The following is a 52,854-nucleotide window of genomic DNA, read 5'->3' on the forward strand; positions in this document are numbered from 1 at the left end:
CTCCTATCCTGACCCCCAAAGCTTAGAAAGCACCACCTTACCGGTGAGCGTGTTATATCCTAACCATATAAGCATAGCGAGCATAAAACCAAAAAGAACCCGCAGATATATCACAAAAGCAGGAGCCATTCCAGTCTCTATTAGCCTTCTTATCATGCGGGCTATCCCCCACGTTAGGAAAAGAAGCCCTAAGCATATCAATGCCTGCAAATTAAGAGGTTTCAACGCCAACTTTCCCTCCAGAGCTGCTTTTTAACCATGAGATTTATTATGAATCTAAATCTATCTCCAACGCTCGGATTATAAAACTCTATAAGCAGATACATAAAGAGAACAAAGGCTATAACGAAGATAATGAATATAAATGTATTTTTACTCATCGGGAGTTAAGCTTCGCCTCCCTTCTTAAGATCTCTCTGCCTATTATTACACCAGATATAGAAGCCTGAATCAACCCCCTCGTTATACCAGCGCCGTCTCCTCCCGCGAAAAGGTTTCTCACCTCTGTCTCTAATACCGGTGAAAGTCTAAGTTTTGATGAGTAGAACTTGACCTCTACACCGTAAAGAAGGGTAAATGGGGAAAAAACTCCCGGTGCAATTCTATCCATAGCTTCAAGCATTTCCCTTATATCTAGTAGATATCTATACGGCAGAACGAAGCTTAAATCTCCCGGTATTGCTTCCTTGAGCGAGGGTTCAACAGGTCCTCTGTTAATTCGATCAAAGGTAGAACGTCTTCCACTTAAGAGATCTCCCAATCTCTGTACTATAACTCCCCCGCTTAAAAGGTTAGCGAGCCTCGCTACATGACTGCCATAAAGGTTAGGCTCATGAAAGGGGTCAGTGAAAGATGTGCTCACAAGAATAGCAAAATTAGTCTTATCGGTTTTTCTACTGCCATAACTATGACCGTTTACGGATAATACCTTTTCCTCCTCATTCCACTCAACCACCACTTCACCGTACGGGCACATACAGAAAGTTCGAACTCTGTCATCAAAGGACTTCGAATAGTAAATAAGCTTAGCCTCGTAAAATACGCTTGTTAAATCTTCCATAATAGCAGCTGGCGTTTCAACTCTAACTCCTATATCAACGGGGTTTTGCTCGAGAGAGAGGCCTAATCTTCTCGCTTGTTCCTCAAGCCAAGGAGATCCAGATCTTCCAGGAGCTATAACTACGTATTTTCCCTCTATTTCTTCTCCAGTCCTTAGCCTAACTCCCTTTACTCTTCCAGAAATGCTATCAACTAATATCTCATCAACCTTGGTCAACGTTCTTATTTCAGTTTTCTGCCTTAAAAGCCTTTCCATGTTTTTTAAGACATCATAGCAATTTTCCGTCCCAAGGTGTCTTATTTTCATAGGTACCAATTTTAGGCCAGCTTTCTGCGCTAATGAAGTATATTTCGCTACCTCATCGGGCGAAGGATCAAAGACTTTATTCTCCCCTCCAAAGCGAGTGTACACCTCATCCACATAATTCAAAAGCTCGAGCATAATCTCAGACGGTAATAACTCCCGTAGCCTTCCCCCTGCATCTAAGCTAAGAGTAAGCTTTCCATCGCTGAAAGCTCCCGCTCCTCCCCATCCAGAAAGAAGGGCACAAAAAGGGCACTTTCGACATTCACCGCCCTTTTCTCTCATAGGACAGATTCTTTTATCTATAGAGGGACCTCTTTCCAATATAAGGACGCTTAAGTTTGAGCGCTCCACTATCTCAAGAGCGCTAAATATCCCAGTAGGACCCGCGCCAACTATAATAACGTCATACATATCCGTTTTCTCTCATAGAATCAAGTATTTCTAAAGCTATTTGAAGGGAGGTTCTCCCATCCCCCCTTGGATTCCTGCGGGAGATTACATTATTTATAAACGAAGAGAGCTCCCTCTTTAAGGGTTCTTCCACTGAAACGAGCTTTAAGTGCTCAATAGAAGAGAAACCATTAAGACCATATACAAATATTTCTTTGCTTCTATAGTCCAAAACGATCTTTCGATCTCTTTCCACAATTTCAAGTTTTCTTGAGCTCATAGGGCTTACTCTGCTCACTATAAAGTGAGCTACACAGCCCCCTTTGAAGCGCACGTAGGCCGAGGCTATATCTTCATGGGGGGAAACAATAGAGGCTCCAGCCCCACTAATCTCTTCAATTTCAGCAGAATCTCCTAATAGAGAGAGAACTATATCTATATCATGAACCATTAAATCAAGAACGACACCTACATCAAGATTCCTATTCGCAAAAGGGCATAACCTCTTGGCCAAGATGAGCAATGGTGAGGAAACATACCGAGGAAGAAACGAAACTATAGGATTAAATCTTTCCACGTAGCCAACCTGAAACACGACTCCTCTCTCTTCAGATATTTTGAAAAGCTCATCTGCCTGCCACAGACTTGTCGCTATAGGCTTTTCAACGAGAACGTTTATCCCTCTACTCAGGCAATCTCTCGCAATCTGGTAATGAGATGTAGTAGGAACAGCCACACTAACTGCGTCTATTTCTTCTTTCTCAAGCATATCACGATAGTCTTTATAGGCAGAACAGCTATACCTCCGAGCGATCTCTTCAGCTCTTTTTCCTATTATATCCACAACAGCCACAAGCTCCGAGGCTTCGAGCTCACTATATATTCTTGCGTGATGCTTTCCTAAATAGCCAACTCCTATGACGGCAGTTCGTACCCTTTTCATTATCTCTGACACCCTTTTATATTATCCCTTAAAATTAATCCTAAGGCATCACCTTTATTCTTTATCTTTCCCACTTTCTGCAGATAAAGCAATCTGCTTTTTATAGTTCCTACCAGCGGTCCTGGCTTTAAACCGCTTATACGCATTATCTCTCTCCCACTTAAAATTGGCTTTACTTTCATAACATGTTCAAGGTGATGGGCAGAAATTTCTGCTATCTCAGCTAAGGAAACCCTCTCCTCGTCCGATACCTTTTCTCCACGCGTCGCTCTAAGATCCGCAATAGAAAGGAGGAAGATCCCCTTAGCATCTCTTTCCACTCTAAGAAGCCAATTTATGAGAGATCTTTCCCACGGTTTTCCCACATTACGCCTTTTCAAGAAAAGCAACGGCATCATGTGGTTGTAAACGAGCCTCCATATGAACTTGATTTCCTTTCTGTTAAAAAGCAGGGATCTGGCTATACCCGTCGCTATGCGTGCCCCTATAAATTGATGCCCTTTAAATGTTATCTCTCCGTTGACTCTCCTAAAGCAAAAAGGTTTCCCTATGTCATGAAATAAAGCTGAAAGCTTAATAAGATGCTTGATTCTATGTCTCCCAATATTGAGATCTAAATAGCCCTTATCAGCCCAACTGGGAGGATTTAAGAGGATATCTTCGACCGCTTCCACGGTTAGCAACGTATGTCCTAAGACGTCAAGATGATGATGAGAGCTTTGAGGCATTCCTTCCATATATCTAAAAGGAAAAAAGAGCGACCCAAGATATCCTACCTCAGCCATGTCCTTTATCGCCTTGGAAAAAGAACCACCACATAGGAGCTTTTTCCACTCTTCAGCTATCCTTTCCTTAGCGGAAAACCTCCAAGGCGAAAATCTCCCAATGGATTTTATCAACGTTTTGGTAAAGCCATCTATCTTAAACCCAAGCTCCGATCTAAACCTGAACGCCCTTAAGATCCTTATTCTATCCTCAAGCAGTGAGCTTAAGCTATTTGCTTTTATCAAACGAGAAGCTATATCACTCAAACCATTTAAGGGATCGAAAAACTCCTCCGTTCTTATATTTAAAGCCATAGAGTTAAGAGAAAAGTCCCTTCTCTCCAAATCAATTATTATTCCATCTCCTTTTAGTGGCGTGAAATCGAAGACAAACGGATGCTTAATCACTCTGTAGGAGATTAATCCCTTTCCAAATACAACAAGTTTGCCCCCTATTTCAGATGCAAATCTTAGGGGTATATTAGAAGACCTTGGAGAAAACGCTATGTCTATGTCCTTTGTTGGTCTTCCCAGAAAGAAATCTCTTAATGCCCCTCCCGTGAGAAAGAGATTCTCATGCGCAGTTGATATTCCGGCTAATCCAAGATACCAGTAGTTTTTTCTAAAGAAGCTTCTTAAATCCTCAATTCTCACCTTTTCCCTCTATCACTTCGAGTATTTTTCCAACCAGATAGAGTGATCCACACACGCAGACAATTTTCTCAGGATATGAAAGAGCTCTCTCCAAAGCATCCAAGGGATCTTCGCTTCCTTCAAGAGCTATTTTCTCGCTCTTGAAGGTAAGTCCTCCCACCTTTAAGAGATCGCAAACCGGTAAAGCCCTTTCAGTTCCAACGCTGGTGAATATGAACCTCCCTGCTACTCTCGAAAGAGACTCCAGCATTCTTTCATATCTTTTATCTCGCATGACACCAAAAACAAATGATACTTTCTCTTCAGGAAAAAGAGAGCTTAGCGATGAAACGAGAGCCTTAGATCCATGTGGATTATGAGCTCCATCAAAAACCACGATTTTCCCTCTCAGCCGCCTTATATCAAAACGCCCTTTCCATCTGACACTCTTTATGCCTCTTCTTATACTGCTCTTGCTTATCCTCACTCCCTCTTTATCCAGAATCAACGCTGATTCAACGACAAGAGAAGCGTTTAAAAACTGATACATTCCTCTTAAGCCTATTTCTATGTTCCTTAAAATGGTATCTCCTGCCAGAAAATCCATGATCGGACTTTCATCTACTACACTTCCAACTTTTACGACCTTGAAATCGAAGTCTGTCCCTACCTTATAAAGACATGCTTCACGCTTGGCGCAGATATCATTTATAACTTCAACAACTTCCTCCTTCCTCTCCCCGAGAACAACAGTAGCCCCCCTTTTTATTATACCGGCTTTCTCTTTTGCTATCTCCGCAAGGGTATTCCCTAAATAGCTTTCATGATCATAATCAACCGTGGTTATAATACAATGAATAGGATTAACCACATTAACCGCGTCAAGTCTTCCTCCTAAACCGATTTCAAGAACTGCGATATCCACTCTCTTTTCCCTGAAATAATCAAAGGCTATAGCGGTCATGACCTCATAAAAGCTCGGTGAATCGCTCATGCTTTCGGCCAAGTTTAAAATCCTTTCTCCTATTCTTAAAAGCGAGCCCTTATCTATCCAACAGCTATCGACAGATATCCTTTCTCTTATGTCATAAAGATGAGGAGAGATATAAGAACCAACTTTATAACCGGCATTTTTAAGCACGTTGGATAACATGGCAACGACCGAGCCTTTCCCATTAGTACCGGATATAACAATACTTTTGAACGAGCTCTGAGGATCACCCAGCTTTTTAAGAAGCTTTTCTATCCTGTTAAGGCCTAAGCGTATACCTGCGGTTGTCCTTATGGAGTTTAGCCTTTTAAGAAAAGATTCGTATTCAGCTGAGAAGCTCAAGGTGTCTTTCTATTCTCTCCTTTCTATCTTCTAAGCCTTTTAATTTTTTCCTCTCCTTTTCAACTACTTCTCTTGGCGCTCTCTCAAGAAATGCCTTATTAGACAGCTTAGTTTTTACTTTTTGAATATCCTCTTCTATATCAGATATTTCTCGCTTAAGTCTGCTTATTTCCTTCTCTAAATCCATAAATTCACCGAGAGGCATAAAAATCTCCGCCTTGTTCATAACCCCCACAGCGCACCCCTTAGGCCTCTCATAATCAGGATCTATCGAGAGCTCAGATAGGGAAGCAAGCGATGTAAAGTAACCTTCCAGGGAGCGGATAAGGCTTGCAAACTCCTGATCATGAGGTTTTACAACTATCTTTACCTTCTGGCCTGGCTGAATCCCCATTTCTGCCCTCATGTTTCTTATTAACCTTATTGATTCCATTACATCTCTCATCTTGCGCTCTGCATCTTCATCCACAAGCTCTTCCTGATACGAAGGCCAGGGTGCAACTACTATGCTTCCCTCAACAGCTGGAAGACGATGCCAGAGCTCCTCCGTTACAAACGGCATATATGGATGAAGAAGTCTCAGAATAACGCTTGATACCTTCCAAAGAACATATCTAACACTCTCTTTCCTTAGACTATCCGCAGAAGAATCATAAAGTGTCTTTTTGGAAATCTCTATATACCAATCGCAGAACTCTCCCCATATAAACTCGTAAAGAGCTTTTGCTGATTCCCCTATATAGTATCCTTTCAAAAGCTCAGAAACTTCCTTTATGATCCTCTGAGTTCGGCTTAATATCCATCTATCAGCTAAGTCGAGCGAGAGAGCATCTTCGGAAATGGATGTCGGATCAAAGCCCCTCAGGTTCATCAGAATAAACCTAAGAGCATTCCAGATCTTGTTGGCAAAGTTCTTGGAGGACTCTATCTTCCCCTCCGAAAGCTTTATATCTCTTCCCTGAAGAGCCAATGAAGCCAAGGTGAACCTTAATGCATCAGCTCCATACTTTTCTATCATGTCGAGAGGGTCGATCACATTCCCAAACGATTTAGACATCTTTTTCCCTTCCTCATCTCTAACAAGGGCATGAATGTAAACATCATAGAAGGGAACATCCCCCATAAACTTCAACCCCATCATTATCATCCTCGCTACCCAGAAGAAGATTATGTCAAATCCCGTAACGAGGAGATCCGTCGGATAATAGTACTCAAGATCCGGTGTTTTCTCTGGCCATCCTAAGGTCGAAAACGGCCAGAGAGCGGAACTAAACCAAGTATCTAAGACATCTGGATCCTGAAAGAGATCCTGAGAACCGCACTTTTCGCATTTCTCAGGAGGATCTACAAAAGCGTTCATATGACCGCAGTTTCGACAATACCATACCGGTATCCTATGTCCCCACCACAACTGACGGGATATACACCAATCCCTTATGTTTTCCATCCACTCATAGTAGACCTTTTCCCAGGTCTTTGGCACAAGCTTTATCCTTCCCTCTCTGACTGCCTTAATCGCAGGCTCAGCTAAAGGTTTCATCTTAACGAACCACTGCTCTGAAAGATAAGGCTCTATAACCGTTTTGCATCTATAGCAATGTCCAACAGCATGAACGTAATCTTCAACCCTCTCAAGCAAACCTTCCTTTTCAAGATCTTCAACGATTCTTTCCCTACACTCGAATCTATCAAGTCCCTTATATCTTTCCCCTGCATCCTCATTCATCGTAGCATCTGGATTCATCACTTTAACGAGTGGCAAATTATGCCTCTGTGCAACTAAAAAGTCATTAGGATCATGTGCAGGGGTAATCTTAACCGCTCCCGTGCCAAAGGACGGATCAACCATGTTATCTGAAATTATCGGACCTATTCTATCAGTAAGAGGAATTCTCACTCTCTTTCCAACCAGCTCTTTATATCTCTTATCATCAGGATGAACAGCCACTGCAACATCTCCAAGTATGGTTTCAGGACGCGTGGTTGCAACGACTATATAGTTCCCTTCTTCTCCAACTATAGGATATCTTACATACCAAAGCTTTCCGTTAACCTCCTGATGTTCAACCTCTATGTCAGAAAGAGCCGTTCCACAGCGTGGGCACCAGTTTATGATATAGTTCCCCCTATATATAAGGCCTTCCCTAAAGAGCCTCACAAAAACTTCCCTAACAGCCCTCGACAATCCCTCATCTAAGGTAAATCTCTCCCTATCCCAATCACATGAAGCCCCAAGTCTCTTGAGCTGTAAGATAATTCTTCCACCATATTTCTCCTTCCACTCCCACACTTTCTTAAGAAATTTCTCCCTCCCGAGCTCCTCTTTTGTTAAACCTTCCTGAGCAAGCGCCTTCTCAACAACGTTTTGCGTCGCTATTCCCGCATGATCAGTTCCAGGAAGCCACATTGTGTTATATCCCTGCATTCTCCTCCAACGAACGAAGATATCCTGAATGGTATTATTTAGCGCATGTCCCATGTGAAGCGATCCAGTAACATTAGGAGGAGGAATAACTACAGAAAACTTTTCGCGAGACGGGTCCACCTCACTATGGAAATAGCCCTTCTTAAGCCAGTAGCTATACCACTTTTCCTCCACCTGAGAGGGATCATATGATCTTGGAAGATCAGGCTCCATAAGGGTACTCTCCTCCCTTCTTGTGGATCAGGTTTTCTATTAAATTCCAAGCTTCCTTTTTACCCTCACCGGTTAAGGCAGAAAAAAGGACATACCCCCACTTTTCAAGCGGGTAGTATCTCTTTGCTTTTTCCACCTGAACTTTTATGGAAGATCTACTTAGCTTATCTATTTTTGTAAAAATAAACCCCACTGGAAGCTCGAGAGAGCTCAACCATTCAAAGAGCCTAAGATCATTATCCATGGGAATGTGCCTTATATCTATGATCTGCAAAAAACCTAAAATCACACCCCGCTTCCGCACATAGGCTTCCACTAAGCGAGCCCATCTTTCTCTCTCGCTCAAGGAAACCTTAGCATATCCATAACCTGGAAGATCTACAAGTATAAATTTCCTATCTATAAGATAAAAGTTAAGAGACCGCGTTTTGCCAGGTGTTGAGCTCGTTCTTGCCAATTTCTCTCCAAGTAAAACATTTATAAATGAGGATTTCCCAACGTTTGATCTTCCTGCAACTGCTATTTCAGGAAGACCCCATGGAAGAGGTATCCTCTCAGGCAGATATACGCTCGCTATTAACTTTCTTTCCCTTTTCATTCGACATCAGAGCGATCTCGAGAACCTCATTCATTCTCTCCACAAAGCGAAAATCTATCTTTCTTCTTATAGAAGAAGAAATTTCAAGCGTATCTTTTTCGTTCTCTTTGGGAAGAATTACCGTATTTATTCCCGCCCTATGCGCGGCTAAAACCTTCTCCTTTATTCCTCCAACAGGTAGAACCTTGCCTCTTAAAGTTATCTCACCGGTCATAGCTACATCTCTTCTTACCGGACGCTTAGTTAAAACTGAAGTTAAAGCTGTTAGCATGGCAACCCCAGCTGAGGGCCCATCCTTAGGGATAGCTCCCTCGGGAACGTGAATATGTATATCCAAGTTCTTATAGAAATCCCCCTTTATGCCAAGCTCTCTTGAATGGCTTCTTATATAGCTTACAGCAGCTTGAGCAGACTCCTGCATAACTTCACCGAGATTTCCCGTCAGGGTAAGTTTACCTTTCCCCTTCATGGTTACCGCTTCAACGAGAAGAATTTCCCCTCCTACCTCAGTCCACGCCAAGCCAGTAGCAACACCGATTTCGTCCTTCTCCTCTGCAACCCCATACCTATACTTTGGAGGCCCGAGATAAAGATGAATATTTTGAGCGGTAACCTTAAACTCTTTTTCGTCACCTTTGCTTTCCACAACCTTACGAGCTATTTTCCTACAAATTGAAGCTATTTCTCTCTCCAAATTTCTGACACCGGACTCTTTGGTATACTCCCTAATGATCTTTTGAAGAGCTTGTTCAGTAATCTTTACCTTTTTCTTTTTTAAGCCATGGCGCTCAAGCTGTTTGGGAATCAAATGCTTCAAGGCTATCATTATTTTCTCCTCTTCAGTATAACCCGGTATATGTATTACCTCCATCCTATCAAGGAGAGCCCTCGGAATAGTGTAAGTAACATTAGCCGTCGTAATAAACATCACTTCAGAGAGGTCAAAGGGAACCTCAAGAAAGTGATCACTAAACGAGTGATTTTGCTCGGGATCCAAGACCTCAAGAAGAGCTGCAGCAGGATCACCTCTGAAATCCATACCTATCTTATCGACCTCATCGAGCAAAAAGACAGGGTTCTTAGTTCCCGCTTGTCTTATTTTCTGAATTATCCTGCCAGGAAGAGCACCTACATAGGTCCTTCTGTGTCCTCTTATTTCGGCCTCGTCTCTCACCCCACCCAAGGATATTCTGACAAACTTCCTATTAAGTGCTCTTGCTATGGACCGCGCTAAAGAGGTTTTCCCAACACCAGGAGGTCCCACAAAACAGAGTATCTGACCACGCATTTTCTTAGAAAGCTTTCTAACGGCGAGATATTCCAAAATCCTCTCCTTAACTTTATTCAAACCATGATGATCTTCATCAAGTATTCTTGCAGCCCTCGTGATGTCGAGCTTATCTCTCGTCCTCTTTGACCATGGAAGAGAAACGAGCCAATCAAGATAGGTTCGAACAACCGTAGCCTCTGCAGCCATAGGAGGCATCTTTTCAAGCCTCTTTAGCTCATGAAGCGCTTTTTCCTCAACTTGTGGAGGCATTTTTGCCTCTTTTATCTTCTTAGCATACTCCTCAATCTCTTCTGACGCCTCTCCAGTCTTCCCAAGCTCTTTCTGAATGGCTTTTAGCTGCTCCTTAAGATAATACTCCTTTTGCGTTTGCTCCATTTGCTTCCTTACTTCCTCATGAATTTTCTTTTCAAGCTCAAGTATCTCAACCTCACGGACAAGGAAGGAAAGAAGCTTTTTAAGTCTTTCTTCCGGCAAAACAGCCTCAAGTATCTGCTGTTTTTCCTGGAGCTTTATATGCATGTTAGCTGCGATTATATCAGCAACTCTACCAGGCTCACCGAGACTCATAACGGTTATCATTATCTCTGGAGGAACCTTGGGATGAAGTTTAACGTATTTTTCGAACTCACTAATAACATTTCTCAAGAGCGCCTCAACGTGAGGTGAAGTAGGTACCTCAAGTGAAATCGGGGTTATCCTTACCTCAAAGAACTCATCTACTCTTAGAAAAGTATCTATCCGAACCCTTGACTTTCCCTCAACGAGCACCTTAACGGTATTATCCGGAAGCTTAACCATTTGATGTATATGACAAAGCGTTCCAATAGAATAGATGTCCTGCGGTTTCGGATCCTCAACCTTTGGGTCCTTCTGAGCGGCTATAACTATTAGTCTGTTGCCGAGCATAGCCATTTCGAGCGCTTTTAGCGATTTAGGACGTCCAACGAAAAGCGGAGCCACTATATGAGGAAAAACTATAACGTCTCTTACTGCAAGCAAGGGTAATACCTCTTGCATCTTCGTTTGAGGCAGAAGTCCTTCCATCTACACCTATCCCTCCTACGCTAACCTTCTATAAGTATCAACCATTTTAGACATACCTCTCTCTGGTGCTCCCTCCAATACGATAGGAGGAGCCTTTCTCTCAACCGTTTCCCTGGTAATGACACACTTCTTTACCCTCCCAGAAGAAGGTATATCAAACATTATATCAAGAAGAATATCCTCAATTATAGCCCTTAAACCGCGAGCTCCGGTTTTTAATTCAAGCGCCTTTTTAGCTATAGCTTTTAAAGCTTCCTCTTCAAACTCTAAATCTACTCCGTCAAGCTCAAACATTCTTTGATATTGTTTCACAATGGAGTTTTTGGGCTCTTTCAGAATCCTAACAAGCGCTTTTTCATCCAATGGATGAAGTGTAGCTATAACTGGCAATCTTCCAACAAACTCCGGTATCAAGCCATACTCCAAGAGATCCTCTGGTAAAATTTTCTCAAGTATCTTGCTGATCTCCATTTCGTCTTCCTTCACTATATCCCTGCCAAATCCCAAGCTTCTTTTTCCTATTCTTCTACCAATTATATCCGCAAGCCCATCGAAAGCTCCTCCACAAATAAAGAGTATATTTGTGGTATTCACAGGAATAAATTCCTGGTAAGGATGCTTTCTTCCTCCGCGTGGAGGAACATGGGCGATCGTTCCCTCAAGTATCTTAAGCAGTGCCTGTTGTACTCCCTCACCAGAAACATCCCTCGTTATAGAGGGACTATCGCTTTTCCGAGCAAGCTTATCTATTTCATCAATATACACGATGCCACGCTCTGCCCTTTTGACATCAAAATCGGCAGCTTGAAGAAGTCTTAGGAGAATATCCTCAACGTCCTCCCCAACATATCCCGCCTCGGTTAATGTAGTTGCATCAGCTATTGCGAACGGTACGTTAAGCATCCTTGCAAGCGTCTGTGCAAGAAGGGTTTTGCCGCAACCAGTAGGCCCTATGAGAAGAATATTGCTCTTCTCAATCTCAGCACTATCATCATTGTAAAAAACACGCTTATAATGATTGTAAACAGCAACCGCGAGGATCTTCTTTGCCCTTTCTTGACCAACGACATAATCATCGAGAAATCTCTTTATATCAGTGGGTTTCGGTAATGCCGTTCTTATAGTCTGAGGTCTATCATCTTCCATCTCCGCATCGAGAACCTGCTTGCAGAACTCCACACACTCATTACATATACAAACATTAGGCCCAGCAATCATCCTCTTAACCTCATCTTGGCTCCTACCACAGAAAGAACAGTAAAGCTTTTGCCTATTTCTCTCACTATTTCCTCTATAAGTTATCATTGACGTTTCACTTCCTTCTACTTATTACTTCATCCACAATGCCGTACCCCTTAGCGTCTTCCGCCGTCATGTAGAAATCTCTGTCCGTGTCCTTTTCTATCCTCTCTAAGCTTTGACCTGTATGCTTAACAAGAATATCGTTGATTAAACTCCTTAATCTCATTATCTCCTTCGCTTGAATATTTATATCGGTAGCCTGCCCTTGAGCCCCTCCGAGAGGCTGATGAAGCATAATTCTTGCATGGGGTAAAGCATAACGTTTTCCCTTCGTACCCGCTGCCAAAAGAACTGCCGCCATACTTGCTGCCTGCCCTATGCATATAGTGCAGACATCGGCTTTTATATATTGCATAGTATCATAAATAGCAAGTCCAGCAGTAACAAGCCCCCCTGGACTGTTTATGTATATGTAGATATCCTTTTTAGGATCCTCAGCTTCAAGAAAGAGCAACTGAGCAACAACAATATTAGCAACATTATCATCTATAAGCTCGCCTATAAATATTATTCTATCCTTAAGCAAACGTGAATAAATATCATACGCCCTTTCTCCTCTATGTGTTTGCTCAACTACTACCGGAATCAGCATTTTCCTTCTCCTCACCTCTCCCCGAAACGTATTCTACAATCCTATCTATAGCTTTCCTCTTTATTATATCATCTTTAAGGACCTTTGCTCTTTCACCCTTCCCCCAAACTGCCTTCACCTTCTCATACGGAATTCTATTTTCCTCAGCTATCTTTTTAAGCTCCTCATCAAATTCCTGTTCTGAAAGAGAAATGTCTTCTTTTTTGGCTAAAGCATCCAACACGAACTCGGTCTTAAGCCGTCTTTCAGCTCGCCTCCTATAATACTCCTCTATCTTATTCCCCTCAAGCCCCATCCTGCTTAAGAAATCTTCAAGGCTTAACCCATACTCTTTGGCTTTCCTCGCATCGCTCTCTTTTAAATACTCTATCTCCTCAGCAATGGCTTCCTCAGGAATCTCAACCTCGGATAACTCAAGAAGCTTTTCAATCACCTTTTCCCTAAAGATCCTTTCCGCTCTCTTACTGAGCTCCTCTTCAAGTGCATTCCTTATTGCATTTTTCCACTCTTCCAATGAGCTATAGCCAAAAGTCGCAGCAAAGTTATCATCTATAGAAGGAAGCTTCTTCTCCTTTATATCCAGAACCCTAATCCTAAATTTTTCTCCCTTAAATTCCGCTTCTCTTTCATCTCCTGCTTTTGCTCCTCTAAGCGTCTCCTCGAACTCATCCTTCATAACTACCTGCATCTTTCTCCACTCCTCACTTCTCTCATCCTTTATCTCTATTAATAGGAGATCCCCCTCTTTAGCGCCCCTGTCTTTAACATCTTCAAAGGTTGCGCTTTTTTCCTGATACTCCTTAAGAACCTCATTTACCATATCATCGTTAACCTCTATCTCTTCTTTAACGACATCTATGTCTTTGTAATTTCCAAGTTTCACCTCCGGTTTTAGGACAAGATCAACGTTAAAAACGAGTGGTTTACCATCCTCTACCTGAGAAAAAGATATCCGAGGACGCACGATGGGCTCTAATCTTAAATCCCGTAAAGCATCTTCATAAGCTGGAGGCGCTACCTCCTGAATCGCCTCATCATATAGTGTCTTCTTACCATAAATAGCTTCAAAAACGCTTCTTGGAACTCTTCCCTTCCTAAAACCCGGCACCTGAGCATTTTTAACAAGCTTTCTAAAAGCTCTATCGACAGCTTCTGCAAAGACATCAGCCGGGATCTCAATTTTTACCCGCACGCGACACCCCTTTCTTTCCACAATCTCAGCTTTCATTATTTTCCCTCCCCGATCAAATATTAAAAGGATGCTTCTTAATTAAGAAGCATCCTTCCTACACAGAAATCAAAAACATTTTACCGATAGCTAAATAATAAAGCAAAAAATCACTGGTGCGAGAGGTGGGATTTGAACCCACACGGCATTATGCCACCAGATCCTAAGTCTGGCGCGTCTACCAAGTTCCGCCACTCTCGCAACCACCAGAACTTAATCTCATTCAAAAAAAATGGTGGGTCGTGCAGGATTCGAACCTGCAACCCCCTGATTAAGAGTCAGGTGCTCTAACCAGTTAGAGCTAACGACCCACCTCTCTATCCTCTTGGGGTGAACGAGGGGACTCGAACCCCCAACCCCCAGGTCCACAGCCTGGTGCTCTAACCACTTGAGCTACGTTCACCATATAAAAAATTTATTAGATGGTGCGCCTGGGGAGACTCGAACTCCCAACCTACGGATTAGAAGTCCGTTGCTCTATCCTGTTGAGCTACAGGCGCACCCTCCTACTTTCTGGAGCGGGAAACGGGATTCGAACCCGCGACCCTCGGCTTGGAAGGCCGATGCTCTAGCCACCTGAGCTATTCCCGCTCTTTTTCAAAGAACTGGTCGGGGCGAAAGGATTCGAACCTTCGGCCCCCTGCTCCCAAAGCAGGTGCGCTAACCAAGCTGCGCCACGCCCCGCCGCCCTATATTCTATCACGCCTTTTTTCTTCAGTCAAGAGAGATAGAATTAAATCTCCAGGTCTTTCAGCTTCTTTTGAGCTCTCACAATAGCAGAAATGGTCTGCATGAGAACATCGAACTTTTCAACGCTTTCATTCATTAATTTCACCGCATCTCCAAGCTCTGAGGATCTTCCCCTTATCTGAGTCTGAGCCTCGCTCAAAACGCTGGAGATTCTCCTCAGAAATTCCTGATTATATTCCATAAAATTCATTATCTGCTTTAGAGAGTTTTCAAAAGCCTCAAACACCTTTTCTATTATCCTAAGGCTATTTAAGGCCGAGGTCACCGAAACAGAGATATGTTTTATCCTCTCATTTATCTCAGAGGAAACGTGATTAGCTTCACCAGCAAGCTTTTGAACCTCAGACGCAACCACCGCAAAACCTTTGCCACGCTCCCCAGCTCGAGCTGCTTCTATAGAAGCATTCAATGCGAGTAAATTCGTCTGCTTCGCTATCTTGGATATAGACCTTATAAGGTCGGCTATCTCCGAAAACTTCTCAAGCGCGGAGGAAGCCTCACCAAGAGCTCTTCTTATATCCTCGTTTACCTTTGCAAGATCGGTTCCCGATTCCTCAAGCTCCTTAACAAGCCTGCTCCTTATCTCTTCCATCTCTCCCGCGGTCTCATCTATCTCCTGAAAGCTCTTATCAAAACGCTCAACCAATCCCTTAAACTCATCAGACATCTCTATAAAATCGCGAGAAAGATCGCCCATCTCCTTCTGAATACTCCCTATTCTCCTTAACAAGACTTCATCGAGTTGTTCCATAAAAGATGTCATTACATTTTCCGCAAAGAAGGCAGAGGACATCTTCTTAAGTACTTTCCTATTCATCATCTATCACCTTCCGTATATTTCATCGATGAGCTCCACACCACAGGTCAAGTTAGAAAACCACCTCAAGAATTCCTTCACAGATTCCCCTTTCATAACCGCTCCGTGCTGAGGAGCTATCATATCTATCTTTCTCTGAGAAACTATATCCACCCATTTCTTACAAGCTTTTCCAGAAACCATATATCTTCTGTGAAATCCCTCCATCAGCTTAAGATGCTTTTGAAAATCCTCAACGATCGGATAACGCCCTCCTTTTGGAAATATGGCAGCACCTATGTCCCCTGAAAAGAGGATTTTAGAAGTAGGATCATAAAGACTAAAGTTGGCAAGAGAGTGTAGAAAGTGAGCTGGCAAGCACTCAAGCTCACGACCACTTCCAAACTTTATCTTCATCCCACGATCCGGTATCCCCTTAACCCTCTTTTGATCATATATCCCAAAGTGAGGGAGAAACCTCAACCACAGCTCTGAGATATAAATGTTCGCTCTCTCTGCTATGGATAACCATAGCATCACTCCAGAGGAAACATCTGGATCTTGATGAGAGAAAAATATATGCTTAATTTGATCAAGGCTAACGTGCTCTGCCACATTAGCCAAAACTCTTGGAAAAACGTGGGCCCCACCTGGATCAAGAAGAACAGCTTCATTCCTGTCCAATATAAGATATTGGTTTGTCTGAACTATTCCCTCCTCCTCTTCCTCCTCCCATCCCAGAAGTATGAACTTATGCTCTTCATCCTCATAAAGCGTTATGCTTGTTGTGCTCAAAGCGCTTCCCTCCTTTCCTATACGCTCTATCTTAATTTATAACATATGTTATGGACTTCCGTAAGAGCACCTGTTATAATTTAGGAAAAAACAAAATATAAGTTCAAAGCGGGAGGAAATGAAAAGATGATAAACAGAGATGACTATACTTCTTTTCCAAAGGAATACGAAAACTTTAAAAAGAAGTTTTTTGAGCTTTCTGGAATTAACTTAAACTCTTACAAGCATCAAATACACAGAAGGGTCCATATGTTAATGAAGAAATGGAATATAGATGACTATGATGAGCTTTTTAAGCTCATAAGCACCGACAAGGGGAGATACATGGACTTCTTAAACTACCTTACGATAAATGTTTCCGAATTCTTTAGAAATCCAGAACGCTTCGACATCCTTGAGAAAGAAATTATTCCCATGATTATGCGCCCTGACAAGTCAATCAAAGCATGGAGTGCAGGGTGCGCTACTGGTGAGGAGCCATACTCACTTGCTATAGTATTTGAAGACCTAAGAATAAAGAAAACGCCCCGTATTTTAGCAACAGATATAGATCGCGATGCTATAGAAAAAGCCAAAAGAGGAATATATGAAGCAAAACAGCTTTACAATGTAAGGCCAGACAGACTTAAAAAATATTTCCTTAAAAAGAGCGACAACCTATATGAAGTCTCCCAAGTTATAAAAGACAGGATTAACTTTAAACGCCACGATCTCGTTTTAGATCCCTTCGACAAGGACTTTGACCTTATCCTTTGTAGAAATGTAGTGATATACCTCGAAAGAGAAGTTAAGGAAAAACTATACCGAAAATTTAAGGACGCCCTTCGTATTGGAGGAGTCCTTATGGTGGGCAACACCGAACAGATCTTTGGATACAAGGAGATGGGCTTCCGCTCGATAAAGCCCTTTTTCTATCAACGAGTCAAATAGGACTCGGCAAGCTTCCAATAGTTAAGAGAATGTTCCTCAAGCCCTCTTCTTTCTTCATCGGTTAGCTCTCTCATTACCTTTCCTGGAACCCCCATGACGAGAACGCATGGGGGTATTTCTTTACCCGGAGGAATAACCGTTCCCGCAGCTACTATAGTATGGTCTCCTATTACTACCTTATCGAGCACTATTGCTCCCATACCTATAAGAGAAAAATCCCCTATCTTGCAAGCATGAATTACAGCAGAATGACCTATAGTAACTCCTTTACCTATCACTGTTGGAATGTCTTTATCAACGTGAATTACAGTGTTATCCTGAACATTACTCAGATCTCCAACTATTATAGGAGCGAGATCTGCCCTTAATACCGCCCCAAACCATATGCTAACTCTCTCCCCCAATCTAACATCACCGATTAATTTCGCACTTTCAGCTATAAATATTTCCTTACGTTTCATAGAAACACGCCCCTTTTTGTTAGTGTGCTCGTACTATATCTTTAATCTTCATAAGCCTGGTTAAGGTTGCCCTCTCCATCTCATCAAGCTTCATGGTTATATATGAGATGGTTTCCTCCAACTGAGGAATCATAACGTACTCTAAAGCGTTAACCCTTCTTCTGGTTCTTTCAATCTCATCCGCAAGGAGAACCACTGCTTTTTCTATCTCAGCAAGCTTTATGAGCTTAGGAAGCAAATCAATGAAGTTATATAGAGCCACATCAAGTTCCCCCGACGTTTGCCAAAAACCATAATTAACCGGATTTCCCTCTTGATTGAAGTCAAATTTAGGAACGAATACGCTCATCATGTTGACCCTACTTACCTTAAGGTAGGTTTTCACACCTGGAAGGAGCAGAGCTTCTTCCAGGCTTCTACTGCTCATCACCGCACGTGCTCCAAGAAAGTTAACATAGGCTTTTTGAAGCTCCTCTTCGAGCTCCTCTCTGAGCTTTTTATTCTCGCGAACCAGCGATATAAATTGTTTTATCAAGGCATCTTGCTTATCCTTAAGCAGCTTATGACCTCTTTTAGCTATAGCAAGCCTCCGCCTTAGGCGGAGGAGCTCCATTCTATTGGGATTAACCCTCAGTTTCATTGCTCTTCTTCTCCCTTAACCTCGGCTTGAGATACCTCTCCTTAAACTCATCTCTAACTCTCTTAAGCTCCTTCATCGGTAGCATGGTCAGAAGCTCCCACCCGAGATCAAGCGTCTGTTCTATAGTCCTATCCTCATACTCTCCCTGTCTCACATATTTATCCTCAAACTCATCAGCGAATTTCGCAAACGCCCTATCCTCTTCAGTCAATGCACCTTCTCCAAGTATAACGGCGAGCTCCTTTGCCTCTTTACCTCTGGCATATGCGGCAAAGAGCTGATTCAGTAAGTCCGCATGGTCCTCTCTCGTCTTCCCTTTACCTATACCCTTATCCTTTAACCTTGACAAGGAGGGAAGAACATCAACGGGTGGATAAATTCCCTTTCTATGAAGTTCCCTGCTTAATATTATCTGTCCTTCTGTTATATAACCGGTTAAGTCAGGAATAGGATGAGTCTTATCATCCTCTGGCATGGTCAGTATAGGTATCTGAGTTATGGATCCCTTTTTACCCTTTATTCTTCCCGCTCTCTCATACATCGTCGCAAGGTCTGTATAAAGATAACCAGGATATCCCCTTCTCCCAGGAACCTCCTTTCTGGCAGCTGAGATCTCCCTTAAAGCCTCACAATAGTTCGTCATATCAGTAAGGATAACCAAAACATGCATATCAAGATCAAAAGCAAGATACTCTGCCGCTGTTAAAGCCAAGCGAGGTGTAGCTATACGCTCTATAGCCGGATCATCAGCAAGATTTATGAACATAACTGCTCTTCTAATCGCTCCCGTCCTGTTAAAATCTTCTATGAAGAAGTTTGCCTCTTCAAAAGTTATACCCATAGCGGCAAAAACAACGGCAAACTTCTCTTCAGAGGAAAGCACCCGTGCCTGTCTGGCTATCTGAGCCGCCATACGAGCGTGAGGAAGCCCACTTCCCGAGAATATGGGCAGCTTTTGACCCCTGACAAGGGTATTCATGCCATCTATCGTGGAAATTCCCGTCTGAATGAACTCAGAAGGGTAATCACGCGAATAAGGATTTATCGGATTACCATTTATATCAAGCCTTTTTTCAGGTATTATCTCCGGACCGCCATCTATGGGCCTACCGGAACCATCAAAGATCCTTCCAAGCATGTCCCTACTCACGGGTAGCTCCAAAGCTTTGCCCAAAAATCTTACCTTAGCATTCTCTATATCAAGCCCTGTGGTTCCTTCAAATACCTGCACCAGAGCCTTATCAGTCGTTATCTCAAGGACTCTTCCTCTTCGAAGCTCTCCGTTTCCAAGCTGAATCTCAACAAGCTCGTCATATTTAACATCCGTGACCTTTTCAACTACTATAAGAGGTCCAGATATGCCACTTATGGTTTTATACTCTTTGATCAAGGTCACTCACCTCCGCTGGGAATGAGAGCATATATTTGCTTTCTGAGCTTCTCCTCGATCTTATCGAACTCATCAAGCCTATTCTCAGGTATATACTTCATTCTCGCTATATCTTCAAGGACTTCCATCTTTTCTATATCTCGGAGCGGGGCCCCCTTCTTAAGAGCATCCTGAGCGAGCCTATAAAGCTCCATAATTATTCTCAGCATCCTGTATTGCTTCGCAAAAGAAGTATAAGTGTCTATCTCATGGAAAGCATTCTGATGGAGAAAATCCTCTCTTATAGACTTGGCAACATCAAGCTTTAATCTATCTTCCTTGGAAAGAGCATCTATACCAACTAATCTGACAATCTCCTTAAGCTCTGCCTCTTCCTCGAGCAGTTTCATAGCCTCCTTTCTGATCTCAACCCACTCCTCTCCAACCTCTCGTCTCCAATAATCTTCAAGAGCATCCATATAAAGCGAATAGCTATTTAACCAGTTTATGGCAGGAAAATGCCTCTGATATGCAAGCTCAGCGTCTAAACCCCAGAACACTTTGACAACTCTTAAGGTATTCTGAGTAACAGGTTCCGAGAGGTCTCCCCCAGGTGGGGAAACCGCACCTATAACGCTTATAGACCCTATGCGATTATCTTTCCCAAGACATATAACTTTGCCAGCTCTCTCATAAAAAGAAGCCAGTCTCGTGCCAAGATAAGCCGGATACCCTTCTTCACCAGGCATTTCTTCAAGCCTACCTGATATCTCCCTTAGAGCTTCCGCCCATCTTGAAGTGGAATCAGCCATAAGGGCAACGTCATAACCCATGTCTCTATAATACTCAGCCATGGTTATCCCCGTGTAGATAGATGCCTCTCGCGCAGCAACCGGCATATTAGATGTATTAGCAACGAGAATGGTTCTCTTCATAAGAGGCTCACCAGACTTGGGATCAGTTAGATGAGGAAACTCTATTAAAACATCGGTCATTTCGTTCCCGCGCTCTCCACAGCCTATGTATACAACTATATCAGCACTTGCCCATTTAGCGAGCTGATGCTGTATAACAGTCTTCCCACTCCCGAAAGGTCCAGGGACGCAAGCAGTTCCTCCCTTTGCCAGCGTGAAAAAGGTATCTATTACTCTTTGACCGGTTGTGAGTGGTTCATCCGGGGAAAGCTGCTTTTTAAAGGGTCTTCTTTGCCTAACAGGCCATTTCTGCATCATAGTAATTTCTATTTCTTTTCCATCATCATCCAGAACCGCTATCACATCCTCAACCGTGTAGTCTCCCTCCTCAGCAATCTTCTTAACTTTTCCCCTTTTACCGGGTGGAACCATTATCTTATGATCAACGAGGACCGTCTCTTTCACAACTCCCAAGACGTCCCCTTCCTCCACCACTTCTCCTTCTTTAACGCTCGGAACGAAATGCCATTTTTTGTTCCTATCAAGGGCATTGATTTTTAAGCCGCGTGCTATAAAGCTGCTTTTAGTTATCTCTTCTATAATGTTTAGGGGTCTTTGAGTCCCATCAAATATCGATTCTATAAGTCCCGGGCCCAGTTCAACGCTTAACGGCATTCCCGTAGAAACTACGGGCTCTCCTGGACCTATTCCTGATGTCTCTTCATACACCTGAATATAAGCCTGATCCCCTTTTAGTTCTATTATCTCGCCAACGAGACCATGCTTACCGACATAGACGACATCATACATTCTTGAACCGAGCATATTATCAGCCACTACAAGAGGTCCAGAAACCTTTACAATCCGTCCTTCTTTCATGCCCAACCTCTCCTTTTACATTGGGTTATGATGATTTAAATATATCTATACCCACTGCCCTCTCCACGTTTTTTCTTATTTTATCCCTGGCAAATCCAGTAGAGCCCTTTACGCTCGGAATTACCAGCACCGAGCAACTTGTCTCCCTGTTAACGCTATCCACAACGGGCTCTATTAAGGATGCTATCTCTTCGGTTATAAAAACAATCCCATACCCCTTCCTAACAAGATCATTTAGAACGCTTCTTGCTTCTCTCAAATCCTTAACCACAAAGGTATCTATCCCAACTGCCTTAAAACCTATAGCTGAGTCGTAGTCTCCTATCATTCCAACTCTAAACGTACGCATCTCTCAACCTCTCCCTTAAAATGTTCCCCGGTACTCCAGCATGCTTACCGGTTATAACAATCCTCAGATTCTTGACTTCCATCTCCTTGGCTATCATAAAACCAACTATCGGCTGAATCCCAAACATAATGAACTTACACCTTTTAGCATAATCTATAAGGTAGTTATCGACCAATCTTTCAAGTAGTGCAAGGTTTTTGCTTTCCTCGTAAACATTCGCCATCTCCTCAATTAATTTACCATAGGGAGAATAAGCCGTATTTTTTACAAGGACATCTGAGCTATCTTGATAGCTTTCAACAAGTTTGTCCTCATCCAGCATGCCATCCGGGATCAAGACATCAGCGAGGAAGCTCTTTGGTTGCTCTGCAAGCTTTACCCTGAAGAACGTCATTATATTAGTCAAATCTATGAGCGTTTTCATATATTCCTTCAAGAAAGGCTCTTCGAGCTCTCTCGCTTCCTCAAGCATAAAGTGAAAGTATAACTTGTCCAATGTTATATCTATAAATCTTGTATCAAGCTCGGCCTTTTCCATGCTTTCTAAGAGCTCTGAAAGTATATATACCCCATCCCTTCTGTAAAACGGAAGATAAACATATTGTTCATTTTCTATTATAGATATGAGCCTGTCTAAAGGAACAGTTCCCATATCTACAAGAACATCCCAGTTTTTCCTGCCACCTCGCTTTGCCAAAACCCTATTTTTAAACAAAACCTTAAGATTGAATAAATCGTATGAATAAAGGAAAAACTTCTTTAACCTATTACCAGGAAGCACCTCCCGTAGAATGCTTGATACTCTTCGAAGTTCATCCTCCCAAAGAATATCAAAATCCTCCGCTTCTCTTAAGCCATAAACCGTTTCTCCCAATAGCTTCCTTATATCTTTTATCGTTTCAGCATCTATAAGTCTATGAAAGAAAGAAATCGGTAAAAGCTCGTTTTCTAGGTATCTAACGCGCGCTGCAGCATAGACATACTTAAAGTTCCTTTCCACTTTCCTCTCTAACCTCCTCAGGAAAGAGCTTTTCTACGACCCTATCTTCCCACTTCTCTCGTATATCCCTAAAGATAGCCTCAAGCGAAAGATTAACATCCACATCTCCTCTGCTTAGTATCAATCCCCTCTTAAAGTCCCCTCTTCCCCTGGAGAGACGCAGATTCCAGCCCTTTTTCTTATTCAAACTCTCGATAAATTTTGCATCTATTAGCTTCTCCTCTTTTCCGAGTATGACTTTCTCGCTTTTAGCCTCAACTGCACGATCCAAAAGTTTCTCGAAAAACCCGAGATAATCCCTACGCGAAAGATTTTCTATCTGTTTTCGCGCTTCCTCAAAAACCTCGTCAAGGAGCCTTCTCTTAGCAGCGAGCATCTGCTTCTTGTTTTCAAGCTCAGCTACCACGCGCCTTCTTTCGATCTCCCGTCTTTTTAGCTCTTCCGTTTCAGATTTGGCTTCCTCAATAAGTTTATCAATCTCATCCCTGGCTTTTTTCAGAATCTTCTCTCGCCTTTCCTCCGCTTCCTTAAGTATCCTCTCAGCCTCTTTTCTGGCGTCTCCGATAATCTTTGACTTTATATCTTCCAGAGACATGCTATATGCCTCCTTATAACTTTATACCGTTTAAAAGGAGCACAGTCATGAGAAGCCCAAGTACCGCGTATGTCTCAACCATAGCGGGGAGAATAACCGCCTTACCTGCCTCTTCCGGTCTCTTCGCTATTAGTTGAATACACGCAGCGGATGTTTTCCCCTGCGCTATTCCAGATATAAGCCCAACGATTGCTACTGGCAAAGCGGCAAAAGCTATAGCAAGCCCTTGCTCAATGGTAAGGCTAACAAGGTGTCCTCCAAGGAGACCAATTTTGTTCATTATAAGGAAGCCGGCGAGAAGACCATATATACCCTGCGTGCCCGGCAACGCCTGGAGCAGCAAAACCAGTCCAAACTTCTTTGGATCCTCTGTGAGAACTCCGGCACCCGCCTCACCTGCTATGCCGACACCTACCGCCGATCCTGATCCAGCCAAGCCCGCAGCCAAGGCAGCTCCACTTATAGCTATAGCAGTACTTAATTCCATACCCCATACCTCCTTTTAATCTGCTATCCTGGTAAATTTCGTGTTTATAGAGAACGGCTCAAACGCCTTACCTCCACCAGTATAAAACTTACTGAAAAACTCCACGTATTGTAAACGCGTTGAGTGAACAAAAGCACCCAAGGAATTCACCAATATGCTTAAGATATGACCTATTATCAAAATTACCACGGCTATTATGACCCCCACAAATGGGACGTTAATCACCATCATAGCAAGCATATTAACTATCATAGCAATAACGGCAGTTCCTAACCCCAGAGCCAACAATCTACTATATGAGAGTACATCGCTTAAATAACCCATCACATCATATAGACTAAATACCCCTTTTAAAATGCGCTTTATGATATTTTTCTCCTCCCTCCCTTGGGTAGCCACGAGAAGAAGCGCACTACCTCCTACCATCGCGTACACGAAGTTTCCCCAAGACTGTGGGACCTTACCCACTTTAAAGGCTCCCAATAGCAGCAGGGATGATAAGAACCACAACCAGCCGAACTGATCAAAGATAGCATCTCTCAGATTCCCCTGCCTTATGTTAACGTAAGCTTTAAGTATAAGACCAACAAAAATGTGAACTATCCCAAGCGCCAGCGATATTCCCAAAACCAGCATAGGATTCTCCATGGGATCAAGGAGCTTAGCCTTGCTTAATAGCTTCCCCAAGCTATTAAGCCACGATATCTTATGAAAGAGATCACCGAACCACGCGGCTTCCATTCCACCAAAGATAATTGTGGAGATGCCTCCCAAGAGAAGAAGAAGGAAGAACTTCTTCGCACCCAGGGGAATCCTATCCCGATATCGAGCTAAAACCATGCTCACTAATATGGCTATAACAAGCCCATATCCTGCATCTGTGAGACAGAGACCAAAGAAAACGAAGAAAAACGGTGCGAAAAATGGAGTGGGATCTATATCTTTTCCGTAAATCGGAAGCCCATAAAGGGCAGTCAGGACCTCAAAAGGTCTAATAATAGGATGATTTTCAACTACCACCGGGACGTTATCCTCAGGAGACGGCTCCTCAAAGCTGTAAGCGACCACGCCTTTGTATTCCCCAAGAAGCTTCCTCACTCTTTCTTCATCGCTCTTCCTAAGCCAGCCTTCAAACATAAAAACCTTAGAGGTAACTAAGAAGTTTGAATCCGCCTTCTGCTTAGTTAAAGCTATCGAAAGGTAGTCATAAACGAGCTTTAACTCGTCGAGATACAATAGATACCCCTTAAGTTTATTTAGGTTTTCTTTCTCTTCCGAATCGAGCTTTTCCAGCTCTTTCTCTATATCCGCTATAGCTTCTCTCGGAGTTCCCTTCCGCTTCGGAACGGTAAAAGCGTTAAAATTATAGTTTCTAAGAATCTCCTGGAGGATTTCACTCTCCTCCCGGAGATAGATCAGCGCAAAAGCTTTTTCCTCAGGAGGAGATGGCAAAAAAATTATCTCCCACAATGAAAGTTTCTCCTTTATATCTCTGCTAAAGCTTTGAAACTCCTCATTCTTGAGAGAACCAATTATACCCAGCGTTCTTAGCGTTCCCACCTCAAAGAACTCCAGCGGAACGCCCAGGGACTCCCAAGATCTAAGGAGTTCCCTCTCGGAAACAAGCTGCGCTCTTTTATTCCTTATTTCGATGGACCTTCTCTCTCTTTTCCTTATATCCTCAACGATTTCTCTGTAATTTAGCTTTTTTACCCTGCTTTCAAGCTCCTCCCGTGAAAGATGGAACTTGCCAGCAAACAATGAGTCCATCAAACCCTTTTTGCTTTCATTTATACTCTCAAGATATTCTATAGCAAGCCTGAGATCGTTTAAGAATGATTCCATTTCTGCGTAAGCTCTCCCCTCTGCTCCAACGGAAAGTCCAAGCTTTTGAATCTTATCTCCAAGCGCAGATGGTAGATCTATAAATTCTACAACCCCTAACCTTTGCAAGGATTCGATAAGTTCATCTTTAACGGACTTATGCGATATAACCCGAAGCTTTAGCATTTCACTAACCGGCATATTCTTTAAGCACCTCTTCTACCAAAATTTTAGAAATCTCTTCTACCTTCGCTCTCTGCTCCTCTTCAAACTCCTTAGCTTGTCTTTCACCCTCGGAAACTATCTGCGCAAAGAGCTTTTCTCCTTCCTCCCTGCCCTCCTGAATGGCTCTTCTTCTTATCCTTATGGCCTCCTTTCTCCCCTCAGAAAATATCCTCGCTGCTTCCGTATTCGCTCCCTCAATAAGAGCTCGTGCCTTCATCTTAGCTTCCTTTATTATCTCCTCCGCCTCTGCTTCGACTTTCTTTATTTCCTCAACGATGTTCTCCTCCACGATAATCACCCCCACTTTCCGTATTCTAACCACTGAAAAAAACCATGTCAATCCTCAATATAGTTCCATTTTCTCTATGAGAAAAGTCAAAAACCTTTTTAGCTCCCCAACCATCGGCTTAAGATGAAGATAAACCCTGTTAGTCGAGGGAACCAACGCTAAATGCTTTATTATCTTGATATTTCCCTTATATCTCTTAAACAACTTTAGGATATCCTCCACTGCCTTCTCGTCCTCATATAGTATTCTAAAGTTAACTCCGCAAATTGATGCCCTTTTCTCAAAAAGTTCCTTTTTCCTTCTAATCTTGGGCTTAAAGAGAAAAGCTTCATCTCTTATGAGATGAAGCTCTCTTGAAATTCTCTTGCCTCTTGGCGTTAGAAGAAAGAATGCCCTATCACCACGAAACAAAAGCAAAGATAGCGGCAAATAAATTAAGCTCTGGCGAGGAGCAAGAATAAGGGAGACCTCAAAAAAAGAAAAAAGCGGGTTTTGAATCTTATAACCCGCTTTAAAACCAACATATCCTCCTATCCACGTGTACTCCTTATCTCTGATCTTGAGAGGAGCCTCTATCTCGCCAAGATAGTTTTTCATCAAAAGAAGATTTATCTTTCTCCCCTTAAAAAACTGCAAAGTCATTATAGCGGAGAGGATAAAGATTAAAAAGACTATCTTAGACAAGAAGCGTATACCTCCCTAAGAGCATTTATTCCTCTCGGGCTCCGATCCATATAAGGTATGACCTTAATCTCATGATCAGCAAATCTTTCTTTAATAAACTCCATAACTTCAGACTGCTTGGGCAACCTTTCCGGCATATATTTATTAACTACTATTCTTTCCACCTTCATATTAAAGTTTCTCAAAAACGCTATTAATCTTTCAGTTTCAAGCAAAGGAACTTCCTCTGCATTCAACACCGTTATATATCCCGTTTCCTCACCTTTTAATTTATTCCTTAGAGCCTCGTACTCCTCCTTCATCTTCCCAAGCTCCTTCATCACGTCATCTTCTTCCGCTGATGCAGGAAGACCTTTATCAATTTCTCCTCTTACCCTTCTTATCATCCCCCTCCTATCAAGTATCGCGCTTCTTAGCTTCATAAGCTCATCTATCCAGAGTAGCGAGACAGAGGGTAAGCTCAAAACCCTTAGCGTATGGCCTGTAGGAGCGGTATCAAAGAGAACGAAATCATAATCATGGGAAAATATATGCCTTTTTATGGCCTCAAGCGTTGCCTGCTCTTCCATACCAGGAGAATATCTAAGAACCTTGAAATATCCTTCCATGTTCAAGACGGAGAGGTATTTATACGTCATCCGCAGGCTTTGGGCTATTCTATCCAAATAGCGAGAGATTTCTCTCTCTATATCAACCTCTCTTGCATAAAGATTCTCGCTTACACGGACAACTTTATCTGAAAGTTTTATGTTTAGTATGTCTCCAAGATTATGAGCAGGATCAAGAGAAACGATAAGAGTTCTATACCCTTGAGAGGATAAAAAGGCACCGTATGAAGCTGCAACGCTTGTTTTTCCCACTCCTCCCTTTCCAACGAAAAACTTAATTCTCATACCTCAAAATACCCTGCTATTCTGCCAAATGCATCATCAAGTTTTAATGTACCAGATGTCATCATCTCTATCTCTCTATCAAGAAGCGGTAGAAGTCTTAAAGTCAAGCTTGTGGGGGGACTTGGAATACCCACAAGTCCCCCCACTATTAAGAGAGCAAAGACATTCTCATATTCTGCACACTCAAGCTCTATAAGCCCTATTGCATTTTCCTTAAACCCCTCAGAGAATCCCTTGAATATACCCCTTAGCTTCGATAGAATGTTCATGCAGTTGGCTCCATAAGCTCAGGCCCTTTCTTCAAAGCCTTGAAGAAATCGTAGATCAGGATGAAATTAAGTATAAGCATCACAACTGTCATTCCGCCAATAGAGTATTTAAGTACACCAGCTTTCGAAGGCACTACCACAAATAGGAACCAGAATAAGCCTGAAGTTACGGTAATCCAGAGAAAGATAGCGGGAATCAAAACCGCCATCTTATAGCCAGAACTTACTCTCTGAACGTTAACCGCCCAAACACCAGCAGTCATCAAAGCTATAGATGCAAGGAGCTGGTTGGCTCCCGAAAAAGCGGGCCACAAAAGGGTAAGGGCTCCACCCCAAGCAAGCCACATTCCCAAACTAGCTGCTATAAGCGAGCCAACCCATCTATTGGCTATAACGCTGTAAAAGCCAGGTGATTTTTCACGCAGAGGCTCAAATATCTCAGTCCATGCAAAACGCGCCAGACGGTTTGATGTATCAAGAGTAGTCAAAATAAACGCAGAAACCCAGAGCCCCGCAAACGTTTTTCCAACGGAGAATGGTATGCCAAAAGCATCTTGCAGCCCTTTTGCATACCCGCCAACGAAAGGCCCTAACTTTCCACCTATGGCGTTAGTAGCCTTCAAATAGTTTTGAGCAAAGTAAGTTCCGCCTGCTTTCAGCATATCGAGATTTACTCCCATCTTAGCAAGCTTCTGAGAAGCTCCATCGAGAAGAGAAAACGCATAAACCGCTATCGCAGTAACAACTATGGTTGAGAGGAACCCCTCGGTAAACATGGAACCATATCCAACCATGAGACCACTAAGCTCATTATCAAGTTGTTTAGATGTGGTCCCCGAACCAACTATGGAGTGAAAACCAGATAAAGCACCACATGCTATAACCAGAGGAACCACTGGCCAGAAGGGAGATGGCTTTCCGCCAACTATGTTAGCCGTAAAGGCTGAAAATGCAGGCAAAGTAAATCCCTTAGCAACTATTATAAACGCCAATCCTCCTAAAGCCAACCCCGCCCAAAGTATATAGGCATTTAAATAATCACGGGGTTGAAGAAGAATCCAAACTGGAAGCGAAGCTGCGATCACTATATAGAGAAATTCAAGAATATACCAAGTATGGGGAGATAACTTTATAGGAAGCTTAAATCCAATCCAGAGTGAAATTAAAACGAGAAGTAGCCCGACTATAGTTCCAACTTTCATCCCGAGATTAGTCCTATAAATTATAAACCCGGTAATCAGGGCTGCTACTATAAAGCCTATGGAAGCAGTTGCAACCGAAGGAGTACTCACAAAAATTCCCGTTAAAACAGCCATGAAAGCAGCTATAACAAGGAGAAGGGCAAAGTAAATGAATAGCTCAAACGAATAAGAGGTTCTCTTACTCATAACCTTACCTGACACATATTGTATCGATTTTCCTTCATATCTTACAGACGCCATTAAAGCTAAGTAGTCGTGAACACTTGCAATAAAGATGTTTCCAAACCAAATCCATAAGAGAGATGGAAGCCATCCCCATGCCATGGCAAGCGCAGGACCCACTATAGGACCAGCACCGGCTATTGATGCAAAGTGATGGCCGTAGAGCACAAATGGATGAGCGGGAAAGTAATCAACGCCATCTTGCATCGCCAAAGCGGGCGTTTTCCTATTAGGATCAGCCTTAACAACGTTCCTCTCAAGTCCTTTACCATAAGTGAAGAACGCCACAATGTATATGGCAGCTGCAGTAAGAATCATGAGAGTTGACACCTTACTTCACCTCCTAAAACAGAAAAATTTCCCTCTTATTAGAGATATTATAGCACAAACTTCTATAATCAAACACTGTGAGGAAAAATCTTATTCCAAAGCAAAGCTTTCTTTACATAGAATGCGGAATTGAAGCATAATATAACTATATGACTCATGCTGTTGACCCACTCTACCAAAAGGGGTAAAATCCTTATAAAAATAGGGCAAGAGGAGGGAATCTCAAATGAAGGTACTCGTTATCAACTCTGGTAGCTCCTCCATTAAATACCAGCTCTTTGACATGACAACGGAGGAGGTTATAGCAAAGGGGCTCGTCGAAAGAATAGGCATAGCGAACTCTCGTCTTAATCATTATCCACAAAATAGGGAAAAGGTGGTGATAGAGCAAGATATACCAGATCATGAAGTCGGCTTAAAGCTAGTTCTGGATGCGCTGGTTCATCCCACACATGGCGTGATAAAGGACCTCAAGGAAATTAGCGCGGTTGGCCACAGAATAGTTCATGGAGGGGAGAAGTTCGCATCATCTGTATTAATAACCGATGAGGTTATAAAAGCGGTAGAAGAGTGCATCCCTTTGGCTCCATTACACAATCCTCCAAATCTTTTGGGAATAAAAGCCATGCAAAAGCTTTTACCTAGTGTCCCACAAGTGGGCGTTTTTGACACCGCTTTTCACCAGACAATGCCTCCTCACGCCTATATTTATGGAATTCCTTATGAATATTATGAGAGATATCGAGTCAGAAGATACGGTTTTCACGGAACCTCTCATTATTATGTTGCCAATAGAGCAGCAGAGATACTCAGCAAGAGCATAGAAGAACTTAGGATAGTAACCTGCCATCTCGGCAATGGCTCAAGCATAGCCGCGGTAGACAAAGGTAGATCCATAGACACCTCCTTGGGCTTTGGAACGGTTGCCGGTGTGATAATGGGAACGAGATGTGGGGACTTAGATCCCGCTATAGTGCTTTTTCTCATGGAGAAAGACGACCTCTCAACGGCTAAAATGCAGGAAATACTTTACAAGAAGAGTGGCTTTCTCGGAGTATCGGGAATCAGCAATGATTTAAGAGACGTTGAAGAGGCAGCTAAGAGAGGAAATCGCCGAGCGGATTTAGCGTTAGATATATTTGCCTATGGAATTAAAAAATATATTGGAGCATATGCTGCAGCCATGGGGGGATTAGATGTCGTAGTATTCACAGCTGGAATTGGAGAAAACAGCAATGTAGTGAGAGAGAGAGTATGCAGAGGATTAGAGTTTCTTGGAATAAAGTTAGATCTTGAAAAGAACAAGGTCAGGGGCAAGGAAGCCATAATATCAGCTGATGATTCCAAGGTAAAGGTGATGGTTATACCAACCAATGAGGAGCTTGTCATAGCGAGAGATACAAAGAGAATAGTTGAAAGGGAAGGGCAATAAAAGGGTTAAGGCGGGGGGTTAAATATCCCTCCGCCTTAATGGCAAGGTCATACATCTGGGACCCCCTCTTCCCCTAACGAGCTCCGCACCTTCTATCTCAAGCACTCTGATTCCTGCTTTGCGAAGCTCCTCATTTGTCTTCTCATTCCTGGCATAGGTTATAACCACACCGGGAGCTAATGCAAAGGTGTTAGTCCCATCGTTCCACTGTTCTCTACCAGCTATCACCGTGTCTCCCCCACCGGTATATATAATCTCCGATTCACCTAAGCCAAGAGCCTCCTCAATTGAAGAAATAAGATCCTCTTTCATGGTTATCGTTATATCTCCATCCTTATTCAGGGTTAGCTCGAAAACTCTCATCCTATCAAGCGTAAACGGGTAAACTACAAATACACCCCAATCTACCATAGTGAATACGGTATCCAAGTGCATAAAAGCTCTCCTCTTAGGAATCTCTATCGCTAAAACCTTTTTAAACCCTCCATACTTAAACAGCCTTCTTGAGACCCTCTCAACTGTTGCAGGAAGTGTCCTTTCGCTACAACCTATAGCGACCGTATCGCTCGAAAGAACGAGAATATCTCCTCCTTCCACGGTATAAGGAAACACATCATCTTTATCTTTCCCGAACCAAAAGTTAATCGGATCTCTCCTAAAAAGAGGATGATTCTCAAAAACATACTTAAGATAAAGAGGCTCTCTGCTCCTGGCAGGATGCTTCATCGAGCTTATGATAACGCCATTGCCAACAATAGCAGCAGGATCCCTCATAAAATAAAGATTTGGGAGAGGCCTTATATAAAAGTCGTTGTCAGATCTCATAAGTGCCGATAATCCAAGCTCTGAAAGCTGTACCTCTCTCTTGTAAATACCGCCGATCAGGACGTCCACAAGTCTCTCCGAAGGAAGCTCCATTAAATAGGATGCAAGATAATTAGACGTTCTTGGATTAAAGAGCTCTAATCTTACAACATCCGTTATAAGTGATCTCCTTGTCTCTTCATCATGCAATATATCCTTAAGCAGATCCTCTATATAGTAAACCTCTACTCCTTCCTTTCTCAAAAGCTCCGCAAAACGATCATGCTCCTGTTGGGCTCTCTTAAGCCAAGGAATATCATCGAATAGAAGAATATCCATATTCTCAACTGTGAGTCTCTCAAGCTCCTTACCAGGCCTGTGAAGCATAACCGCTTCTAAGGTTCCTATCTCGGAAAAAACCCTCAGCATTCTTTATCACCATCCAGTAAATCTTCCAATCCCATGGTCTTTAAAACTCTTTTAACCTCGTCCTGCCACCTCACAAATGATATTTCGATTCTCCTCCTCTCAGCTTCTCTCTTGAGCTCCATCAGTGCTTGAATTCCCTTAACATCTATAAAGTTTATTCCAGACATATCTATACGCAACCGCTTAGGTCTATACCTGTGGAGAATTTCCTCAACCTTGCATTTTATTAGAACTGCTTTTGCGTGATTTAGCTTTCCGCGTGGATGATATTCAACGAGATCTTTCTCTATGCTCACCTCCTCTTTTCGAAATTTCTTAACGAGAACCACTTCATTACCCGGAGGAATGAAGTAAAGATCATCCATGACCGCCCTCATTATAGAGATCCCTCTGCCTCCCTCACGCAGAGAAGTTTCATCCCTTGCAATTTCCTGAAAATTGAATCCTTCGCCTTCATCCCTAACGCTAATCTCAAGCATTCCCTTATCGTAATCCCAAAGAGCTTTTATAAAAACCTTTTTATCAATCCTTCCTGAATTACCATGAAATATAGCATTTAATATAGCCTCATTAAGAGCGAGTTTTAAATCATAAATATCCTCTGCGGAAAAACCAAGTTCATCAGCCTTAGTGAGTATCGGTGCTATAGACGTCCTTATATTCTCTATACTGCTTGGAATAACAGTCTCGTAAACGTCAATATTTCTCCTTGTATCAAGCTTGCTTAAACCGACTATAAATAGCGTTATATCGTCCCGAGGAGCTTTTCCTTCCATAAATTTCTTAACCCTTTCCTTAATGATTTCAGATATAAAGGTAATATCGAGCTTTCCTTCCACAGAAATCAGCTCTTTAAGCAGGTTTTTTAAACGCTCCTCTCCAAAGAATTCCCCCTCGGGAGATAATGCTTCGATAAGCCCATCTGTGTAAAGGAGAACACACTCTCCATCTTCTAAAAAGACTTCTTCTTCAGGATACTCAAGTAGACTTGACAAAACTCCAAGAGGAGGTCCACCCGTCTTTACCTCGACTATTCCAGTCTTTTTCAAAAGTATGGGAGGCAAATGCCCTCCAACCGCTATCTTACCCCTGCCATCCGGAAGAAGGGCAAAGATTGCCATCGTTACGAATCTGCCAAGCTCCTCAAATAAGCACATCATCTCATTCAGCTTAGCAAGTAGCTGTCCAGGGGAAGAAACAACCCTAACGAGAGCCGATATAGCCCCTTTAAGCATCGCAGTCAGGAAAGCTGCAGGAACTCCCTTACCGGAAACATCAGCTATAACACCTATGATAGAACCATCACTCATAGGAAAAATATCATAATAATCTCCTCCAACAATCCTCGCAGGTTCAAACCACGCACTTAACCGAAAGCGTCCCTCCTTGGGAAGCGAGGAAGGTAATATCGCTCGTTGAATATCTGAAGCAACTCTTATTTCAAGTTCCAGCTTTTCCCTCTCTCTGCGCTCCTTAAGAAGATCCTGTCCTTTTAAAACAGCACCTGTCATGAGAGCGAGAGCATTTAGGATCCTCGCATCGTGCGCCATAAAGGGTTTGTTCTCTTTTCTTCCGAGGATTATGACACCATAGACTTTGTCCACATGATAAACAGGTATAACTATGAAATGCTTCCAAGGAACTCTCTCTTCATTACAGTCGTTGAATATAACCACATCTCTAACCTCAAGAGCCTCCTTAAGATACTCTTTAACGCTGTCCGTGAGAGTAAACTCGATATCACCTATTGTATCTCTTAACACTATATCCCCGTTTTCAGAACAACAGGAGAAAACGTAATCCACATCAGGGTAGAGAGAAAAAAAGAGATTTCTAAGCTCATAACAAGCTTCCTCCCTTGAGGAAGTAAAGAGGTGAGGAAGCTTTTGAGCGAAGTCGTAAAAGAGATTAACCTCCTCATAAAGATTTGCCAGTTCATCAAGCGCAAGGTAAAGCTCTTCCTCACTCTCCCCCCGCATCTTTCAACCCCTTAAGAAGCCTTTTAACAATTGTTTCAAGCTTTACAGGACTAAATGGTTTGAATAGAAAATCCACGACACCCAAGCTCTTCATCTCATCGATCATTGACCTCTCCCCTACCGCTGTTAAAACAAGAACAGGTATATTCTTATACTCATCATATCTCCTAAACTCTCTCATAAATGAGGGACCATCCATTTCAGGCATCATTATATCCAACAATATAAGATCGGGTTTCTCCTTCTTTAATAGATAGAAAGCCTCTTTTCCATTAGAAGCCTCCAGGACCCTATATCCCCTTTTCGATAGAATATGATTTACTAATCTCCTTAAAAGCGGGGAATCGTCAACGACGAGAATCGTAGCCATGGCTATAAACTAAAACGAACTAAGTGCCTCTTGCTCATCATCAAAGAATTCAAATACTCTGTTTAGCCTCGTCAGTTCGAAAATCCTCTTAACCTGCGGCGAAAGAGGACCCAAGATCTTAAGATCTCCCCCCTCCTTTCCAACCTTCCTTAACCCAGATATAAGGATTCCCAAGCCCGTTGAATCTATGTAGGTGGTCCCGCTTAGATCAACGATAATTTTCACTCTTCCTTCATTTATCTCCCTCAGCATAATATCGCGAAGGTCGCCCGCCGTTTCCACGGAAACCTCCCCATCAACCCTTATTACAGATATCACGCCTTTTCTCTCAAGGCTCACTCCCATCATTTCTCACCTCACTTTAAAAAGGGAAAGATGTACCAACTTGTCTTCAAGCAATAAGACTTTTCCCAAAAGTTTAACCCCATCGCCAAACCTCAGTTCCACCCCACACCCTATCGAGGGATAGCTCCTCACCCTCGAAAAAGTAAGCGAGGAAATAAACCTCCTTACCCTCTTGAGCGAAACGGAGGAACTCCCCCGTGTAAGGAGCCCCTCCATGAGATAACTCTTTATTAACTTCCTTAGCATTCTCGAAAGGATCTTACTACTCCCGAAAAGATCGATAGCTATGAGAGCTGGCGTTTCTATTATAAAGCCAGAAAATTTCTCCTTCAAGCCCTCCGCCTCGCTTGCATAACGCTCTATCTCATCCTTAAGGTTATCGTACGCATCATGAAAAGAAGAAGTTCTCGATGAAATCCGAAGGCTTGATAGGGCATCCCTTATCGAATTCCAGAGCGAGCGCTGATCAGACCTATATCCCTTGTTTTCCTGAAGCGATCTATTAACCCCACTACATAGTAAACTACGCAATGAGGGATTGAGCATAGTTCCTCCCGGGATAAAGGAATTTCCTCCCCGCCATCTTCCTTCCTCAACGCAGGAAACCGGTAATCTATAAGATCTGCCGGGTTCAAGCCAAACCGAGGTATTAGATACTCTATTCTGATATGCGCCTAATAGCTCCTCTCCGTCCAAGAGAAAGATAGGGGTATTAGAAAAATTCTCAAAGATAACAGTATCAACGCGAGGAGGATCAAGCTCTTTAATAGAGAATCTCCCTTCCTCAAGCGCGATAGGTAAATTTTCCTCAAGACTATCCGGTACCTTTATGGGATAAACAACAAGGTTTCTCAGGAAGAAAGGCTCTTCAAAATCGATATCTTTCTTAAGACTCTCCAAGATACGCTTTCCGTACTCTATCATCATTCAGCAAATCTATACCAAGTCCCTCCATAACTATTCTTCCCGTTTCGAGAACGTATCCATAATGAGCTATCTTCAGGGCAGCACGGGCGTTTTGCTCTATAAGAAGTATGGTTCTACCTTCATCATTTATCTGTTTTATAACCTCGAAGACTTCCTTTACAAGTAGAGGAGCCAAGCCAAGCGAAGGTTCATCCATCATAAGAAGACGTGGTTTACCCATGAGAGCTCTTCCAAGAGCGAGCATTTGTTGTTCTCCCCCCGAGAGAGTTCCCGCTTTCTGCCATATCCTCTCTCTGAGTCTCGGAAAGAGCTCAAAAACCCACTGAAGGTCCCTTTCTATTCCCTCTTCATCGGTTCTGGCATACGCTCCCATTTTCAGGTTCTCCATAACCGTAAGATTAGGAAAGACTCTTCTTCCTTCGGGAACCATTGCCACACCCATTTGGACTATCTCATGAGTAGACTTGCCAAGAATCTCTTTTCCATCAAACTGTATAGAACCCTCAGCATCTACAAGCCCACAGATAGCCCTTAAAGTCGTCGTCTTGCCAGCACCATTTGCACCTATAAGCGTAACTATCTTCCCATGAGGAACCTCAAAGCTTATTCCTTTAAGAGCATGAATTCCCCCATAATAAACGTGCAGATTTTCAACCTTAAGCATTACTCCTCAGCCTCCCCTAAGTAAGCCTCTATTACTTTTGGGTTCTTTTGTATGGCCTCCGGGGGACCTTCCGCAATACTTATTCCATGATCTAAAACCCTGATCCTCTCACATATTCCCATGACAACCTTCATATCGTGCTCTATGAGGAAAACGGTTAAGCCAAAATCATCACGTATCATCCTTATAAAATCCATAAGGTCCTGCGTTTCCTGAGGATTCATTCCCGCAGCGGGCTCATCCAGCAGAAGCAGCTTGGGATGAGTTGCAAGCGCTCTTGCTATCTCAAGTCTTCTCTGCTGACCGTAGGGAAGCCCACCAGCTATAAAGTCCTCGTACTCTAAAAGTCCGAGCTTCGAGAGAAGTTCCCTTGCCTCTTCAACCATCTTTTTTTCCTCTTTCTTATAGTTGGGGCTTCTAAAAACCGCTTTAAAAATGTTAGATTTGAGCTGATAGTGAAACGACGCCATAACGTTATCCAAAACGGTTAGCTCTTTAAAAAGCCTTATATTCTGAAAAGTTCTCGCTATGCCTCTTGTTATTATGTAATTGGTCGATTTACCAGTTATATCTTCCCCGTCAAAATATATTTTACCAACTGTGGGAACATACACTCCGGTTATCATGTTGAAAACCGTAGTCTTACCTGCTCCATTGGGACCTATAAGACCAACAAGCTCCCCTTTTCTAATTTCTATGTTAAAATCATTTACGGCTCTTAATCCTCCAAAGTCCATCGTTACGCCCTCAAGCTTCAGTAGCGCTTCCAACGTCTTTCACCCCCTTAAGAGGGTATATCTTATTGATTATAAAGTCCCATGAAAGCTCTTTCCTTCCCATTAGCCCCCTTTGCCAGTAAAGCATTATGAATATGAGCAACAGAGAAAAAACGACCATTCTCATACCCGGTATTCCAGGAATATGGACGGGTCCTATATCCATCGGGCTTTCCACCGAGCGTAGCATCTCTGAGAGAAGAACGAAGATAAAAGCTGCAATTGCAGATCCCGTAAAGCTTCCCAATCCTCCGAGAACTATTATTATAAGAAGGTTAAATGTAAAGAAGAAAGAAAACAGCTTGGGATCTATGGTTCCGAGAAGCGAGGCAAGAAGACCCCCACCTACTCCCAGGAAGAAACCCGCCAGGGTTAGAGCAAGAAGCTTGTGCTTCTTTATGTCTATTCCCACAGCTTCAGCTGCTATCTCATCCTCTCTTATAGCTTCAAAAGCCCTTCCATAGCTTGATGTCCTAAGCCACCTCATGAAAAAGTATGTAAAGAAAGCCCACCCCCACGTCCAATAGAGATTAACATAGCCTGGTATATCCTTCAGCCCCAGAGCCCCATTCGTTACAGATATTAGATTGCTCGCAAGAACCACCATTATCTCTCCAAAACCTAAGGTAACTATGGCAAGATAATCTCCTCTTAGCTTAAATGAAGGAATCCCAAGAAGATAAGCAGCTACCGCTCCTATTATACCAGCCAGAATAAGCGAAGGCAAAAATGGCAGACAGATGGAATTAAGAGGCCATATCAGCGGCTGAATTATGAAAGCAAGTGCCTTTTTCTGAACCGGCATGGTAAGCAGGGCAACTGTATATGCCCCCAAAGCTATAAAAGCATTAGGACCTAACATAAACTGCCCTAAGGTACCGTTTACAAGGTTATAAGCCATCGCCATCGTCATATAGACAGCAGAAACATTTAGAATCCTTATAAAATATGGATCCAGAAAATCATCCGCCTTTGAGAGAAATATAAAGAAAAGGGTTAAAAAAGCAACGTTTAATATTATCCTCAACCGCTTTCTCTTTTGAAGTATGAGCTCTCTCTCCATCGCAGTCATCCCCCATCACACCTTTTCCTTCATGGATTCTCCAAGAAGCCCGGTTGGCTTAAAAAGAAGTATGATTATTAAAAGAGAAAAGGCAATCGCGTCTCTATATCCAGCTATCTGAGGCATGAAAGCAACTATAAGAATCTCCGCCATTCCAAGTATAAAGCCTCCCAACATAGCACCGAAGACGTTTCCTATTCCCCCGAAAACCGCAGCTATAAAGGCCTTTAAACCCGGCATTATTCCCATATAAGGGTTGATTTGGGGGAATTTTACAGCCCACATTATTCCTCCTGCAGCAGCCAGAGCAGATCCAACGGCAAAGGTAATTGATATCACTTTATCAACGTTTACGCCCATTAGGCTCGTCGTCTCGAGGTCCGTTGCGACGGCTCTCATAGCCATTCCTACCTTAGTTTTATAAATTAGATATATTAAGCCAACGAGAAGTATGCCTGCTATTATCGGAATCCATATGGTAAAGGAAACCAGATAAATGCCCCTTATGTTCATCCCTATATCAAATATGTGAGGACGTGGAAACGCCTTAGGGCGGCCTCCATATACCACAAGAGCTATACTCTCCAGGAAGAAAGAAACACCTATGGCAGTTATTAGAGCAGAAATTCTTGGAGCTCTTCTCAAGGGTCTGTACGCTCCAACGTAAGTTAGAACTCCGAGGAGAGCCGTTAGCGCAACGGCTATTATCCATGAAATCTCCCAAGGAAGATGAAACATGAGTATACCGAAGTAAGCAAAGTAGCACCCCATCATCATAATATCGCCATGGGCAAAGTTTATTAGCCTTATAATTCCATAAACCATCGTATAACCTATTGCAACCAACGCATATAAACTACCTAAGGATATTCCATTAGCTAACTGTTGAAGAAAATCAGTTAGATCCAACTTTAATCCGCCTCCTTCGGCAGAAAGTCAATAATTTTCCGGTGGCTTCTCCTGCAAGAGAAGCCACCGGAAGAAGATTAACAATAGCCAATTCTATGCAACCATCCCACCTCTAAGTCTCCCTCTTCTCCTTAAGGATTAACAGTAGTCACATATACAAACTTACCATTCTTCACAGTCTGAATAACCGCTGCCTTAATGGCATTGTGATTCTTATCGAACTTAAACACGCCGGTAACTCCCGCAAAGCTCTTTATACTTTCAAGAGCATCCCTTATCTTCTCAGGATCCGTGCTCTTAGCCTTCTTAATAGCGTGAATTACAACGAAATAGGCATCTGCTGCGAGAGCTCCAAGAGAGTCAGTATTCTTATTGAACTTCTTATGATAAGCCTTAACGAATTCCTTACCGAGCTTGGTGGAAACACCGCCCTCATCGTAATGATTCGTGAAGTAGATGCCTTCCACAGCCTTACCACCTATCTTAATAAGCTCCGGAGCATAAGCACCGTCTCCTGAGAGGATATAAGATTTAACGCCAAGCTCACGAGCCTGCTTAGAGAAGAGGGCAATTTCAGGATAATACCCAGGAATGTAAATGACATCTGGTTTTTTAGCCTTAACAGCGGTAACCTGTGCGGTAAAGTCCTGATCACCGGTCCTGTACATAACCTTAGCAACTATCTTCCCACCAAGCTTCTTAAACGACTCTTCGAAGAACTTGGCCAAACCAACGCAGTAGTCCTGCTGAACATCCATGACTATTGCAGCCTTACGCGCCTTAAGATTGTTGTAAGCGAACTTAGCCGCTATCTTACCCTGGAATGGATCGATAAAGCAAACACGGAAGACATACTTCTTACCCTGTGTCACAAGCGGATTCGTCGAAGCAGGAGACACCATGGGAACGCGATACTTCTCAGCAACAGGTCCTCCTGCTAATGAAACGGAGCTACAAACGGCACCTATAATAGCACAGACCTTATTATACTTAATAAGCCTCTCAACAGCGTTCGCTCCCTCTACCTTATCTCCCTTATTATCAACGAGGAAGAGCTTGACCTGCTTGCCCAAGACGGTGGGATACATTTCATGAGCTACCTGGAGACCATTCCAGCTCATCTGACCAAAGGCAGCTACCGGACCGGTCATCGGAAGATATACACCAATTCTGACCTCATCAGCTGCCCACGCTGCAGAAAAAAGACCGAGGATTAAGGCAACCCCCGTTAAAACTACCAGCAGACGCTTCATAAACATCCCTCCTTTAATTGAAGAATTTTAAAGGTTCTACAAGCCGTATTTTATATTTAAATCTAATTCAAGTCAAGCTAAACACCAAAAATGGAAGAAAAATAAAAGCTCTCCCCTCCCTTAAGGGGGGAGAGCCATACTCGCCAGCCCAAGCACTTAGAAGAGTTAAAAAGGAGGATACTTAACCGTATCAGACTTATCAAAGGTTGAAAGGAAGAAGCTTTTGGTCAGTTTTAGAGCACCGGTTGGACATATATCCTGACAAAGAGCACAAAAACAACACTTTCCTACATCAATCTTCACGTATTTCTTGGGATACCATTCCTTCTCATCTTCCGGTGCTTCAACCATTTCTATAGCCCTGTTAGGACATACCTTGGCGCAGAGCCCACATGATGTACATTTCTCTATATTGTAAATATGCTCTCCTCTGTATCCATCAGGTATAGGAATGGACTCGGTGGGGAACCTCACGGTCATGGGCTTTGAAAACAGGTTAGTAATAAGCTTATATATGACCCCAAGTCCCAACCCCAAACTCTTTTGCTCGCGCATAAGAGTTCACCTACCTATCCATATCCGCTGGACATATATTTAGGCTCCAATATATGGCGGGAACGTCAGCTATCTGAGCTCCTTTAAGAAGGTATTCCAGAACCGGTATCATGTGTAGAAAGCTTGGCCCTCTCACTTTAACCCTATAGGGGTAAAGTTTACCATCTCCTACCATATAAATTGCTGCCTCGCCTCTTGCTATCTCATTGCGAACATAAACCTCACCCTCTGGTACCCTAAGGTTAAGCTTCGGCCTTTTAAACTGCAGCGCTATATATTCACCTGAGGGCATCTTCTCAAGAGCCTGCCTTACGATCTTCAAAGACTCCTTTATCTCATCTATTCCGATCATAATTCTCGCGTAAGCATCTCCCTCCGTACGGACTGGGATATCGAACTCAAGCTCGCTATAAACCTCGTATGGATCATCCTTTCTGACATCCGTTTTTATGCCTGAAGCTCTTAATATGGGACCCGTTGCCCCAAGTCTTAGGGCATCATCAAGCCTTAAAATCCCCACTTCCTTTGACCTACTTAAGAGGGTTGGATTTTCAGCTTCCTCAAAATCAACCATCTCACATGCTATTTCCTCGATGACCTTCCATATCTTATCCTGAGATTCACTCGACAGATCTCTCCTTACTCCTCCTGGACATATATAACCTGCTGGATAAACCCTCCCTCCTGTAACCATCTCGAAAATATCGAGGATATAGTCTCTATAAGCCATAGCTATCTTAAAACCGGTATCAAAACCAGTGGCTAATGAAAAAGCACCAAACCAAATGAAATGTGATTGTATTCTGGAAAGCTCGGCCATTATAACTCTGATATACCGGGCTCGCTTAGGAACCTCGATTCCCATCAGCTCTTCAACTGCCTCCGCATGAACCAAGTTCCAGGCCAATGGCTCAAATACACATATCCTATCGCTCAGCACAGCGTTTTGTAATGGCAATCTATACTCCATCAGCTTTTCAAAACCTCTGTGTAGATATCCAGGATCAGATCGAGCTTTAAGGACCTGCTCTCCCTCGACCCTAAGCTTTACACCGAAGTTCCCCGAGCCTGAATGTGCCGGCCCGAAGTAAAGATCATACTCGCTTTCGTAAACGTTCTCAAACTGATCAATCATAGTAAACCACTTCCCTCTCGTTCTCCCTACTGTAGAATCTCTCCCTTACATAGTCTCTCCAGTCGAAGTCCTTCCTGAACGGAGGAGGGCCACTCCACCCCTCAAGAAAAAGCGGAGAAAGATCTGGGTTGCCCACAAACTTAACTCCAAAAAGTTCAGCACTCTCTCTTTCATGGATCTGAGCACTCTCACCCCATATAGAGCACACTGAGTCAATCTCAGGGAAATCCCTATCTATTCTGACTTTAATGGTTAAAAGAAGTTTTATTTTGTAAGACCAAAGATGATAGGCCACTTCATAGGTGCCTTCTTTAACCCAATCGGTTGTGGAAATAGCCGAGAGATGAAAGAAGCTTATTTCTCGCAGAAACTTACACAGGTTCAATAAGTTCCTTTTCTCCTTTAAGAAGATCCATACTCTCCTTTTCCTCTGGATATACCCCTCAACGCTAAACTTAGCTTTAAGCCTTTCGATTACTTCTTCCTCCGTCATTTTAATCCCTCCACATGCTTAAAAATTTTTCCTATAGCCTCAAAAATAGCCTCAGGTCTTGGAGGACATCCAGGAACATACATCATCACGGGAAGATAGTCATCCAATCTCTTTATCGTGTTATATGAATCCCAATACATGCCACCTGTCATAGTGCATGAACCAAGAGCAAGAACTACCTTGGGATCGGGCATTTGCCTATAGATCATTTGAGCTCGTCTTATCGATTTGAAGGTTTGATACCCCGCAATAATAAGAACATCCGCATGTCTTGGCGTACTGACCGCTATTAATCCAAATCTCTCCATATCCCATCTCGAACCAACCACGGGAAGAAGCTCAGTAAAGCCACAAGAATTAAACCAATTAAATACCCATATAGCCTTTATAATCCGCTTCATTACCTTTTTATCCTCACTTTCCTCCATTACCTTGGCCTCCTTTCCCAAGCCTGAGTTCTTAACATCTACTAATTGAGTATAACTCTCAATAAGAGGATAGGTCAAGCGAGTTCTATTGATACTGTGATATAATATATAAAGCTTTGTATAAGGAGGGATGAACATGAAAAGATGGGTAGCAGTTTTTCTCTCACTTGCAATAATCGCATCCTTACCCCTTGTTCCTCTCGCCAAGGAAAAAAGTCCGGCTGAAAAGGCATATAAGAGGGCGCTGGCCAGATGGCAGAAAACCATTATAGATCCTACCAAGAAGGTTAAAATAACCGTTACATACTACTCCATAGAATTAGTGAGAGCTATCGTTAACTATGAAGCAGAAAAGAACTTGTGGACGAGGGATGAGATAGAGAACTTTAAATATAGATTTCTTAAAAATCTTAGGTTCGCAGACTGTTTACCATTCAAAATAAAGATTGTAAATTATGGACCCGCAATGCACATGGGCCCGTTTGGCAAGAAATTAAAGCTTATAGTAGGAGGTAAAGAATATAGTCCAGTAGATTACGATAAGATATTCAATTTTAAGCTCCTTGGAGAAAGGGACGGAATGGTATTTTTCCCAAGAAGAGATAAAAAAACGGGGAGAGAGATTATAACCCCGGGAGCCAAGATGCTAACGCTTATAATATCGCGCGATATAAGCCCAGTAACAGCTGAGAAAGCTTTCGATTTCTGCTTCAGGTGGAGTAACCCATATGAAAAGATATCCATAGAAGAATATACGGCAGGCGAAGCTCGCGTAGAACTTGAAAGGCTTAATAGAAGGATTGAATTATTGCTTGAGAAGAAAAAGGATCTATTGGAGAAAATAAAGAAAATAGAGGAAGAACTAAGAAGAATTAGAGCGAGAATAGCGGAGCTTGAGAAGATAATCTATGGAAAGCAGTAACAACATTAAAAATATCCAGTAAGGACCTATAAGTAAAAATAGTGTTCCTTTAGATGAGGAAGAGATCCCACCGAATAGCATAGAAGACACGCCCGGTGGGATCTCCCTTTTTCCTCCATTTGGAGAAATCAGAGATGAAGGCCCAAAATTATCCGAAAAGACAAAATAAGAACCAGTTTCAATAGCTCTTAAAGTAGCATTTGCCAGAAGAATTTCAACAGAGGGATCATCGGATATAACGAGTATAAAGCCAGCTCCATCTTTAAGAAGGTTCCTTGAGAGATTTGCATGCCCCACCTCGGTTCCCAGCAAAGCTCCAAAGCTAAACCTTTCCGCTTTCATTATCCTTGATCTCTCCCCAAAAGTATGAGACATTCCCCTCTTGTGAGGAAACCACTCCATAAATGGTAGAAGGTATTCCTTATGGAACTCCCCCAAGATATCTCCATTTAGAGAATAAAACACCATCTTCCTGTTAATGGTATTAACTCCTACTGCAAGATAACAGTGATATTCTCTCGCAAAGGTAGACATGTACCTGGCTATCGAATCTGGTGGAAAGGTTTCTCCCTCGGTATACGAAACGGGCCATACTATTAGATCAAGATTTTTCTGAAAAAATAGCAAGGCAGATAGCCTTATGTTGCGTGATACACCCGCAGTGGGTAATTTTCTTGATTCACCGCTCACGCATGGTTGAATGAGACCAACCTTGATATCCGAAGCTTTTTGATAGACAGCCTTAGGAAAAAAACTCGAAGAAAGGAGCAGAGAAAGAAGAAGAGAAAAAAGAACTATCTTTTTCAAGCGAAAGAAACGATAAAGCAGACCGCCTGTAAATAAGATTAAAAAGGATAAACCCCAGACGCCTAAAAGAGAAGCAATAAAGGATACAGGATGGTAACTAAGGGCAATACCAAGAGAAAGCCATGGAGCAGAAAAAAACTTAAAGCCATGAAATGATATTCCCATAAAGCCATTGTCCTCTGCAAGCTCCAAGGCGGTCCAGAGCGTAGGAAGCAGGAGAATAAAGGGGGGAGATATTCCACCTTTAGAAAGCTTATCCAACAGTAGACCGAGAAGCAAAAACTGAATGATAGAAGCTACTAAAAGGGATATAAAGGTATTCTTTGGGAAAAAGTGAAGTTCATAGCCAAAAAAGATACACCCCCATCCTAAGAGGGCTAAAGTTATAGATCTACCTTTGTCCCAAAGATAATAAAAGGGGATCGGGAAAAACCATATTAGATAATTGTAATTGAAGGGAGGGAAGGATAAAACCGTTAATATCCCTCCCCCTGCTCCAAGAAGGAAACTAAGCATTTAACGCTACTTCCTTAGCCTTGCTCAATAGGCTTTCTAACCTATCCTGCGAAGGTGCCTGTGAATAAAGTCTTAGCAAAGGCTCAGTACCAGAAGGCCTAACAAGAAGCCAACTTTCATCGAAAAAGTGAAGCTTAACGCCATCTATTCTATCAATTTTCATCGGCTTTTCTCCTAAAGCAGAGGTTATCCTCTCAACGAGCTTTTCGAGTTCCTCTGGAGAAAGCTTTTTCTCAAGTTTTAAGTCAATCCTTCTATAATAATAGGGTCCAAAATCCTCGTAAAGCTCATTTAATAACTCCCTAACTCCCTTTTGTCTTTTCGCCATCATCTCAAGTAGTAGAAGAGCGGACATAGAGCCGTCTCTCTCTGGAAGGTGCTCTACAAAACCGAATCCCCCACTTTCCTCGCCTCCTAAGAGGACACCATCTTGAAGTATATATTCACATATATGTTTGAATCCAACGGGCGTTATATGATGCTCTATCTTATACTTTTGCGCCAGCTTTTCCGGTTCCCTTCCCAAAGAGCAAGTCCAGACCACTGAACCTCGCTTACCTCTATCCTCTATCAAATGTTTCATCAGAAGGGCAAAAACCTGATGAGGATTCACGAAATTTCCTTCCTCATCAACGATGCCTATCCTATCCGCATCTCCATCGAGGACTATCCCGATATTTTCCCCTGCCTCCCTTACCCTCTGAGAGAGCTCATTCGTATATGGAGGAATGGGCTCAGGATGTATACCGCCAAAATAGGGATTCAGCTCTGTATGAATCTCCTCCACATCCAATCCCAACGATTTTAAAATCCCGGATAACACGCCTGTCCCCGAACCATACATGGGATCAATCATAACCTTAATATGAAGCCTTTTTAGCAACTCGAGGGAAACGCCTCTTTTGAGAGATTCAACATAGTCCCCTTTCATGTCAATAATTTCAACGGAAGCAGGAAAGGAAATCTTTACATCGGTATCAAGTAAGCTCTCGACGAGCGAGGTAACTTCAGGCAAAGCTGGTCCTCCATACTCTGGCTTGAGCTTTATACCATTATATTCCGGAGGATTGTGGCTTGCAGTTATCATAATTCCAAGAGCGGCTTCCCTTCTTAGGACTCCATAAGAAACGGCGGGCGTGGGAACCGGCTCCTTAGAGAGAAAAACCGGAACACCGCATTTTGAAACCTCATCGGCAAACGCTTTCGCAAACTTGTCGGACATAAATCTTCTATCATATCCCACAACTACACCCTTTTCTGGGCCTCGAAGAGGAGCCTTCCACTCACTATACATTTTAAGCCTTTCCCTTTTATCCGACTTAAGATAGGCAACCACAGCCTTGGCAACTTTACGAACGTTCTCAAAAGTAAAATCTAATGCTATAACCCCCCTCCATCCGTCCGTTCCAAACTTTATATCACCGCTCATAGCGCATCACCCCTCGTCTTTATCTCTTTTGGAGAACGATGATCCTTTCCCTACCAGAATAATCCTTTCTCACTGAAAGGAGCTTAAAATCAGAAGCTCCTAAGAAAAAGTCCACCATCATCTTCCCATCTATTTCAAGAATCATTTTGCCTCCCTCTTTGAGAAGATCTCTTGCAACCTCGAGCGTCTTTCGATAGAAAAGCAACCCATCTTCTCCCCCGAGTAAAGCTTCTAATGGCTCATAGAGAATTACCTCTGGATCAAGGGCTCCAAGATCCACTTGAGGAATATAGGGGGGGTTGGAAACGATAACATCAAAGGTAAACCACTCTCTAAGACCTTTACCCCAGTCGCTTTCAATAAAGAGAACTCGTTCTTTTAAATTGAGTAGCTCAGCATTCACGGAAGCAATTCGAAGGGCTTTTTTAGAGAGATCAACTCCTATTCCCCGCGTTTCCCTAAAAGGGGTGGTTGCAAGCAAGGATAATATAATGTTTCCGCAACCAGTTCCTAAATCAAGAACCATTCCTCCCTTTACAAATCTCAGTGCTTCTTCAACCAAAAGTTCCGTTTCAGGACGGGGAATAAAAATCCCTTTCTCTATTTTAAACGAGAAACCATAAAACTCCGCACGCTCGACTATATACTGTAGAGGTTCTCTACATGAGCGCCGTGCAACCCACTTTTTAAAACCACGCTCATCAGGCACTTCCTTGTCCAGTTTTAGCAGTATTTCCGATAAATCGCTTCCTAAGAAGGAAGCGATTAAAAGCTCACTTTCCCTCTTAAAGTTTGGAACGCCCGCCCTTTCAAGTCTTTCACACGCCCACCTTAGGGCTTCTGAAACCGTCATGCTACTGCAAGCTTCGAGAGCTTCTCGGATCTATCAGCAACGATAAGCGCATCTATAATTTCATCAAGATCACCATCGAGTATCTCCTCAAGCTTATAAAGCGTCAAGCCTATCCTATGATCCGTCACCCTATTCTGTGGGAAATTATACGTTCTTATCTTCTCGCTTCTTTCGCCAGTTCCAACTTGACTCTTACGCATGGAGGCTATTTCGCTTTCCTTTTTTCGTCTTTCCATCTCATAGAGCTTGGCTCTAAGGACACTTAAAGCCCTCTGCTTATTTTTGTATTGTGAGCGCTCGTCCTGGCAAGAAACAACTATACCCGTGGGGATATGAGTTATTCTGACAGCGGAATCAGTTTTGTTAACATACTGTCCACCCCGGCCACTGGCTCTGAAGGTCTCTATCTTCAGATCCTCCTCTTTTACTTCTACCTCAACATCTTCAACCTCTGGAAGCACCGCTACTGTAGCTGTAGATGTGTGAATTCTTCCTCCCGATTCGGTCACCGGAATTCTTTGAACCCTATGTACTCCACTCTCAAACTTCAATCTACTATAGGCTCCAGAACCTACTATTCTAAAGATAATCTCCTTATATCCCCCTATGCCAGTTTCATTCCTGTCAAGAACCTCTACCTTCCATCCTCTCCGCTCAGCATATCGTGCATACATTCTAAATAAATCAGCAGCAAAAAGAGCAGCTTCCTCTCCTCCAGCCCCCGCTCTTATCTCCATAATGATATTCCTCTCATCCATGGGATCCTTAGGAATAAGAGCAAGTTTCAGGTCTTCCTCAAGAGCTTCAAGCTTCTCCTCAAGAATTTTGATTTCCTCCTTCGCAAGCTCCCGAAGCTCAGAATCCTCCTCCGCCAGGATTTTATTCTCCTCAAGCTCACTCTGAAGCCTCTTATACTCTCTGTACCTCAAAACTATCCCCTCAAGCTCAGAGTGAGCCTTAGCAACCTTTTGAAGCTCCTTAGGATCAGAAGCTAATGCAGGATCGGTGAGTTTTCTCGATAGAATCTCATACTCTTCCTCGATTTTCTTCAGTCTCTCCCACATCTCCCAAAGCCTCCTTTAAAGCAGCTATGCCTACCTCAATCTGATCCAAGGTAGGCTCCCTTGTCGTCAGATATTGAAGCCATATTCCAGGTTTAGCTAAAAGACGTCCTATTGCTGAGGAAGAGGTCATTTTCAAAATCTCATAAGAAATGCCCGCTATAAGAGGTATCAAGCTAACTCTAACGAGAAATCTTCTAATAAGAGTTTCCTGCTCAAACATTGCAAAGCAAACTATACTTATAACCAGAACGAAAAGTATAAATGAGGTGCCGCACCTATAGTGGAAACGGCTATAAGAACGCACATTTTCTGGATTAACGGTTGAGCGAAGGCTCTCATAAGCGTTAATGACCTTGTGTTCCGCTCCGTGATATGAGAATATTCTTCTTATCTCCTTAAACAGACCAATAAACAAAAGATAAAGAAGAAAAGTTAAAACTCTGAAAATTCCCTCTACTATATTTAAAGAGATTCTTCCCAGACCTTCTTTCACCTCAACGATATGCGCTATAGAAGCCGGTAATATAACGAAAAGCCCTATCGCCAGTCCAAGAGCCAGTGCTACGCTTCCCACAACCTCAAGCAAGGAGAGCTTTTCTTTCCCCCCAAGCGCCTCATCCGCAGAATAACACAACGTCTTTATACCCCAGACAAGCGCATCGTACAAAGCCATAACGCCCCGTATAATCGGAAACCCCAAAATAGGATTAATCTCACGATAAGGCTTAACGCTCCAGCTTTTCACCCCTATCGAGCCGTCTGCTCTTCTAACGGCGAGTGCTACCTTACTTCTACTTCTTATGACAACACCTTCTATTACAGCCTGTCCTCCGAGAAAAAATTCCTCAGATGCTCGGAGGAGTATCGCAAGGCTCTTCCTCAAAACACCTACCCTCCGTGATGCAAGGAGGCCCTGCTTTTTCAAATATAATCGGTGCCACTTTTCTAACCTCCAAAAGAGCCATCCTCGCAAGCTCTCTTATTTCCCATTGGGCTCTCGAGCAAAGTCTTAATCTAAAAAAGTGATGTAGCTCTCTCGCATTCATAGTAAATACCATCCTCGTTGAAACACCATGAGGCATTATAAACCGAGCATCTTCCTTGGGTATCCCAAGAGCAAGAAGCTTTTTATAAGCCTCCCTGCTTTTTAAAACTATATCATTGAAAATCCTTACCGCCTCGGGAAGAGCTTTAACGCTCGGAGGAACTATAACATCTATTTTCTCAGCGCTAACCCAACGAAGACTCTGCTGAGAATAGCTCGCTATCCTATGCCTAACAAGCTGATGAGATGTAACTCTCGATATTCCCTCAACAGCAAACGTAAAAGAAGCATGCTCTAACACAGAATGATGACCTGATGCTATGACCCTTCGAATAAGAGCCCTTACTTTCTCAGGAGAAGCTTCTTCCTCAAGTTCATCAATGCCAACCTTAGCGTAGCAAACTCTCGCTGCTAAGTAAACAACCAGATCCGGATTGGGAGTAAAGCTAAGAAGCTTTACTTTCATCCTTGAGTTTTCCATACTTCTTAAGGAACTTCTCAACCTTACCAGTAGCAGCTACTACTCTCTGTTTACCAGTATAAAAGGGATGACATTGAGAACAAACTTCCACCCTTATAAGCTTTTTTGTGGAACGCGTCTTCCAAGTATTACCGCAAGCGCAAATCACCGTACACTCACCATATGGTGGATGTATTCCCTTTTTCATACTATTGAGCACCTCCCATGTACTCGAATTAATGGCTTAAGGGACAAAATCTATCTAATCCCAAAATAAGGGATGGAGCAGCTATCGTAACCCCGTAAAACAAAACAGGTTTAGAGCACTCGAGAAACCTCGATATGGTCCCATTAACTATGGTACTGCCCGTTACAAGAAGGACATCAGCCCATTCCACTACTTCCTTACAACATTCATCCCCGTCCTCAACCTCTACGCCATATCTCTCCTTTCTTACAAGATTAGGGTTAAGATCCAAAACCCTAACCCTGAAATTACGAGCACAAGCTTCAAGAAAAGCAGGTTGATAGCCAATAAGCCCCACCTTCGGATTACCCCATCTATCTCTCACAAAGGAAACGAGCCTTTCAGCGCATATTTCCGGTTCCTCATTTTTACAATGTACCGTACCCTCAACTTCACCAACATATCTATAAAAAGCGTTTATAGAAGCTATAAAAAGCGCTCTTTCTCTATTTGACTCTAATCTTAGGTTAATTATATCTCCTATCTTACCTCTGAAATTGGAAGGTTCATCCGTAAAGGCCTGTCCCTTAACTCCCATGAAATTAGCCTCTATCAAATGTTCCTTCCCCCTAACAAGCGGAAAATCCTTCCGCTCTGGAGTACCTATCGCCTCTTTTGAAGAAAGCACCCTTGCCTCTATGGAAATTTCCTCTTCTGAGAGACCAAGCTCCTTAATCTTTTTCCTCATCTGATCTTTTAAGGTTCTGTATACTCCATCCATGCTATTTAGAAACCTCCTTCCTATAACCACAGCTGCGAAATCGTCTATAGGCCTTTCAGGTACTCTCAGACCCCTGGGGAGAAGCCTCTTTAACCCTCGCGGTGGAAACTCAGAAAAGTAAAGCTCCCTTGCCTTAAGTGTCGTTTCGGTCTCGCTGATCGTTAAGATATCAATGTCCTTAAGAAAGCTCAGCGACCTTAAAGCGCCCTTTCTGCTACCGATAACAATAAAATCAGGCTTTACAAGAAGCTTAAGGCTAAGAATCGCCTTCTCAAGCTCCTCAGCCCTGATTATTCCCTTATCCATGACTTTATTCCCATCAAATACGGCATAACCCCACTTCCGGCTCCCCGAATCAAGAGCCAGAAACTTCAATTTATTATATCCCCCTCTTAACGAGGAATCAAGCTATCTTTTTGGGGAAAAGCGCCAGATCTGAATGAAAACGAAGCCGATGAAACGTATAGCCTGATCCAAAGGGTATCATCGTTCTCCTCGCGAAGATCATCATGGAACTCAACCTTAAGGCTCATACACCCACAGGGGCATAAATAATAAGTAATATCATAATTTATTTCCCTCCACCTATCCTCATCAAGATAATACCAAGGTTCTACGCTCATATAAAATCGGGGTCCCAAGCTAAAAGAAATTTTTCCCCTCAAATCTCTCCAAGAATCCCTAAGATCATCGTATGAGAAAATCATCTCTATATTCGTCTCTCCCAATCTTTTCTTAAAGCCAATCAAATATCTTCTCAGTGGTTCATACTCATCGAAATAAAAGGGAGTACTTCCATATACCTTCCTTTCATGATATCCCCCCATGAGTGTAAATTTATTTCCCAACTTCCAGCTAAGCATGGCTTTATCATAGAGTATCTCTCTTTCCCAATCGCTTTCATAATAATCCTTTAGATACACAGATTCGAGTGAGAAAGAAAGTGTTTTAGATAACCCCCTTTCCCAGCTTAGGTAAGCTCCAAGCGTGAGCTTTCCCTCTCTTACATCGTCCTCTCTGTAATCTCCCCACCTCATAAAAAGAAGCAAAGGACTAACTTCATACTTGAGACTGACCTCCGGAAAAGCAGAATAAACGGTTTTTATATCCTCATCGTCCCTCAAGACCCATAGTTTTTTATCCATAAGATAAGACACCCTAAGATTAAAATTACCGTACATCGAAAGAAGAGAAATGTCAGTC

The 52,854-nt window shown here is 42.7% G+C and carries 54 protein-coding genes and 6 tRNA genes; 3 read left to right on the forward strand and 57 right to left on the reverse strand.

The genetic code is table 11. The features are described 5' to 3' along the window. Positions 1-3: 3 nt before the first annotated feature. From J7M13_06985 to J7M13_07080, 20 genes are all read right to left on the reverse strand, one after another. The gene (locus J7M13_06985) at positions 4-225 is read right to left on the reverse strand and encodes a flagellar biosynthesis protein FliR (protein ID MCD6363725.1); all 222 of its coding nucleotides are present in this window, start codon (positions 223-225) and stop codon (positions 4-6) included. Beyond that, positions 222-380 carry a hypothetical protein gene (locus J7M13_06990; GenBank protein ID MCD6363726.1) on the reverse strand — a complete coding sequence of 53 codons (159 nt, stop codon included), beginning with the start codon at positions 378-380 and terminating at the stop codon, positions 222-224. The genes J7M13_06985 and J7M13_06990 overlap by 4 nt, the downstream gene beginning before the upstream one ends. Then, on the reverse strand, positions 377-1,777 hold the full coding sequence (locus J7M13_06995; GenBank protein MCD6363727.1) for an FAD-dependent oxidoreductase: 1,401 nt from the start codon (positions 1,775-1,777) through the stop codon (positions 377-379). Before J7M13_06995 ends, J7M13_06990 begins: the two co-directional genes overlap by 4 nt. Beyond that, on the reverse strand, positions 1,770-2,699 hold the full coding sequence (locus tag J7M13_07000) for a Gfo/Idh/MocA family oxidoreductase (protein ID MCD6363728.1): 930 nt from the start codon (positions 2,697-2,699) through the stop codon (positions 1,770-1,772). Before J7M13_07000 ends, J7M13_06995 begins: the two co-directional genes overlap by 8 nt. After that, positions 2,699-4,117: an HD domain-containing protein gene (locus tag J7M13_07005; GenBank protein MCD6363729.1), complete on the reverse strand. Its 1,419-nt coding sequence runs from the start codon at positions 4,115-4,117 to the stop codon at positions 2,699-2,701. The genes J7M13_07000 and J7M13_07005 overlap by 1 nt, the downstream gene beginning before the upstream one ends. Continuing rightward, complete coding sequence (locus J7M13_07010; protein MCD6363730.1) at positions 4,107-5,429, reverse strand: bifunctional folylpolyglutamate synthase/dihydrofolate synthase; 1,323 nt, start codon at positions 5,427-5,429, stop codon at positions 4,107-4,109. The genes J7M13_07005 and J7M13_07010 overlap by 11 nt, the downstream gene beginning before the upstream one ends. Continuing rightward, positions 5,413-8,067, reverse strand: coding sequence for a valine--tRNA ligase (locus tag J7M13_07015; GenBank protein MCD6363731.1), 2,655 nt, complete (start codon positions 8,065-8,067; stop codon positions 5,413-5,415). The genes J7M13_07010 and J7M13_07015 overlap by 17 nt, the downstream gene beginning before the upstream one ends. After that, the gene (locus tag J7M13_07020; protein ID MCD6363732.1) at positions 8,057-8,665 is read right to left on the reverse strand and encodes a YihA family ribosome biogenesis GTP-binding protein; all 609 of its coding nucleotides are present in this window, start codon (positions 8,663-8,665) and stop codon (positions 8,057-8,059) included. The genes J7M13_07015 and J7M13_07020 overlap by 11 nt, the downstream gene beginning before the upstream one ends. Then, complete coding sequence (gene lon, locus J7M13_07025) at positions 8,622-11,000, reverse strand: endopeptidase La (GenBank protein MCD6363733.1); 2,379 nt, start codon at positions 10,998-11,000, stop codon at positions 8,622-8,624. Before lon ends, J7M13_07020 begins: the two co-directional genes overlap by 44 nt. Positions 11,001-11,015: 15 nt before the next feature. Further along, positions 11,016-12,305: an ATP-dependent Clp protease ATP-binding subunit ClpX gene (gene clpX / locus J7M13_07030; protein ID MCD6363734.1), complete on the reverse strand. Its 1,290-nt coding sequence runs from the start codon at positions 12,303-12,305 to the stop codon at positions 11,016-11,018. Between the two features lie 7 nt (positions 12,306-12,312). Then, on the reverse strand, positions 12,313-12,894 hold the full coding sequence (gene clpP / locus J7M13_07035; protein ID MCD6363735.1) for an ATP-dependent Clp endopeptidase proteolytic subunit ClpP: 582 nt from the start codon (positions 12,892-12,894) through the stop codon (positions 12,313-12,315). Continuing rightward, entirely contained in the window at positions 12,872-14,122 is a 1,251-nt protein-coding gene (gene tig / locus J7M13_07040; GenBank protein MCD6363736.1) for a trigger factor, read from the reverse strand. The genes clpP and tig overlap by 23 nt, the downstream gene beginning before the upstream one ends. A gap of 114 nt (positions 14,123-14,236) precedes the next feature. Next, positions 14,237-14,323, reverse strand: a tRNA-Leu gene (locus J7M13_07045). Between the two features lie 32 nt (positions 14,324-14,355). After that, positions 14,356-14,433, reverse strand: a tRNA-Lys gene (locus J7M13_07050). A 15-nt stretch (positions 14,434-14,448) separates the two neighbouring features. After that, positions 14,449-14,525: transfer RNA gene (locus tag J7M13_07055), tRNA-His, on the reverse strand. A gap of 20 nt (positions 14,526-14,545) precedes the next feature. After that, positions 14,546-14,622: transfer RNA gene (locus J7M13_07060), tRNA-Arg, on the reverse strand. A gap of 14 nt (positions 14,623-14,636) precedes the next feature. After that, positions 14,637-14,713, reverse strand: a tRNA-Gly gene (locus J7M13_07065). Between the two features lie 15 nt (positions 14,714-14,728). After that, positions 14,729-14,806 (reverse strand) — tRNA-Pro (locus J7M13_07070). A 49-nt stretch (positions 14,807-14,855) separates the two neighbouring features. Beyond that, positions 14,856-15,689 (reverse strand): chemotaxis protein, encoded by an 834-nt coding sequence (locus J7M13_07075; protein ID MCD6363737.1) that lies wholly within the window; start codon positions 15,687-15,689, stop codon positions 14,856-14,858. 6 nt (positions 15,690-15,695) lie between these two features. Continuing rightward, complete coding sequence (locus J7M13_07080) at positions 15,696-16,463, reverse strand: MBL fold metallo-hydrolase (GenBank protein ID MCD6363738.1); 768 nt, start codon at positions 16,461-16,463, stop codon at positions 15,696-15,698. Between the two features lie 126 nt (positions 16,464-16,589). Here J7M13_07080 and J7M13_07085 point away from each other — a divergent pair, with 126 nt between their 5' ends. Next, positions 16,590-17,393: a protein-glutamate O-methyltransferase CheR gene (locus J7M13_07085; GenBank protein ID MCD6363739.1), complete on the forward strand. Its 804-nt coding sequence runs from the start codon at positions 16,590-16,592 to the stop codon at positions 17,391-17,393. Here J7M13_07085 and J7M13_07090 read toward each other — a convergent pair. From J7M13_07090 to J7M13_07155, 14 genes are read right to left on the reverse strand one after another with little or no spacing between them, the layout of a single operon-like run. Next, positions 17,378-17,854, reverse strand: a complete 477-nt coding sequence (locus J7M13_07090) for a gamma carbonic anhydrase family protein (GenBank protein ID MCD6363740.1) — start codon at positions 17,852-17,854, stop codon at positions 17,378-17,380. The genes J7M13_07085 and J7M13_07090 overlap by 16 nt on opposite strands. A gap of 19 nt (positions 17,855-17,873) precedes the next feature. Then, positions 17,874-18,494, reverse strand: coding sequence for a V-type ATP synthase subunit D (locus tag J7M13_07095; GenBank protein ID MCD6363741.1), 621 nt, complete (start codon positions 18,492-18,494; stop codon positions 17,874-17,876). Further along, a complete protein-coding gene (locus J7M13_07100; protein ID MCD6363742.1) occupies positions 18,478-19,890 on the reverse strand; it encodes a V-type ATP synthase subunit B in 1,413 nt (470 codons plus the stop codon). The genes J7M13_07095 and J7M13_07100 overlap by 17 nt, the downstream gene beginning before the upstream one ends. Beyond that, positions 19,887-21,656: an ATP synthase subunit A gene (locus J7M13_07105; GenBank protein MCD6363743.1), complete on the reverse strand. Its 1,770-nt coding sequence runs from the start codon at positions 21,654-21,656 to the stop codon at positions 19,887-19,889. Before J7M13_07105 ends, J7M13_07100 begins: the two co-directional genes overlap by 4 nt. A 25-nt stretch (positions 21,657-21,681) precedes the next feature. Continuing rightward, positions 21,682-22,005 (reverse strand): V-type ATP synthase subunit F, encoded by a 324-nt coding sequence (locus J7M13_07110; protein MCD6363744.1) that lies wholly within the window; start codon positions 22,003-22,005, stop codon positions 21,682-21,684. Then, on the reverse strand, positions 21,992-23,005 hold the full coding sequence (locus J7M13_07115) for a V-type ATPase subunit (protein ID MCD6363745.1): 1,014 nt from the start codon (positions 23,003-23,005) through the stop codon (positions 21,992-21,994). The genes J7M13_07110 and J7M13_07115 overlap by 14 nt, the downstream gene beginning before the upstream one ends. Beyond that, a complete protein-coding gene (locus J7M13_07120; protein ID MCD6363746.1) occupies positions 22,989-23,600 on the reverse strand; it encodes a hypothetical protein in 612 nt (203 codons plus the stop codon). Before J7M13_07120 ends, J7M13_07115 begins: the two co-directional genes overlap by 17 nt. 13 nt (positions 23,601-23,613) lie before the next feature. Further along, positions 23,614-24,087 (reverse strand): V-type ATP synthase subunit K, encoded by a 474-nt coding sequence (locus J7M13_07125; GenBank protein ID MCD6363747.1) that lies wholly within the window; start codon positions 24,085-24,087, stop codon positions 23,614-23,616. A gap of 15 nt (positions 24,088-24,102) precedes the next feature. After that, positions 24,103-26,112, reverse strand: a complete 2,010-nt coding sequence (locus tag J7M13_07130; protein ID MCD6363748.1) for a hypothetical protein — start codon at positions 26,110-26,112, stop codon at positions 24,103-24,105. After that, positions 26,102-26,425, reverse strand: coding sequence for a hypothetical protein (locus tag J7M13_07135; GenBank protein ID MCD6363749.1), 324 nt, complete (start codon positions 26,423-26,425; stop codon positions 26,102-26,104). The genes J7M13_07130 and J7M13_07135 overlap by 11 nt, the downstream gene beginning before the upstream one ends. 54 nt (positions 26,426-26,479) lie before the next feature. Continuing rightward, on the reverse strand, positions 26,480-27,109 hold the full coding sequence (locus J7M13_07140) for a hypothetical protein (protein MCD6363750.1): 630 nt from the start codon (positions 27,107-27,109) through the stop codon (positions 26,480-26,482). Continuing rightward, the gene (locus J7M13_07145; GenBank protein MCD6363751.1) at positions 27,097-28,002 is read right to left on the reverse strand and encodes an ArsA family ATPase; all 906 of its coding nucleotides are present in this window, start codon (positions 28,000-28,002) and stop codon (positions 27,097-27,099) included. The genes J7M13_07140 and J7M13_07145 overlap by 13 nt, the downstream gene beginning before the upstream one ends. Continuing rightward, on the reverse strand, positions 27,999-28,271 hold the full coding sequence (locus tag J7M13_07150; protein ID MCD6363752.1) for a hypothetical protein: 273 nt from the start codon (positions 28,269-28,271) through the stop codon (positions 27,999-28,001). The genes J7M13_07145 and J7M13_07150 overlap by 4 nt, the downstream gene beginning before the upstream one ends. Continuing rightward, positions 28,268-30,013, reverse strand: a complete 1,746-nt coding sequence (locus J7M13_07155; GenBank protein ID MCD6363753.1) for a carbon starvation protein A — start codon at positions 30,011-30,013, stop codon at positions 28,268-28,270. Before J7M13_07155 ends, J7M13_07150 begins: the two co-directional genes overlap by 4 nt. A gap of 238 nt (positions 30,014-30,251) precedes the next feature. Between J7M13_07155 and J7M13_07160 the strand changes: the two genes are divergently transcribed. After that, positions 30,252-31,457, forward strand: a complete 1,206-nt coding sequence (locus tag J7M13_07160) for an acetate kinase (GenBank protein ID MCD6363754.1) — start codon at positions 30,252-30,254, stop codon at positions 31,455-31,457. Between the two features lie 18 nt (positions 31,458-31,475). Here J7M13_07160 and J7M13_07165 read toward each other — a convergent pair whose 3' ends face one another. The 14 genes from J7M13_07165 to nuoB all read right to left on the reverse strand — a co-directional run bounded on the left by J7M13_07165 (position 31,476) and on the right by nuoB (position 43,587). Further along, a complete protein-coding gene (locus J7M13_07165; GenBank protein ID MCD6363755.1) occupies positions 31,476-32,690 on the reverse strand; it encodes an arginine deiminase in 1,215 nt (404 codons plus the stop codon). Beyond that, entirely contained in the window at positions 32,684-34,669 is a 1,986-nt protein-coding gene (locus J7M13_07170) for a SpoIIE family protein phosphatase (GenBank protein MCD6363756.1), read from the reverse strand. Before J7M13_07170 ends, J7M13_07165 begins: the two co-directional genes overlap by 7 nt. Further along, on the reverse strand, positions 34,653-35,039 hold the full coding sequence (locus J7M13_07175; GenBank protein ID MCD6363757.1) for a response regulator: 387 nt from the start codon (positions 35,037-35,039) through the stop codon (positions 34,653-34,655). Before J7M13_07175 ends, J7M13_07170 begins: the two co-directional genes overlap by 17 nt. Before the next feature lie 9 nt (positions 35,040-35,048). After that, positions 35,049-35,384: an STAS domain-containing protein gene (locus J7M13_07180; GenBank protein MCD6363758.1), complete on the reverse strand. Its 336-nt coding sequence runs from the start codon at positions 35,382-35,384 to the stop codon at positions 35,049-35,051. A 6-nt stretch (positions 35,385-35,390) separates the two neighbouring features. Beyond that, positions 35,391-36,308: a hypothetical protein gene (locus J7M13_07185; protein MCD6363759.1), complete on the reverse strand. Its 918-nt coding sequence runs from the start codon at positions 36,306-36,308 to the stop codon at positions 35,391-35,393. Further along, positions 36,271-36,975 (reverse strand): ABC transporter ATP-binding protein, encoded by a 705-nt coding sequence (locus J7M13_07190; protein MCD6363760.1) that lies wholly within the window; start codon positions 36,973-36,975, stop codon positions 36,271-36,273. Before J7M13_07190 ends, J7M13_07185 begins: the two co-directional genes overlap by 38 nt. After that, positions 36,975-37,712 carry an ABC transporter ATP-binding protein gene (locus J7M13_07195; GenBank protein ID MCD6363761.1) on the reverse strand — a complete coding sequence of 246 codons (738 nt, stop codon included), beginning with the start codon at positions 37,710-37,712 and terminating at the stop codon, positions 36,975-36,977. Before J7M13_07195 ends, J7M13_07190 begins: the two co-directional genes overlap by 1 nt. 10 nt (positions 37,713-37,722) lie before the next feature. Then, positions 37,723-38,814: a branched-chain amino acid ABC transporter permease gene (locus J7M13_07200; protein ID MCD6363762.1), complete on the reverse strand. Its 1,092-nt coding sequence runs from the start codon at positions 38,812-38,814 to the stop codon at positions 37,723-37,725. Positions 38,815-38,829: 15 nt separating this feature from the next. Then, a complete protein-coding gene (locus tag J7M13_07205) occupies positions 38,830-39,723 on the reverse strand; it encodes a branched-chain amino acid ABC transporter permease (GenBank protein ID MCD6363763.1) in 894 nt (297 codons plus the stop codon). A gap of 131 nt (positions 39,724-39,854) precedes the next feature. Beyond that, positions 39,855-40,976 carry an ABC transporter substrate-binding protein gene (locus tag J7M13_07210; protein MCD6363764.1) on the reverse strand — a complete coding sequence of 374 codons (1,122 nt, stop codon included), beginning with the start codon at positions 40,974-40,976 and terminating at the stop codon, positions 39,855-39,857. Positions 40,977-41,141: 165 nt separating this feature from the next. Next, on the reverse strand, positions 41,142-41,507 hold the full coding sequence (locus J7M13_07215) for an NADH-quinone oxidoreductase subunit I (protein ID MCD6363765.1): 366 nt from the start codon (positions 41,505-41,507) through the stop codon (positions 41,142-41,144). Positions 41,508-41,541: 34 nt separating this feature from the next. Continuing rightward, positions 41,542-42,666, reverse strand: coding sequence for a nickel-dependent hydrogenase large subunit (locus J7M13_07220; GenBank protein MCD6363766.1), 1,125 nt, complete (start codon positions 42,664-42,666; stop codon positions 41,542-41,544). Further along, positions 42,659-43,165 carry an NADH-quinone oxidoreductase subunit C gene (locus J7M13_07225; protein MCD6363767.1) on the reverse strand — a complete coding sequence of 169 codons (507 nt, stop codon included), beginning with the start codon at positions 43,163-43,165 and terminating at the stop codon, positions 42,659-42,661. The genes J7M13_07220 and J7M13_07225 overlap by 8 nt, the downstream gene beginning before the upstream one ends. Beyond that, positions 43,156-43,587: an NADH-quinone oxidoreductase subunit NuoB gene (nuoB, locus tag J7M13_07230; protein MCD6363768.1), complete on the reverse strand. Its 432-nt coding sequence runs from the start codon at positions 43,585-43,587 to the stop codon at positions 43,156-43,158. Before nuoB ends, J7M13_07225 begins: the two co-directional genes overlap by 10 nt. Positions 43,588-43,723: 136 nt before the next feature. On the opposite strand from nuoB, the gene J7M13_07235 reads away from it, so the two are divergent. Next, positions 43,724-44,509 (forward strand): hypothetical protein, encoded by a 786-nt coding sequence (locus J7M13_07235; GenBank protein ID MCD6363769.1) that lies wholly within the window; start codon positions 43,724-43,726, stop codon positions 44,507-44,509. Here J7M13_07235 and J7M13_07240 read toward each other — a convergent pair. From J7M13_07240 to J7M13_07280, 9 genes are all read right to left on the reverse strand, one after another. Then, positions 44,450-45,832, reverse strand: a complete 1,383-nt coding sequence (locus tag J7M13_07240; GenBank protein ID MCD6363770.1) for a hypothetical protein — start codon at positions 45,830-45,832, stop codon at positions 44,450-44,452. The two genes, J7M13_07235 and J7M13_07240, sit on opposite strands and share 60 nt — an antisense overlap. Further along, positions 45,825-47,261 carry a phosphoglucomutase/phosphomannomutase family protein gene (locus J7M13_07245; GenBank protein MCD6363771.1) on the reverse strand — a complete coding sequence of 479 codons (1,437 nt, stop codon included), beginning with the start codon at positions 47,259-47,261 and terminating at the stop codon, positions 45,825-45,827. Before J7M13_07245 ends, J7M13_07240 begins: the two co-directional genes overlap by 8 nt. Before the next feature lie 19 nt (positions 47,262-47,280). After that, a complete protein-coding gene (prmC, locus tag J7M13_07250; GenBank protein ID MCD6363772.1) occupies positions 47,281-48,114 on the reverse strand; it encodes a peptide chain release factor N(5)-glutamine methyltransferase in 834 nt (277 codons plus the stop codon). Next, positions 48,111-49,178, reverse strand: a complete 1,068-nt coding sequence (gene prfA, locus J7M13_07255) for a peptide chain release factor 1 (protein MCD6363773.1) — start codon at positions 49,176-49,178, stop codon at positions 48,111-48,113. The genes prmC and prfA overlap by 4 nt, the downstream gene beginning before the upstream one ends. Next, on the reverse strand, positions 49,141-50,061 hold the full coding sequence (locus J7M13_07260) for a DUF1385 domain-containing protein (GenBank protein ID MCD6363774.1): 921 nt from the start codon (positions 50,059-50,061) through the stop codon (positions 49,141-49,143). Before J7M13_07260 ends, prfA begins: the two co-directional genes overlap by 38 nt. Then, entirely contained in the window at positions 50,024-50,689 is a 666-nt protein-coding gene (locus J7M13_07265; protein MCD6363775.1) for an FAD-dependent thymidylate synthase, read from the reverse strand. Before J7M13_07265 ends, J7M13_07260 begins: the two co-directional genes overlap by 38 nt. After that, complete coding sequence (gene rpmE / locus J7M13_07270) at positions 50,670-50,891, reverse strand: 50S ribosomal protein L31 (protein MCD6363776.1); 222 nt, start codon at positions 50,889-50,891, stop codon at positions 50,670-50,672. Before rpmE ends, J7M13_07265 begins: the two co-directional genes overlap by 20 nt. Before the next feature lie 28 nt (positions 50,892-50,919). Then, the gene (locus J7M13_07275) at positions 50,920-52,026 is read right to left on the reverse strand and encodes a hypothetical protein (protein ID MCD6363777.1); all 1,107 of its coding nucleotides are present in this window, start codon (positions 52,024-52,026) and stop codon (positions 50,920-50,922) included. Between the two features lie 17 nt (positions 52,027-52,043). After that, positions 52,044-52,854 (reverse strand): hypothetical protein (locus tag J7M13_07280; protein ID MCD6363778.1); only part of this gene is annotated, 811 nt, incomplete at its 5' end.

Source organism: Synergistota bacterium (assembly GCA_021159885.1).
GTDB lineage: Bacteria > Synergistota > GBS-1 > GBS-1 > GBS-1 > AUK310.

Excerpts from the sequence above, each read along its gene's own strand:
- J7M13_06990 (MCD6363726.1), bottom strand. The coding sequence starts at position 380 with ATGAGTAAAAATACATTTATATTCATTATCTTCGTTATAGCCTTTGTT.
- J7M13_06995 (MCD6363727.1), bottom strand. The coding sequence starts at position 1,777 with ATGTATGACGTTATTATAGTTGGCGCGGGTCCTACTGGGATATTTAGC.
- J7M13_07000 (MCD6363728.1), bottom strand. The coding sequence starts at position 2,699 with ATGAAAAGGGTACGAACTGCCGTCATAGGAGTTGGCTATTTAGGAAAG.
- J7M13_07015 (MCD6363731.1), bottom strand. The coding sequence starts at position 8,067 with ATGGAGCCTGATCTTCCAAGATCATATGATCCCTCTCAGGTGGAGGAA.
- J7M13_07020 (MCD6363732.1), bottom strand. The coding sequence starts at position 8,665 with ATGAAAAGGGAAAGAAAGTTAATAGCGAGCGTATATCTGCCTGAGAGG.
- lon (MCD6363733.1), bottom strand. The coding sequence starts at position 11,000 with ATGGAAGGACTTCTGCCTCAAACGAAGATGCAAGAGGTATTACCCTTG.
- clpX (MCD6363734.1), bottom strand. The coding sequence starts at position 12,305 with ATGATAACTTATAGAGGAAATAGTGAGAGAAATAGGCAAAAGCTTTAC.
- clpP (MCD6363735.1), bottom strand. The coding sequence starts at position 12,894 with ATGCTGATTCCGGTAGTAGTTGAGCAAACACATAGAGGAGAAAGGGCG.
- tig (MCD6363736.1), bottom strand. The coding sequence starts at position 14,122 with ATGAAAGCTGAGATTGTGGAAAGAAAGGGGTGTCGCGTGCGGGTAAAA.
- J7M13_07075 (MCD6363737.1), bottom strand. The coding sequence starts at position 15,689 with ATGAATAGGAAAGTACTTAAGAAGATGTCCTCTGCCTTCTTTGCGGAA.
- J7M13_07085 (MCD6363739.1), top strand. The coding sequence starts at position 16,590 with ATGATAAACAGAGATGACTATACTTCTTTTCCAAAGGAATACGAAAAC.
- J7M13_07090 (MCD6363740.1), bottom strand. The coding sequence starts at position 17,854 with ATGAAACGTAAGGAAATATTTATAGCTGAAAGTGCGAAATTAATCGGT.
- J7M13_07095 (MCD6363741.1), bottom strand. The coding sequence starts at position 18,494 with ATGAAACTGAGGGTTAATCCCAATAGAATGGAGCTCCTCCGCCTAAGG.
- J7M13_07105 (MCD6363743.1), bottom strand. The coding sequence starts at position 21,656 with ATGAAAGAAGGACGGATTGTAAAGGTTTCTGGACCTCTTGTAGTGGCT.
- J7M13_07110 (MCD6363744.1), bottom strand. The coding sequence starts at position 22,005 with ATGCGTACGTTTAGAGTTGGAATGATAGGAGACTACGACTCAGCTATA.
- J7M13_07120 (MCD6363746.1), bottom strand. The coding sequence starts at position 23,600 with ATGTCTCTGGAAGATATAAAGTCAAAGATTATCGGAGACGCCAGAAAA.
- J7M13_07125 (MCD6363747.1), bottom strand. The coding sequence starts at position 24,087 with ATGGAATTAAGTACTGCTATAGCTATAAGTGGAGCTGCCTTGGCTGCG.
- J7M13_07130 (MCD6363748.1), bottom strand. The coding sequence starts at position 26,112 with ATGCCGGTTAGTGAAATGCTAAAGCTTCGGGTTATATCGCATAAGTCC.
- J7M13_07145 (MCD6363751.1), bottom strand. The coding sequence starts at position 28,002 with ATGAGAATTAAGTTTTTCGTTGGAAAGGGAGGAGTGGGAAAAACAAGC.
- J7M13_07150 (MCD6363752.1), bottom strand. The coding sequence starts at position 28,271 with ATGAACATTCTATCGAAGCTAAGGGGTATATTCAAGGGATTCTCTGAG.
- J7M13_07155 (MCD6363753.1), bottom strand. The coding sequence starts at position 30,013 with ATGATTCTTACTGCAGCTGCCATATACATTGTGGCGTTCTTCACTTAT.
- J7M13_07160 (MCD6363754.1), top strand. The coding sequence starts at position 30,252 with ATGAAGGTACTCGTTATCAACTCTGGTAGCTCCTCCATTAAATACCAG.
- J7M13_07165 (MCD6363755.1), bottom strand. The coding sequence starts at position 32,690 with ATGCTGAGGGTTTTTTCCGAGATAGGAACCTTAGAAGCGGTTATGCTT.
- J7M13_07170 (MCD6363756.1), bottom strand. The coding sequence starts at position 34,669 with ATGCGGGGGGAGAGTGAGGAAGAGCTTTACCTTGCGCTTGATGAACTG.
- J7M13_07175 (MCD6363757.1), bottom strand. The coding sequence starts at position 35,039 with ATGGCTACGATTCTCGTCGTTGACGATTCCCCGCTTTTAAGGAGATTA.
- J7M13_07180 (MCD6363758.1), bottom strand. The coding sequence starts at position 35,384 with ATGGGAGTGAGCCTTGAGAGAAAAGGCGTGATATCTGTAATAAGGGTT.
- J7M13_07185 (MCD6363759.1), bottom strand. The coding sequence starts at position 36,308 with ATGATAGAGTACGGAAAGCGTATCTTGGAGAGTCTTAAGAAAGATATC.
- J7M13_07190 (MCD6363760.1), bottom strand. The coding sequence starts at position 36,975 with ATGCTTAAGGTTGAAAATCTGCACGTTTATTATGGGGGAATTCATGCT.
- J7M13_07195 (MCD6363761.1), bottom strand. The coding sequence starts at position 37,712 with ATGGACTTTGGAGGATTAAGAGCCGTAAATGATTTTAACATAGAAATT.
- J7M13_07200 (MCD6363762.1), bottom strand. The coding sequence starts at position 38,814 with ATGGAGAGAGAGCTCATACTTCAAAAGAGAAAGCGGTTGAGGATAATA.
- J7M13_07210 (MCD6363764.1), bottom strand. The coding sequence starts at position 40,976 with ATGAAGCGTCTGCTGGTAGTTTTAACGGGGGTTGCCTTAATCCTCGGT.
- J7M13_07220 (MCD6363766.1), bottom strand. The coding sequence starts at position 42,666 with ATGATTGATCAGTTTGAGAACGTTTACGAAAGCGAGTATGATCTTTAC.
- nuoB (MCD6363768.1), bottom strand. The coding sequence starts at position 43,587 with ATGGAGGAAAGTGAGGATAAAAAGGTAATGAAGCGGATTATAAAGGCT.
- J7M13_07235 (MCD6363769.1), top strand. The coding sequence starts at position 43,724 with ATGAAAAGATGGGTAGCAGTTTTTCTCTCACTTGCAATAATCGCATCC.
- J7M13_07240 (MCD6363770.1), bottom strand. The coding sequence starts at position 45,832 with ATGCTTAGTTTCCTTCTTGGAGCAGGGGGAGGGATATTAACGGTTTTA.
- J7M13_07245 (MCD6363771.1), bottom strand. The coding sequence starts at position 47,261 with ATGAGCGGTGATATAAAGTTTGGAACGGACGGATGGAGGGGGGTTATA.
- prmC (MCD6363772.1), bottom strand. The coding sequence starts at position 48,114 with ATGACGGTTTCAGAAGCCCTAAGGTGGGCGTGTGAAAGACTTGAAAGG.
- prfA (MCD6363773.1), bottom strand. The coding sequence starts at position 49,178 with ATGTGGGAGAGACTGAAGAAAATCGAGGAAGAGTATGAGATTCTATCG.
- J7M13_07265 (MCD6363775.1), bottom strand. The coding sequence starts at position 50,689 with ATGAAAGTAAAGCTTCTTAGCTTTACTCCCAATCCGGATCTGGTTGTT.
- rpmE (MCD6363776.1), bottom strand. The coding sequence starts at position 50,891 with ATGAAAAAGGGAATACATCCACCATATGGTGAGTGTACGGTGATTTGC.